Below are 55,398 nucleotides of genomic sequence, written 5' to 3'. Positions count from 1 at the left end.
GTTGATGATGCGTATTGTGAATTTGTTATTAATAAAGATTATGTTTCTGGTTTAGATTTGTTTAAAAATTATAGTAATGTGCTGGTTACTAGATCATTTTCTAAAATATATGGTCTAGCAAGTTTAAGACTTGGTTGGGGTTATGGTCCCAAAAATATTATTTCCGCAATGAAACTTATTAAACCTCCTTTTAATGTTAATTCTGCAGCGCAAGTGGCTGGGGTTGAGGCTTTAAATGATAAAAATTGGTTAAAAAAAAATATAGAACATAATCGAAAATGGGCAGATATATTTTTTGAAAATTTTATTAATTTAGGGATTTTAACTAATGTTCCCGTTGCTAATTTCTTTTTGATGCGTTTTGATAATAAAGAAATAACAGCGGATAAGGTTTATGATAAATTTATTAAATCTAAGATCATATTAAGAAAAATGAAGGGATATGGTTTGCCTAATTCACTAAGAGTGACTATTGGAAATAATAAAGAAAATAATCTATTTTTAAGAACTCTGAATAAAATTTTTAATGTTTAATAAGATTACTATAATAGGGCTTGGTCTAATAGGTTCTTCAATTGCTAGAGCGATTAAAAAAAATAATTTATGCAAAATCTTAGTTGCTCATGATAAATCTAAAATAGTATTAAAAAAAACTTACAAACTTAAAATAACTAAACATATAGAAAGTAATCTTGAAAAAAGTGTCAAAGGTTCTGATCTTGTAATTATTTGCACCCCTCTAGGCACTTATAAGAAGATTGTTTCTGCTATTAAAGATCACTTAATAAAAAATTGTATTTTAACAGATGTTGGTTCAGCAAAAATTTTTGTAACAAATACTGTTAATAAGTTAATAAGTAAGAATACGATTTGGATTCCAGCTCACCCGGTTGCTGGCACAGAACAAAGTGGTCCAGAAGCTGGCTTTGCTGATTTATTTAAAAATAGATGGTGCATTATTACGCCGGTAAATAAAAAGAATCCTAGCTCTTTAAAAAAATTGAGTAATTTTTGGAAAAAAATTGGCTGTAAAGTTCAACATATGTCAGCTGAGCATCACGATAAAGTTATGGCAATCACAAGTCATATTCCACATTTAATAGCTTATAATATTGTAGGAACCGCAGCCAATCTTGAAAAGGATACAAAATCAGAAGTGATTAAATATAGCGCAAGTGGATTTAGAGACTTTACTAGAATTGCATCTTCAGACCCTACTATGTGGAGAGATATTGCTCTTAATAATCGAAAACAAATTCTTCATATGTTAGATAAATTTAATTTAGACTTAAGTAATTTAAAGCGTGCAATTATAAAAAAAGATGGAAATAAATTATTTAATTTATTTTCTAAGACTAGAAAGATTAGACAAGCGATTGTTAAAGCTGGACAGGATATTAATATTCCTAATTTTGGTAGAAAGAATTAATCGTAAATTTCTTTTTCAAGTTTATTCATAAAATCATTCATGCTTAAGCCTGGCTCAATTGGTTTTTTAAATTCAATTGAAATTTCTCCTGGGAATCTAAGAAAATTATCTCTAGGCCATACATCACCCGTATTTAATTTAACAGGTATGCAAGCAACTTTTGCTTTTTCATAAATTCTAGATACACCCTTTTTTAAGGGTACTCTTTCATTATTTTTGATTCTGGTTCCTTGTGGAAAAATAATTAGAGGAGAAGATTCTTTATTAATAGTTTCAGCAGTCTTTTCTAAAAAAACAAGATGATCTTTGGTAGTTTTTTCTCTATGAACTCCAATAAATCCTAATTTTTTTATACACCATCCATAAAATGGTATTTTAAATAATTCAGTCTTAACAATAAAAATAGGAGCATTAAGTACAGCATTAAAGACAAAAGTTTCACATATTGATTGATGTGCGGAAGCTATAAAAAATTTTCTATCTTTAGGTATATTTTCCAACCCTTTGAATATTATTTTTGTATTAATAATAAATCTTACACAAAAAATAATATAAAAACCCAACATGCGTGCCAACCACTGCATTGCTCTTCTTGGCATTATAAGAGTTGGCAAAGCTAATAATGTTGAAAAAAAAGATCCACAGTAAGTTGCAAAATTAAATACCAAAGATCTTAAAAAATGCATTTAATTAATCAAAGATTCTAATTTTTGTCTTTGTTTTATTACTTTGTATTTATTTTTATTAATTAAAATTTCTGCAGAATAAGGTCTTGAATTATAGTTTGAAGCTAAAGATCTTCCATATGCTCCAACATTATCAATACAAACATAATCTCCCTCATTTAGTTTTTGGTATTTATTGTAAGAGATAAATGTATCAGAACTTTCACAAACTGGGCCTACGAATTCGGTATTTTTATTAATAATAAATGTATTTTTTAACAAAGGATAAATTTGATGTTTTGCACCATATAAAGCGGGTCTAATTAAATCATTCATTGCAGCATCTATAATTATAAATTTTTTTCCAGGCACATCTTTTAAATAAATAATTTGAGATACTAATACGCCAGTATTGCCGCAAATAGATCTTCCGGGCTCAAATATAATTTCAACTTTATTTGTTTTTTTAAATTTAAGTACAAGATTTGAATATTGATGTAGATTAAATTTTTTTTCACTGTTTGAATATGGAATACCAGTTCCGCCTCCAAGATCGATATACTTTAAGTTGATACCAACTAAATTAATTTTTTTATTAAAGTTTGAAAGTGTGTTTAAAACTTTTTTAAATGGATTAATTTCCATAATTTGAGAGCCAATATGAACGCTAATTGCTTCAAATCTTATGTACTCATAATGATATTGATTATTAAATATTTCTAAACAAGCTTTCATCGAAATACCAAACTTATTATCTTTTTTACCTGTAGATATTTTTTTATTAGTTTTTGCTGAGATATTAGGATTAATTCTGATACCGACAGATACAATTTTATTATTTATTTTAGCGATTTTATTTATTGCATTTATTTCAGCTTCCGATTCTGCATTAATTAAAAGAATATTTTTTTTAATTGCAAAATCTAATTCTTCCTCTGTTTTGCCAACTCCAGAAAAAACTATTTTTTTTGGAGAAATTCCTGCTTGAAGAGCAATTTTTAACTCACCAATTGAAACAACATCAGCGCCAGAACCAAGTTTTTTTAGTTCAGAAATTAATTTTAAATTTGAGTTTGATTTTACTGAAAAGCATATAATTGGATTTGCTTTTTTAAAATTTTTTTTAAAATTATTAAAATTAAATTTTAGTTGACTTAGAGAATAAAGATAAAATGGAGTTTTAATTTTAGTTGCTAGTTTTGATATAGCAATATTTTCAAAAAATAGATTTTTATTTTTGAATTTTAGAAAATTCATTAAATGATTTTGATATCAATTTTTGTTTCTAAAGATTGCTTCTCAAAATTATTATTTAAAGATTGGTAAACGGGATTATTCTTTACACCACAAGATGCTGTTAAGAATATTATTGATAATATTAATAAAATTCTAATCATTTAAACTCTTTTTGATATTTTTTTATCATTTTATTAACATTAAACGGCGATGTTCCGCCATAAGATTTTTTTGAATTTACTGAATTTTTTAAATCAAACATTTTTAAAACATCTTTTTCTACGCTTTTTTCAACTTTTTTTATTGTCGAAAAATCTAATTCATCAAGTGTTTGATTATTTTTTTCAGCAATATTTACTAGAGTAGCAGATTTTTTATGAGCGTCTCTAAAGGACATTCCTTTTTTTACTAAATAGTCTGCAAAATCTGTTGCAGTAGTAAAACCCAATTTTGCTGCTGCTAGCATTTTAGCTTTGTTTGGTTTTATTCCATTTACTAATTCTGTAGCAAGTTGAATATTTAATAAAAGTGTATCATATGAATCAAATATACTTTCCTTATCTTCTTGCATGTCTTTAAAGTAAGCGAGCGGCAAGCCTTTCATTGTAGTTAGCATAGAAGATAACTGTCCAAATATTCTTCCAGTTTTACCTCTAATTAATTCTGCTGAGTCTGGATTCTTTTTTTGAGGCATAATTGAAGAACCTGTTAATAAACTATCTTCAAGAGTGATTAAATTTACAAGATCTGAATTCCAAATAATTATTTCTTCCGCAAGTCTTGAAAGATGCATTGAACATAAAGATGCTATAAATAAGAATTCAATAGCAAAATCTCTATCAGATACTGAGTCAATCGAGTTGTCAGTAGGTTTTTTAAATCCAAGTTTTTTTGAAGTAAAATGTCTATCTATATTATATGATGTTCCAGCAAGAGCAGCAGATCCAAGAGGATTTTCACTAATATTCTCTAAGAAACTTTTGATTCTTTTTTTGTCTCTTTTGAACATCTCTACATATGCTAATAAATAATGAGAAAATAATACTGGTTGTGCATTTTTAAGATGCGTGAATCCAGGCATAATTACATCAATATTCTTTTTAGCTTTATTTAAAAAACTTTTTATGAGTAGAGTTAAATTTTTATCAATAATGATTGCAGATTTTTTTACCCAAAGTTTAAAATCTGTGACTACCTGATCATTTCTTGATCTTGCAGTGTGAAGAAATCCGGCATGATCTCCTATAATTTCAAATAATCTTTTTTCAACATTAAGATGGATATCTTCATGTTCTTTTTTAAATTCAAATTTATTATTTTTTATTTCTATTTTAATCTTTTTTAATCCAGTAATAATTTTTTTAGCAGACTCACTTTTAATAATTTTCTGCTTAGATAACATTTCGCAATGAGCAATAGATGCATCAATATCTTCATTAAATAATCTTTTATCTACATCAATTGATGAGTTAATTGATTGTAAAAGTTTTGATGTAGGTTTTTTAACTCTTGTACCCCATACTTTATTTTTATTTGCTTTAGTCATATTTTTAATAATATATAAAACTAAACTATGTTTTTTTTACGTAATTTTTTTAAATATTTAGTTTGTATAACCAGTTTATTGTTATTTATTACTAATCACTCTTTATCACAACCTATTAAAGAACTTCCTTTTAAGAACATAGTAGTGCATGAGGTTCCAAAAGAAATTATTGGTGAGGAATTTATGGATTTTTCCAACAAAAAATTAAAATTTAATAAATTTGATCATCAAATAAATCTAATTAATTTTTGGTCTACCTGGTGTGTGCCTTGCAAAGAAGAAATGCCATCCATAGATAAGTTAGTTGATGTCATTGGAAAAGATAAAATAAAGATATTTGCTATTAATCTTGAAAAAATAAATAAAAAAAAGACAGACAAATTCTTTAAAGATTTAAATATTAATAATTTTTCAACTTATTATGATCCAGAGTATACATTAGCTAATAAAATTGGATTAAGAGGTCTACCAACAACATTAATTATCGATCGTAACGGCAAAGAAATAGCTAGAGTTATAGGTTCTATTAATTTTATTGATAAAAAATTTATTGATTGGTTACAAAATCTTTAAATTTATTTTTTGTAGAAATAAAATAAAGTCATTAAAATCACAATAGCAACAAATTGAGCGATCACTCTTAGTTGCATTAATTTATTGCTTCGTCTTTTATCTTCAATATTACTACCTAAAAAAAATGATTTTATTCCACGAATAAGAATTACGGTAACGACAATCAAAGCAACTATAGCAATAATACGACTTAAATCTGACATTAATAAATAGTTATCATAAAATGATTAAAATTATATAAAATAAAATATTAATGAAATTAATCGAAGAAAATATATTTTTAAAAACAACTTCTTTGTCACAAATTTCTACTAAGGCTAACTATTTAGTAGTTTTTTGTCACGGATACGGAGCTGATGGAAAAGATTTAATTAATATTGGAAATTATTGGCAAAGATTCTTGCCAGATTTTTATTTCACTTCACCTAATGCACCCAATTCATGTTCAGTAAACCCAGGAGGATTTGAATGGTTTGATCTTATGAGTCATGACGTTAAAAAGATAGGTTTTGAACTGGAAAATTCAATTTTTAAATTAACAGAATTTATTAATGCAAAATTAAAAGAATTAAATTTAGATTATTCAAAGTTATTTTTAGTAGGATTTAGTCAAGGAACGATGATGTCATTACACTATGCTTTGACGAATTCTAATAAGATCGCCGGAGTAGTTGGTTATTCAGGAAAAATTTATGATCCTATTTTTTTAGCAAAAAATATTAAATCAAAACCTTCAATTTTTTTAATGCACGGAGATGATGATAGCATCGTTCCTTTAGAGGAAATGATGGAGGCAAAAAATTTTTTAATACAAAACAAGTTTAACTTAAAAACAAAAGTTTTTAAAGGCTGTGGTCATTCTATTCCTGTAGAAGGATTAAGTTTAGGATTAGAATTTATTAACATCAATAAAAAATAAATATTTTGATTAAAAATAAAATTAATATATCAATTGTAGTGCCAAATGATTATTACAAAATCTAATTCAGTGCCTTTGGATAAATGCCCTGCGCTAGTATTAAATGCAGACTATCGACCATTAAGTTATTACCCTCTATCATTATGGTGTTGGCAAGATGCCGTCCGTGATGTTTTTTTAGATAGAGTGACAATAGTTTCAGAATATGATCGTGAAATTAGAAGTCCTTCTTTTTCTATGAAATTGCCAAGTGTGATTTCATTAAAGAAATATATAAAACCATCCGAATTTCCCAATTTTACAAGATTTAATGTTTTTTTAAGAGATAGATTTTCTTGTCAGTATTGTGGAAGCAATAAAAATTTAACTTTTGACCACGTAATACCAAGATCTAGAGGTGGCATTACTTGTTGGGAAAATGTTGTGTCTGCTTGTTGTACATGTAATGTGAAAAAAGGGGGAAAACTTCCTCATGTTAGCGGGATGATACCAAAAACAAAGCCATGTCGCCCAACAGTAGAAGAGCTACATGAAAATGGAAAATTTTTTCCACCTAATTTTTTACATCAAAGTTGGTTAGATTATTTATATTGGGATGTTAAACTTGAAAGTTAATATTTTTTTGAGATCGTTATAGCTAATTTAGAACTATTTTTTATCAACGTATCTAGAATAGAATATAATCCATCGTTATTAGCGCCTAAATTTTCAGCAGTATTTTTATGTTCAAGCTCTTCATCTCTAAATTTGATGAATTTTTTCTTTAATTCTTTTTCTTCTTTGTAATCTTTAGATAAAATATCTATCTGCTCTCCATAATGGTTACCAATAACTTCTTCAACAGCAGAAGTGCATAAAGCTGTTGCTTTTTTTCCAAGAAGCGCTGTTCCAAAACCAAGGACTGTGCCAAGAACATCCCATAAAGGAAGTAAGGCTGTAGGTCTAACTTTTCTCTCAATAATTTGATTTTCGAAAAATTCTAAATGCTCTAATTCATGATCGCGCATGTTTTTTATAGTATTTTGCAGTTCAGGATCTTTATTAAAAAGTTGAAGAGCTTTTAATTGTCCTTCATATATTTTTATCGCACCACGTTCACCAGCGTGATTAACTCTGATCATTTCAGCTATTTGTTCGTTTTTTTTATCCATAAAAATATTTTATAATATAAAATTGTTAGAATTAAAGACATAATCATATTAATTGAAGCTAAAGATAAACCAAATAATTTAAAACTAACTTCTTTACATGAAGGCGCTAAGTTACTTTGTAATTCTTTTAAAAGAATATCTTTAGATAAGTTTTTACTAATTTCTGTTTTGCAGCTAGATAATTCGTTAATTAATCCATATTCAATCCCAACATGGTATCCAGCAAGAAAAATACTCACAAAAGATGTTGTAACTATCAAAAGCATTAATTGATTTGTCCAATTATTTTTTAAAAAAAACAATGCTGAGAATATTAAAATTAAATAATAGGGATAACGTTCATAAATGCACAAAGCACAAGGTTTAACTTTTAAAATATACTCAATAAATAATGCAGATAAAATAACAAGAACGTTGATTAGAAGAATATATTTAAAATAATTATAAATTTTATTTTTCAAGCAGCAAAGTAGTGTGGGAATTTAATATAAAATAAATACATTCCTGCAATAACTAAAATAAAACTTCCAATTACCCATGCTAAAAAAGTTGTAAATTTTTTCTCAATTTGCTGTTGAATCTTAGGTCCAAATTTTGAAAACAAATAAGCTAACAAGAAATATCTAGACCCTCTTGTAAATAATGCTGTAGCAGCAAATAAAGGAAAGTTGAAATGAACGAAGCCACTTGCAATTGCGAGTAAGTTAAAAGGAAGAGGTGTAAATCCTGAGATAAACAAAATGAAAGCAAAAGCTATCATTGTGCTTTTTTTATAAAAGATAGCTAGGAATTTGTTAGGATCGTCAACGCCTGATAAATCAAATATATGAACGCCAATTTTCTGAAACATGAAACTTCCAATAGCATAAGCGGCAAGCGCTCCTATAAAAGCTGATACAGTTGCAATTGCAAAAATTTCAAACCATTTTTTTGGTTTTGCAATTGACATTGGGATTACAATTGCATCAGAAGGAAAAGGAAAAAAAATATTTTCCATAAAACACCAAGCCGCTAATGCATACTTTGCAAATTTGTGCCCAGCTAGTTTTATAAGTTTATTTAATGCATTTTTTAACATTCGCTTGTCATGTATATTCGAATTTATATAATTGAAAAATGAAATTAAAATTTGATTTTAAGCAATTTGCTATATCTTTAGTGATTTCACCAGTAGTTTTTTACTTAGTCGTTGGAATTGCTAAGCTTTTTGGTGCGTCTTATAAAATTAATCATGGAGAATCTTTTATTATTTGGTTGCTGCTTGCGATTTTAATAAAAATTAGTTTTATTAACAAAAAATAAAAATTCTGATTTGCGGAAGTGATGGAACGGTAGACATGATAGACTCAAAATCTATTGCTCGCAAGAGTGTGAGGGTTCAAATCCCTCCTTCCGCACCATTAAAATAAATATTTTACTATAAAAAATATTAATAATAATAATATTACAATAATTATTGATAAAATATTTAAATATTTTTCTATAAAATTTTTTATACTTTCGCCGTACTTCCATATCAAAAAGCTGATTGCTAAAAAACGAATTGATCTTGATATAAAACTACCAACAATAAATATCCAAAAATTAAAGTGCACAAAACCACTACCAATGGTTAAAAGTTTATATGGAAGAGGAGTGAATGCATAAAAAAATACAATCCAAAATTCCATTTCTTTTGTAATAGAATTTGTAAATGCAATAAAAGATTCTTGATACCCATATAAACTTATAACTTTAGCTCCAATCGTATCGTAAAAAAAATATCCTAGATAATAACCAAAGGCGCCACCAAGTACTGAAAATACTGTTACAAAAAAACCAATGGCCATTGCCTTATGTCTTTTAACTAATTGTACAGGAATCATTAAAAAAACGATTGGAATTGGAAAAACACTACTTTCAATAAAACTTATAAAATATAGAAATTTTTCAGATTGTTTCTTAGAACAAATAGATAAAATTTTATTATACAGAGATCTCATTTTAAAAGTTGTTATATATTTAATTTTGTTATTAGCATCCAAAATAACTAATGTAGAATAAATAGCTTAAAAAAGTAGAATAAAATTTATGCAAATTTCGTCTTTTAATAGTTTAAATGAAATATTTTTTTTACAAACTGAAAGATATCAAAAAGAAGAACATTTATTCTATAATAATTTAGATAAAAAAAAATTTCAGAAATATTCTTGGTTAGATACTAAAAATAGTGTTTTAAAACTTGCAATATTTTTAAATCAAAAAAATATTAAGAAAGGGGATAGAATATTATTAGTTTCAGAGAATAGACCAGAATGGTTAATTGCTGATCTAGCAATATTGCTAAATTCAGCAATTACTGTTCCAAATTACACTACTTACACTGTAAATGATTTTGCATTTACAATTAATGACTGTAAGCCAACAGGATTAATTGTTTCAAGTACTCAGTTATTAAAAAATATTTTATTGGCAGCAAAAAAAATTAATTACAATTTTAATTTTATAATTTTTTTAAATCAGAATAATGAGCCTTCACAAGAAAATATTGTTAATTTTTATGATATTGTAAAAAAAGAAATTGATATTGAGCAGACAAAGATTTTTTTTAAAGAAAACAATAAAAAATTAACAAGAAAAGATCCTGCTTGTATAATTTATACTTCAGGCACTCAAGGAACCCCAAAGGGAGTTGTGTTGTCTCATGGAGGGATATTAAAAAATTGTGAAGGTGCCTTAGAATTCTTATATTTTATTAAAGAGCAAAAAAATATTTTTTTAACATGGTTACCATTATCTCATTCTTACGAACATACAGTTCAATTTGTTCAATTGAGTCTTGGGGCAAAAATATTTTATTCTGAAAGTTTAGATAAGTTATTGACCAATTTAAAAATTGCGAAACCAACGATCATGACTGCGGTACCAAGATTTTATACAAATTTGGTTCATAAAATTAAAATTAATTTGCAAAATCAAAGCAATTTTAAAAAAAAAATCTTTAATAAAACATTAGAGTTGGGTGAAAAAAAAATATTATTTAAAAAAATGACTTTTTTTGAAAAATTTATAAATTTGATACTTGATATAATTGTTAGAAAAAAAATTAAAAAACAATTTGGTGGCGAAATAAAAGCATTTATATCTGGAGGAGGGCCTTTAGATTATAATATTGGTATATTTTTAAATTCTCTGGGTTTGCCCACATTGCAAGGTTATGGGTTAACAGAAGCATCACCAGTGGTTAGCTGTAATTCAATTGATAAGATTAAAGTGGATACTGTTGGAAAGATTTTTAAAGATGTAGAGGTGAGGATAGCTACAGATGGTGAAATTTTAGTTAAAGGAGAAAATGTCATGCTTGGATATTGGAATAATAAAAGTGAGACTGAAAAGATCCTAAGAGATAATTGGTTATATACTGGAGATATAGGAGAAATTGATGGCGAAGGATATTTAAAGATCACCGATAGAAAAAAAGATATTATTGTAAATGCAGGTGGTGACAACATTGCTCCAAGTAAAATAGAAAATTTATTAGCAAACTATCCTGAAATTATTCAAAGCTATATTTATGGGGATAAAAAAAATTATTTAGTTGCTCTAATTGTTGTTCCAAAAGAGTTGGAGGATAGAAAAAATAAAATACAATTTATTATTGATAAAGTTAATAATGAGTTAAGTATTATTGAAAAGATTAAGAAATTTATAATTATTGATGATCCATTTACTATTGAAAATGAAATGTTAACTCCAACAATGAAAATTCGTAGACATCACATAAAAAAAATTTTTGGAGATCAATTAGAAAAACTTTATATCTAATTTGGTGCACTCGAGAAGATTCGAACTTCTGACACCAAGTTTAGGAAACTTGTACTCTATCCAGCTGAGCTACGAGTGCACTTAAATGAAATATAAATAATATTTATTCTAAAAAAAATATTAAAAAACTATTGTAAAACAATAATAAATGAATCAAAAAAAAAATTGATTCATTTTTTTAAAATTTTGTTCACAATTAAAAATTTGACATAGTAATCGATATGTTTTTAAGTATTTCTAATTGCGAATCACTTAAATTATTTAAGTGATCATTAACGTAACAGGAGAAAAAAATGGCTAAAAAAAGAAAAAAAGCTAAGAAAACTTCTAAGAAGAGAAAAGCTTCTAGAAGAAAGCCAGCAAAGAAAGCAAAAAAAAGAAGAAGATAGTTTTTTGAGTTTTCAAGAAAAACGCTCTTCAAATTTTTTGAAGGGCGTTTTTTTTATATAGGCTCCGCCGTTACAGTTTCTTTCTTACCAAGAGCTTTGTCTAATTTCTTTTTAGCATCCTCATTAGAAAGCTGCATTCCAATAGCTACTTCACCTAATAAACGATCATAGGCTTTTTCGAATAATTGTCTTTCGCTATAAGATTGATCAACTGGAATCTCAGTATTTTTATTTAGATCTCTTACTACTTCTGCAATCTGATAAATTTCACCAGAGTTAATTTTTTGATCATATTCTTGGGCTCTTCTGCTCCACATAGTTCTTCTTATTTTGGGTTTTCCTTTTAAAATAGAAATTGCTTTATTAATCTGGTTTACACTTGATATGGGTCTTAAATTTCCTTGTTGGTTAACAGGAATTGTTAAAACTAATTTATCTTTAGTAACCTGAATTTTGTAATAAGTCATTTCAATGTCAGCAATTACGCTGCTTTCAATTGCAACAATCTGACCGACACCGTGTTTTGGATAAATAACGTGATCTTTAACTTTATAAATTTTTTTATCGGATTCTTGTTTTGCAACTTTTGTAATTATAATTTCAGCAGGTACATTTTGAGATGCGGTTAGCGATTTTTGTTCGGAAGAAGTTTGCTGTATATTTTTTTGCGTTTCCGGATTTTTTGGTCTTCCTCTTTTTCCTTTAGGTTTAATTTCTATTGGAGGTTTTTCTTTTTTTAGAATTTCTTTTTTGGGAGTTTCTTTTTTTAGTGGTTTTTTTTCTAATTTAATTTTTTTATTTTTTTTTATATTTGATTCTTTTTTCTTATTTTGCGACTTTTTATTCTTCATGATTTTTTTTAGAAATTCCATGGCGCTTAATATAGTATCCGATTAGTTAATACAAGCTTACAAGATTATTTATTACCTGGCCCAGGTTTATCGCTAAAGTATTTTTCAAGTTTGTTAGGTATATTTTTAAATTTATCTGCATCTGGCAAAGGGTCTTTTTTTTTATTAATATTTGGCCATTTTGCGGACATCTCTTTATTTAATATAACTAATTTTTCTGTATTTTTATTTGTATCGGGTTCGATGGCATTTATTGGACACTCTGGTTCGCAAACGCCACAATCGATACATTCATCTGGATTGATAACCAACATATTTTCGCCCTCATAAAAACAATCTACGGGACAAACCTCAACACAATCTGTGAGTTTACATTTAACACAATTGTCATTCACTACGTATGTCATTACTTATTTTATAAGAATAAATTATTTAAATAATATTATTATTATCTTTAAAAATACAGAGCATTGTTCAATTGTTTAAAGATAAATTTTTGAGAGAAGCAAAAGGGTTGTTGATATTCTTTTTAACATTATCTTTTTTAATTTTTTTCTTATCTTTATGTTTAAAGTCATAACTAAATATATCTTTGTCCTTATCAATTTTTTTGTAATTCATTAATTTTAGTAGTTTTTCAAAATCTTCTTTTCCACATCCAAGAAGATTGAGCATTTCAGAAGATATAGAAAATTGATTGTTATTTGTTGAACTTAAGATTTTTATAAAAAGTTTTTCTAATATATCAACTCTGACTATATAATTTTCAAAAGTTTCAAATCCGCATATTAATAAAAATTCTTTATTTTTTGTTTCGAAATTCTTTAAAAAATTTAATCCAAAAGTGGGACATTTTTCTCTTTGAATTTTATTATTGAAGCAATTCCAAAGAATTATTTTTAAATTTACAGCTTTTGGCTTAATCATCAGAGGTTGATAAATATGATATCTGCCAATCTTAATGCCAATTTTTTTTATACTAGCTCTTTGTTCTTTATCTAGGTTTTTTAGTAAATCCTCGGCATCTAATCTTTTTAATACTCCATGGTTTTCAAATAATCTATAACATAAGGCTCGAGCGTAGCTATTTTCTAAATTAATTTTTGAGGTTTTAATTAAATCATGAAGGTAAATATTTTTTTCTTTATCTATCCATTTTTCCAAATAATCTTTTAATTTGCTTTGCTCATCTATGTCCAAAGCATCATCAATTAATAGTTTTATTTTCGGATTTAAATAATCTTTTCCTGGAATAATTGTTGCTATAGGATTTTCTTTCCAGAATATTTTAAAATCTTCCTTTAATTGAAGAGATACAGACTCAATATTTTGTTCAATAATTTCTGCGATCCTTTTTTTTAATTCTTCAATAATTCCTTGTCGAGCAGCTTTTTTTATAGATTTGATATCAGTTTGTAGAGCTGTACTTGAAAAATCTAAATTAAGTCTTAAACCTTTAATAGTTCCAATAAATTGTTTATCAATGATTACTTCATCTTTTTCTGAGATTTTAGTTTCTAATTTTGCATCCTGCTTTAAATGTTTAGAAAGAATACTTATCCTTCTATCAATAAAACTTTTTGATAACTCTTCGTGTAATTTTGCAGACAGTTTGTCTTCAATGTCTTTTGTTTTAGCTATCCAGTAATCACTATTTTCAACCCAATTTTTTTTATAAGAAACATAAGCCCAAGTTCTTACATGTGAAATTCTGTTTGCAATTGCATCAATATTTCCAGATTCATTATCCAATCCACTTAATTGAGTTCTCATCCATTCATTAGGTATTTTTCCCTTGTCAGAGATCAGGAATTCAAAGACTTTTTTAACAATATCAATATGTTCGTTATAAGAACTTTTGGTAAAATCTGGTATCTGACAACATTCCCATAAAGTTGATAGATTGTTGTTTTTATAATCGTTTTTAAATTGATCATTTTTAACTATTAGAGTTTTTAATACATTTTCATCTAATAGGTCTTTGTTTCTTAAAAGACTATAATCATAGGGTTTTTGATCAAGACTATTTAAAAGATTTCCTATGTTTGAGAAATCCAAATTAGAATTTCTCCAGTAAATATTTATAACACTATCAAATTTATGATTTTCTAATTTATCTATTTGTTCAGGATTTAATTCTTCACATTTTCCAGTAATCCCGAAAGTTCCATCATTCATATATCTACCAGCACGACCAGCAATCTGTCCTATTTCTGTTAGACGAAGATGTCTATTTCTTCTACCATCAAATTTATTTAGACTATTAAAACTGACGTGATCAATATCCATATTAATACCCATTCCAATTGCATCTGTTGCAACAAGAAAATCTACATCACCTGATTGATATAACTCAACTTGAGCATTTCTTGTTTTAGGACTCAAGGATCCCATAACAATTGCTGCCCCTCCCCGCTGTCGTCTAACAAATTCTGCAAGGGCATAAACTTCATCAACAGAAAAAGCGATAATAGCTGTTCGACCAGGTAGCCTTGAGATTTTTTTGTGACCTGAGTATGAAAGTTTAGAAAATCTTTCTTTAAAGATAAACTCAACTTCAGGGATAAATTTTTGTATTATATTTTGCATAATGTTAGAGCCAAGAAACATTGTTAATTTATCACCACGCATATTTAATAAACGATCAGTAAAGATATGACCTCTTTCAGGATCGGCACACATTTGAATTTCGTCTACTGCAACAAACTCAGTGCTAATGTCGAGAGGCATAGACTCAACAGTGCATAAAAAATAATCTGCATACGGAGGAATAATTTTTTCTTCTCCAGTTATTAAAGCAACTTTTTCTACGCCAATTTTTTGAATACATTTTTCATAAACTTCTCTTGCAAGTAAACGAAGTGGAAATCCAATAATTCCAGATCCGAACTGAAGCATCCTTTCAATTGCAAAATGAGTTTTGCCAGTATTTGTTGGACCGAGAACAGCAATAATTTTATTTTCTGATAAGGACATTTTTAGTATTAAATTTTTTTCGAGATACTACCTATTGTTATTAGCTAAGAACAAAGCAGGCTTAAAATATGACCGAATCAGCAGAAAAAATGTTCTCATTTTTTTAAATATTTAATTAAAAATTTTTAATACGTTTAACACACAATAGTGGCAATTTAGATTTTGAATATATTTTTTTAATAGTTTCTTTTATTCCCATGATAATTACTTTTTTTTTAGCACCAAAAGCATGTACTAATTTTTTATTGTTTAATGCAATTGCGACATGGCCCTTCCAAAATAAAAGATCTCCTTTTTTTATATTCTTGAAAGTAATTTCTTTTTTAAAGAATTGTTTTTGATCCTTAGAATCTCGTGGACTATAGATATTGTTAAATTTTAATAATTCTTGAACTAAAGCCGAACAATCTATCCCTTTAGGACTGTTGCCGCCCCATAGATATTTTGTATTAAGATAGAATTTAACATTATTAAGAAAATGTTTAGTTTTAAAATCTATTGGTTTGATATTTTTTTTTAAAATCCATCCAACATTTGTTTGAATAAAATTATTTGCATTATTTAAAATAGATATTCTTGAATTAAAAAATATTTTATTATTTGTTTTATATTTGTTATTTGGTTTTTTATATAGGTTGCAATCTTTAGAAATAATCTTGTGTGTTTTTTTTTCTTTATCCAGATATAAATCTTTTGTTTCAATAAAACCTTTATATTGGTCATAAGCTTTATATCCTTTATAAAAATTTTTTATTTTTTTTTGAGCGACAAAATTCTCTCCCAAAAGAATTTGAGTAACAATTTCAGAATTTTTATTATTTTTTTTGTAAATGTTTGCAACGGGACTCTTAACTGTAAGCAACATATTCTTATAAATCTGTGGGAATAATAACAGATATTCTCTTTATAAATAAAATATATTTTAAAATTAAACTATTTTTTTGGTGCTGGAGCCTGCTCTTTTTTTTGCTCTGCCTGTTTCTTCTTAGCGTCAGCTTCTAATTTTTTTAATTTAGCGATTGCTGCATTTTCTTCTTCTAAAGTAACTATACCGTCTTTATTAGTGTCAGTATTATCAAATCTTGCAGCTGCATCTTTTAAAGGATTTGCATAAAATTCTTCTTTTGTAATTTTTCCATCACCATCTTTATCAATGCTATTAAAAATTTTTTCTAATTCTTTTTTATTTGCATCTAAATAATCTTGTCGCTTTAATGGAAATGGAGATTTTTGCGCCGAAACTGTATTGCAGATTAGCAAAGCTAAAATAGTAGATAGTAATATTTTTTTCACAAGCGAGGTATATGCTTCATTATTATTAGTGTAAATCATTTTTTACTAATTTTTACATTCTTGTTTATCCACATTATTAGAAAAAGAACTGGAACGCCAATGATTGCAGTGAATATAAAGAATGTCGAGTATCCAAAAAAATTTACAAAACTGCCAGCATAACCAGCAATAAGTTTAGGCAAGAATAACATTGCTGAGCTAAAAAGTGCGTATTGTGTTGCTGTAAATTTTATTGAGGTTAGTGCTGAAAGATAAACTATAAATGTAGCTCCAGCAAAGCCACTTGCAATATTATCTGCAGTAATGACAAATGCTAAGATTTTAACGTCAGCAGTAATAAGTGCTAGCCAAGCAAATAAAAGATTACTCAATGCTGAAATTAATGCGCCAATAAATAATGATCTCATTATACCTAGATGAACAGAGGCTAGGCCACCAATAATCCCGCCAATTATAGTTGCCATCGTTCCAAAGAATTTTGAGTAGGTTGCAATTTCTGCAACTGAAAAACCTTTTTCTATATAAAAAACATTGGCCATGACGCCCAGTACTACATCTGAGATTCTATATAATCCGATTAAAAGTAAGATTGATGTTGCTTTAGATCCATATCTTTTTAGGAAATCAAGAACAGGTTTTGCATAAGCATTTTTTGTAATTTCTTTGTTAATAAATTTTATTTTAATTAATAAAAATAAAATTAAAGAAAATATTAAGAAACAAAAAATGATTTTAATAAATTCATTTAAAAAACTAACAATAGGATCTTTGCTATCAAATAAATCTTTAAAATATAAATAACACAAAATAAATCCTGCTAAAGAAAATAAGAAAGCAATAAAAAATCTAATTTTTTGGTTAGATTTTTTTTCAATATTTCTTTTTATTTTTGGCTCAGAAGAATAAAAAACAGTTAGAACTCCAAATAGCATAAGCAAAGCCATTATTTGATAAACTTGTTGCCAAACTTTTTGATCATAAACTTCAGTTCCTAAGAATGATGCAATCCATAAACTTCCTGCTCCAGCAACAATCATGGCTATGCGGTAACCAGTTAAGTACATTGAAGATAGTGCGCCTTGTAAGCTTTTAGGCACAGACTCAATTCTAAAAGCATCTAATACGATGTCCTGAGTTGCACTTGAGAATGCAATAAATATTGCTCCTATCGCTGTGCATATCAAAGAAGTTTTTGGATCTGTAAAAGAAATGAAAATTAATGAGAGGATAATCATTAATTGAGATAGCAATAACCAACCTCTTCTGTGTCCTAATTTTCCTAATATTGGTAATTTTAAATTATCAACTACGGGTGTCCAAATAAATTTGAAAGAATATGCAAAGCCAACCCAACTGAATAAAGTTATAGTTGCTCTATTCACTCCAGCTTTGAATAACCATACAGATAATGTAGAAAAAATTAGTAGCAAAGGTAGACCAGCAGCAAAACCAAGAAATAACATTCTTAATGATTTAGGATTTAAAAGTGGACTTAAATAAGAAAATGACATCAGAAAGTAATTTATTTTTTTTTATGGAGAATTTAAAGAAAACTATTTAAGCGTACTTAAATATGCAATTAAACTTGCTCTCTCTTCATCTTTTGCAATACCAGCAAAGGCCATTTTAGTTCCTTTAATGTAATCGGCCGGTTTATACAAAAATGCATTTAGTTCTTCTACTGTCCAAGGTTTTCCATGAGCGGCAAGTGCAGAGGAATATTTAAATTCTGGATGTGAAGCAGATTTTTTACCAACAATAGCCCACAGCGGAGGACCAATTTTTGATGCACCACCACTTACATTAGTATGACAAGCTGCACATTTCTTAAATGCGTTCTCTCCAGCAGCAACGTTTGCTGTTGCTAATAAAACTTTTATATCTGCTAACTTTTCCTCTTTTTTTGCTTCACCTTTAGACGCAGTTTTTGTTTCCACTACACCTTCTATTTTGTAACCTTGAGTCTCAGGTTTTTTTACGTGATAAATAGAATCTGCAATTTGATTTAAACCAATTATCAATAAAGCAACGACTAGTACCGCTGCAGCAATTTTATTAAATTCAAAACTGTCCATATTCTAGTGATTTTTATAATGTAAATTGTATAACATCATAATCTTTAAAGTAAAAAAAATTTTTTAAAATCTATTTTATGCGTCTTACAGTCGCATAATTTTAATTATGAACAATACAGTTATTTTAATACCAAGCCATTTACGAGCAACAAGACTGCCTAATAAACCATTATTGTTAATTAATAATAAACCTATGATTGTTCATTGTTGGGAAAGGGCAGTCGATAGTAAAATAGGCGATGTATATGTTGCTACAGCAGATAGCGAAATTGCAAAAGTTATAAAAGATGCTGGCGGCAAAAGTATCCTAACAAGTAAAGAACACAAAACAGGCTCTGATAGAATTTTTGAAGCTATAGAAAAAAATTTTTCTCAAAAACCAAAGAATATTATCAATCTACAAGGGGACATGCCAAATATTAATCCTTCAGCAATAAAATTATTAGATAAATTTATGAAAAATAATTCTTATCGGATTGCAACTCTTGCTACAAAATTAAATTCTATAAAAGATTTAGATAATAAAAATATTGTAAAAGTTGAAACTAAAAAAGAAATCGAAATAAATAATTTTAATGATGCATTAGATTTTTTTAGATCGAAAATTATAAATGAATATAGTTTTTATTATCATCATGTTGGTATTTATGGTTATCAATACGAAACATTAAAAAAATTTATTTCTTTAAAAAGAAGCGATAATGAAATTAGCAGAAGTTTAGAACAAATGCGCGCTATGGATAATAAAATATCCATAAGTGTTGGTTTGACAGATTCTTATCCATTAGGAGTAGATACTATTGAAGATTTGGAAGAAATAAGAAATATTATGAAAAATGACTAATAAAATAATTATTCAAGGAGAACAAGGCGCTTATTCGCATTTAGCTGCAGCAAAGATCTTTAAAAATCCTACTATGATATGTTGCAAAACTTTTGAGGATGCTTTTACTAAAACAAAAATTATTAAAAATAGCAAATTATTAATTCCGATCGAGAATTCTATTGCAGGCAGAGTTGCGGACGTTCATTATTTATTATCTTCTTCTAGATTAAAAATAGAAGGAGAACATTTTCAAAAAGTTGAACATTGTTTGTTAGGATTAAAAGATGCTTCCATAAAAAAAATAGAAACGGTAAGAAGTCACGCCCAGGCTATTGGTCAATGTAAGAAAAATATTCATAAATTAAGATTACAGCCAATCGTAGCGGCTGATACCGCTGGCTCTGCAAAATATATTTCTGAAAATCAAATAGAAACTGAGTCAGCTATAGCATCAGCACTTGCCGCAAAGATTTATGGGCTTAAAATCTTAAAGAAAAATTTTGAAGATTTAAAAGGCAACGTTACTAGGTTTTTAATTATGTCTGGTTCAGCAAGACCAAAACCATATAAAAAAAATAAGAAATATATCACTTCTTGCATTTTTCGTTTAAAAAGCGTGCCGTCGGCTTTACATAAGGCATTAGGAGGCTTTGCTGAAAATAAAGTTAATCTTACAAAGCTTGAAAGTTTTTCAACTGGAAATTCTTTTAAGCAAGCAAGTTTTTATCTTGATATTGAAGGGCATATTGAAAATTTATCAGTAAAAAAGGCTTTAACTATTTTAAAAGAACATACTGAAAAATTAGACATTTTAGGTGTTTATTTTGCTAATTCATTTAGATATTAAAATTATTATAGCTGTCGTTTTTTTTTAATTATCTTGTTATAATATTTTGGGAGATTGGTGGCAGGTGGAGATTACGCTAATCCGGTCAGGTCTGAAAAGAAGCAGCCGTAACGATAATTTTTCAGGTTGTCCTCAGTCTCCCGTTTTTTATGGAAAATAATCATAAAGGTTTAGCTCTAAAGTATCGACCACAAAGTTTTGATGAAGTTATAGGTCAAGATGTGATGGTACAAATTATTAAAAATGCGATTAAATTAGATCGTATTCCTAATGCTTATTTATTAACAGGAATTAGAGGCGTTGGAAAAACGACGACTGCAAGAATAATTGCTAAAGCTATTAATTGTAAAAATATTGAAACTTTACAAAAAAAGTGTGAAGGCTTTTGTCATTGTGAAGCTATAACAGATTCAAATCATATCGATGTTTTAGAAATGGATGCCGCTTCTAAAACTGGAATTGATGACATTAGAGAATTAATTGATTCTGCTAAATATTATCCTACAAGTGCTAAATATAAAGTTTTCATTATTGATGAAGTTCATATGTTATCAAAACAAGCATTTAATGGCCTACTTAAAACTTTAGAAGAACCTCCTCCTCATCTTAAATTTATATTAGCAACTACTGAAGTTAAAAAAATACCACTAACTATTATCTCGAGATGTCAAAGATTTGATTTAAGAAGAATCAAACTTGAAGAAATGATTTCTTTCTTAAAGAAGATTTCTGATAAAGAAAAAGCCAAAGTTAATGAAAAGGCATTGATGATGATCGCAAAAGCATCGGAAGGCTCAGTAAGAGATGCGCTATCTATATTAGATCAGGCTATTTCAACATTTAATGTTTTAGGAGAAGAGATTAATGAAAAATCAGTTAGAACAATGTTAGGTATAGCTGATCGTTCAAGAATTATTGATCTTGTACGCTATGTAATTAATGGTGATAAAGAAAAAGCTCTACAGGATGTCCAGGAAATATTTGATTTAGGAGCTGATTCAAAGTTAGTCTTACAAGACATGTTAGAAGTTATTTATTTAATTTCTAGAAGTAAAAGTTTTGGTAAAATTGAAAATGATCTAACAGTTTCAGAGTCTGAATCTGATTTAATCTTTAAACTATCTAAAGATATTGATTTTTCATACATTTCGATGATTTGGCAATTTATTCTTAAAGGAATTGAAGAATTAAATTTTGTCCCAAATCATTTTCTTTCTTTCCAAATGTTAATTATGAGACTAATTCATTTAAAGGATTTGCCAAGTCCTGAACAGGTAATCGAAGAGGTTTTAAACTCAGATACAAATGCAATAGCAGGGTCGAATGAAAAAAAGGATGAGTTTAATGAAATTAAATCAGGAACAATTATTAATAAACAAACCTCAGCAAAAACACAAATTAAGAGTATTCTTCAAGAAAAAGAAGATGACATAGATCGAAATCCAAAAATTTTAGAAAAAAAACAAGAAGTTAAAAAAATTGAAATAATTAATTCATTTGAAAAATTAGTACAAATTGCCAATGATAAAAAAGAAATTGAATTAAAGTTTGATTTAGAAAGAAATGTTCGAGTAGTAAAATTCGAGACTGGAAAAATTGATATTTCGTTTAATGAAAAATTATCTAAAAATTTTGTAAGAAATTTAACAGAAAAACTTAAATTGTGGACAGGTGAAAGATGGATAATCTCTTTATCGAAAGAAGCTGGAAAAAATACAATTTTTGAGAATAAAGAGATTTACAAAAAAAAATTATTACAAGATGCGCTTGAAAGTGAAGTTTACAAAAAGATAAAGGAAAACTTTCCAGACGCAGAGCTTAGTGATGTAGAGGAGATCAAATAATGGATTTTGGTGGAATGTTAAAAAAAGCGCAGGAGATGCAGCAAAAAATGATGGAAGCAAAAGCCTCACTCAAGAATATTCAGGTAGAGGGAGTTGCAAATAATGGTGCTGTGAAAGTAATTTTGAATGGAAATTATGAAATGATCAAAATAGATATTGATCCAAAGTTAATGGCAGAAGAAAAAGAAGTTTTAGAAGATTTAATTATAATTGCTACTAATAATGCTAAAAAAGAAGTTGAGATTAAATCATCAGAAGAAATGTCAAAAATAACTGGTGGTTTAAAATTGCCTCCAGGATTTAAACTTCCTTTTTAGTAATGAAAAATAATTCTCATCCAGACTTAGAAACTTTAATGTTTCTGATTGCAAAACTTCCAGGTTTAGGACCTAAGTCTGCAAGACGTATTGCTCTTTATCTTCTTAAAAACAGAGATAATATCATGAAACCACTATCTGGTGCTTTAGATAAAGTTTATCAAAATGTTGCTCGTTGTAATCTTTGTGGAAATTTTAAAACGAATAAAATTGAGTGTAATTGCAGTAATAAGAATAATTATGAACAAATTTGCGTTGTAGAAAATGTTGCAGATATGTGGGCTCTTGAGAGCACTAATGTTTATAGTGGCCAGTACCATATTTTAGGAGGAACTCTCTCGGCAATTAATGGAATAAATCCAGAAGATCTTTTAATTGGTTCATTAGTTAATAGAATTAAAGCGAACTCAGTAAAAGAAGTTATCCTCGCAACAAGCGCTACAATCGAAGGCCAAACAACAGCACACTATATCAAAGATAGTATTAAAAATTTAAATGTTAAAGTTACTAAGTTAGCACACGGCTTGCCAGTGGGTGGTGAGATCGAATATTTAGATGACGGAACATTATTTTCAGCATTTAAATATCGTAGTTCTTTAAATACCGATTAGTATCAAGCGCTTGATTAATTAAGTAGATTTAGTATTTTTTCATTATGACTATTAGGCAAATCTTAACAGAGCCGGATCCTCAATTAAGAATTAAATCAAAACCGGTTCAAAAAGTAGATTTTGAAATTAAAAATCTCATGAAAGATATGTTAGAGACTATGTATGCAGCTCCTGGAATTGGTCTTGCTGCTGTTCAAATTGGGGTACATAAAAGAGTTGTGGTTATAGATATTGCGAAAGAACCTGAGCCAAATAATCCAATGTATTTTGTAAACCCAGAAATAGTTTGGACATCAAAAACAAAATGTACTTTTGAAGAAGGTTGTCTTTCGTTACCTCAACAATTTGCAGAAATAGAAAGACCTGAACAATGTCATGTAAAATATTTAGATCAAAACGGAAAAGAACAGTTACTAAAAGCGGAAGGATTACTTTCAACTTGTATTCAACATGAAATTGATCATTTGAATGGAGTTTTATTTATTGATTACTTATCAAAACTAAAGAGATCTTTTATTTTAAAAAAACTTTCAAAAGCAAAAAAAGAAGCTGTTTCAGATCATATTAATTTTTAGGTAATCCATGTCATTAAAAATAATTTTCATGGGAACACCAGAATTTGCTGTTCCTGTTTTGAAAGAATTAATTAAAAAAAACTTAGATATTGTTCACGTTTATACGCAGCCGCCAAAAAAATCTAATAGAGGTTTAAAAATTGAAAAAACTCCAGTTCATTTAGAAGCGGAAAAGAATAATTTAAAAGTGCATTATCCTAGTTCATTAAAAAATGAAGAAGAATTGGATTTTTTTAAAAAAATAGAACCTGATTTAGTGATTGTTGTTGCTTATGGACAAATTATTCCTGAGAATTTTTTAAATTTATCTAAAAAAGGTTTTATTAATATTCATGCTTCTTTATTACCTCATTGGAGAGGCGCAGCACCTATTCAAAGAGCAATTATGAATGGTGATGAATTTACTGGAATTTCAATTATGAAAATTGAAAAAGGATTAGATTCAGGACCTGTAATGTTATCCGAGAAGATTGAGATTAATAATCAGTTAAATTACGGTTTGTTAAGTAACCAGTTATCTCTTTTAGGCTCTAAATTAATAGTTAAAGCTATCAATTTAATAGATGAAGACAAAGCTAAATTTGAAGAACAGGATCACGCCAAAGCCACACATGCTAAAAAAATTACTCATGAAGATGAGGAAATTAATTGGAATAATGAGGCACATAAAATCGTACGACAAATCAATGCATTAAATCCAACACCAGGAGCTTGGTTTAGTTTTAAAAATGAAAGAATTAAGATTTGGAAAGCAGAAGTTATAAATCAAAAAGGAAATACTGGCACGACGCTTAATGATAACCTTTTAATTGCCTGTAAAGATTTTGCAGTTCAAGTCTTAGAAATCCAGAGACCAGGTAAGAAAATTCAAAAAGTAAAAGAATTTTTATTAGGTTACAAAATTCCCAAAGCATCACAATTGATTTAAATGCCAAGATTAAAATGTATAGTTGAGTATGATGGCACTCATTTTGTAGGTTGGCAAAGACAATTGAATGGCAGATCAATCCAAGAAGCGATTGAGCAAGCAATAGAGAAGATAGCTGAAAAGAAAATAACAATTTTTGGAGCTGGAAGAACTGACACAGGAGTTCATGCTGTTCATCAAGTCTTTCATTTTGACTTTAATAAAAATATTGATGCTAAAAAAATTACAGAGGCTCTAAATTTTTATTTAAAAAATGAATCTATAAGTATTTTAAAAACAGAATTAACAGCAGACGATTTTGATGCAAGACGAGATGCAAAGTTAAGGGTTTACAAATATGTAATTATTAATCGAACTTCACCTTTATCCATAGAAAAAGATAGAGCTTGGCAATTAAAAATAAAACTTGATGAAATAAAAATGAACGAAGCTGCACAAATTTTATTAGGCACTCACGATTTTACAACTTTTAGATCAGCTTCGTGCGGAGCTAAATCTCCAATAAAAACTATGGAAAAAATAAATATTTTTAGAAAAGATGATTATATTTATAGTTATTTTGAATCGCAGTCTTTTTTACAACATCAAGTTCGATCTATTATGGGATGTATAAAGCTTGTGGGTGAAAATAAATGGATAAAAGATGATTTGTTAGATGCGTTAAATTCCAAAGATCGTTCTAAATGCGCACCCCCAGCGCCTGCTGCAGGATTATATTTAGAGAGTATTATTTATTAATTTAAACTTCTAATAAAGCTTCAACGTGATACTTGGCACTTTCTTGAATAGCAGTAAGATTGTAGCCACCTTCTAAAATTGAAACTATTTTATTTTCACAAGACTGTTTTGCAACTTTCATGAGTTCTTTGGTTAAAAAATAATAGTCTTTAGATTCTAAATTAATATTAGCTAAAGGATCATTTTTATGAGCATCAAAACCTGCTGATAATAATAAAAATTCAGGTTTAAATTCATTTAATTTTTCATAAACTTTTTTATAGCTATTAAAAAATTCTTTAGAGCTTACCCCTGCTTGCAGAGGAATATTTAAAATATTATTGTATTTTCCAGTCTCATCCTCAGAGCCTGTGCCTGGATAAAATGGAAACTGATGGGAAGAAATATATAAAATTCTCTTTTCATTATAAAATATATCCTGCGTTCCATTCCCATGATGAACATCAAAATCAACGATTGCTACTCGATTTAATTTATATTTTTCTAATAAATAAGTTGCTCCAACAGCAACGTTATTAAATATACAAAATCCCATAGCCTGTTCCTTTTCAGCATGGTGTCCAGGAGGTCTAATAACACAAAAAGCATTACTAAACTCTTTAGTAATCACCCCATCTATAGCATTAATGATTGATGAAACTGAGTCGTAAGCTGCTTTTTTAGTGCCCGAAGAAACAATCGTGTCTCCATCAAGAAAAACTAACCCATCCTTTGGAAATGATTGATTAATTTTTTCAAAATATTTCTGTGAATGAGTAAGTTTAATATATTTTTCATCAAACGACCCTACTTTTTTCCATATCAAATTTTTAGATTGTATTTTTTTTAAACCACTAATGATTGATGGAATTCGCTCAGGACATTCTGGATGACCAAGACCAGTGTCATGTTTAACGGAAGAATCAGAGGTAAATATACAGGTTGTCACTTAAAGTAATTAACAAGAATATCTAAATATATGTTTTTTAATTTTTTTAAATCAGCCACTCTGGCCATTTCATCTACTTGATGAATAGTTTTCGCAATTAAACCAAATTCAATACAAGGAGTAATTTTTTTTATAAAACGAGCATCAGAAGTTCCACCAGATGTTGATAGAATAGGATTAATTTTTGTATTTTTTTTTATAATATTTTTAATCATGAAAACAGTTTTGTTAGGTTTTGTTAAAAAAGATTCTCCTGAAACATGATACTTAATTTTATAGCTTGCATTAGATTTTTTAGTGGTAGAAGAAAAAATTTTATTTAATTTATTTTTAAGAGAGTTTGATGTGTGTAAATTATTAAATCTTATATTGAACGAAGCCTTTGCTTCCGCAGGTATGACATTATCGGCAGTGTTATCAATGGTAATTTTTGTAATCTCAAGATTTGAAGGTTCAAAATCTTTATTGCCTCTATCTAATTTTAATTTTTTAATTTTATTTAAAACTTCAATTATAATTGTAGAAGGATTATTAGAAGCGTGAGGATAGGCAACATGTCCTTGTGTGCCTATAATTGTTAAATAGCCCGTCATACTTCCTCTTCTGCCAATCTTAATCATTTCACCTAATTTATTTTCATTTGTAGGTTCTCCAACTATACAAAAATTAATTTTTTCTTTTTTTTGTATTAATTTTTCTATAACTTTTTTTGTTCCATTAATTGCAACGGTTTCTTCATCGCCTGTTATAAGTAAACTTATAGACCCTTTGAGTTTCTTATTTTTTTTCAGAAACTCGCTAACAGCAGCTATAAAACAAGCAATAGCGCCTTTCATATCGCTAATGCCCCGGCCGATTAATTTTTGATTTTTAATAACTCCGCCAAAAGGATTAACAGTCCATGACTTTAGGTCTCCAACTGGAACAACATCTGTATGTCCAGCAAAACAAAAATTAGGAGAACTTTTTCCAATTCTTGCATATAAGTTTTTAATTTTTGCAGTACCTTTTTCTTGAAACTCCATGACTTGACATTTAAAACCTATTTTTTTTAGATTTTTTGCAACTATATTAATTGCACCATCGTCTTTGGGCGTAACACTCTGACATTTAACAAGATCTCTTGCTAAAGAAACTTCATTGATAGTCTTTAGCATATCAATCTCTCAGTAGATCGTTTATTGAAGTTTTGCTTCTGGTTTTTTCATCAACTGTTTTTACAATTACTGCGCAATATAGACTTGGCTTATTTTTGTCTTCATTTGCAAGTGATCCTGAAACTACAACTGAATAAGGAGGAACTTTTCCGTAAATAGTTTTGTTTGTTTTTCTATCTATAATTTTTGTTGAGGCTCCAAGATAAACTCCCATTGAAATTACTGAACCTTCTCCAACAATAACTCCTTCGGCTACTTCTGATCTTGCGCCAATAAAACAATTGTCTTCAATAATCACTGGATTTGCTTGAAGAGGTTCTAATACTCCACCGATTCCAACTCCTCCAGAGATATGACAATTTTTTCCAATTTGTGCGCATGAACCCACAGTTGACCAGGTGTCAATCATTGTACCATCATCAACATATGCACCTACATTTATAAATGAAGGCATTAACACAACATTTTTTCCAATATATGCAGATTTTCTTATAACCCCATTAGGCACTGCTCTAAATCCAGCATCAAGATGTTTTTTTTCGTCCCAATGAGTTGTTTTGCCATCTACTTTGTCGAACCAACTTGTATAGGGACCTGACAAAATTTTATTATCTTGAATTTTGAAACTTAAAAGAATTGCTTTTTTTATCCATTGATGGGTATGCCATTCATTATTTTTTTTTTCGCATACTCGAATAATTCCTGAATCAAGTTTTTCTAAAGTTTCGTTTATTGCAGAAATAATTGATTTATCAGTATTTTTATCTATTCTGCTTCTATCTTCCCAGGCTTTTAAAATAATATTTTCAATACTCATGTCTATTTAATTAACAAATTACACTGTTCAAGAAAATGATCTAATTCTTTTATTTTAAAGTGTATATGATCCTCATCATGTCCTTCTTTTGCCCAATTATCTTCATTTATTATCCATCCTGTTTTCATGCCAAGTTCATGAGCTGGCTTTAAATTACGCGCGATGTCCTCAAAAAAAATACTTTCTTCTGGCACAATGTTATATTTTTTAATAAGTCTTTCATAGGGAGATCTTTCCGGTTTTGGAATAAAATCTGAGTCAACAATATCAAATATTGAAAAAAGATTTTCATCAAGTTGTAAGTTGCTAACAACATTTTTTGCATGTTTTCTTGAGCCATTTGTAAATATAATTTTTTTTCCAGGTAGATTTTTTATTTCTCTATTTAGTTTTTCATTTTTATTTAAAAAACTATAATCAATATTATGTACAAATTCTAAAAAGTGATGTGGATCAATATTATGATGTTTAATAAGTCCATTCAAAGTAGTTCCATGTTTTTGGAAATAATCATTTTTTATTTGAATAGCCTCTTGATGATTAACATTTAAATGTTGGGTGATAAAACTTGCCATTAGTTTATCAATTTTAGAAAATAAGTTTGTAGAGGAAGGGTATAGTGTATTGTCTAAATCAAAAATCCAAAATTTTACGTTTTTAATTTCATTCATTATTTTATGATTAGTGTTCCAGCTCCAATATTTGAGAATAATTCAAAAAGAACGGCATGAGATTTTCTTCCATCAATTATAACTACTCCATTTACTCCTGATTCAATTGCACTAATACAGGTTTTGATTTTAGGAATCATTCCGCCAGTAATCGTACCATCATCAATAAGATTCAAAGCTTGCTTAGTAGATAATTGAGATATTAAATTACCATTTTTATCATTTACTCCTGGAACATCTGTCATTAGCAGTAGTCTTTCAGCTTTTAATTGGTTTGCAATAGTTCCTGCTGCTGTATCCGCATTTACGTTATAGACTTGGTTTTTGTTATCCATTCCCATAGGTGCAATAACAGGAATAATTTTTTGTTTAAAAAAATTATTTATAATCTTTGTGTCAATTTTTTTTGGATCACCTACAAATCCTAATTTTTCATCTACAGCTTTATCAATATAAATTATATTATTTTTTCTAACAGTAACCGATTCTGCTTTTGCTCCGTAATTTATAATTGCATCTCTTAGATCTGGGTTTATTTCATTTAATAAAACGTCTTCTACAACTTTTATTACATTTTCATCAGTAACTCTTAACCCTGAAATAAATTTACTTTCTAAGTTTTGAGCCTCTAATTTTGTTTTAATTTGAGGTCCACCACCATGAATAACTGCAACGTCGACATCTAATTTTCTTAGAATTGCTGCATCTTGTGCAAATGCTTTCGATAAACTTTGATCAGACATTACCTGACCGCCGTATTTAAGAATTATTTTTTTATTTTTGTATTTTTCGAAGTAAACGGACGCCTCTTGAATTGATGGACCAAGTTCTGGCCAAAAAGACTTAATATCCATCAAACCGTTTTCACCGTAGTTTTTTTCATAATATAGTACTGTTGAGCCATTGTAAGAACGTTACTTACTGTCCAATATACAACCAAACCTGAAGGGAAGGTCGCTAACATAATAGTCAAAAGTAAAGGGAAGAATGCAAAAATTTTAGCTTGTATTGGATCAGGAGGAGTCGGATTTAGTTTTTGTTGAAAATACATGGTTACACCCATTAATATTGGCCAAACACCTATCATTAAGAATGAAGGAGGATTCCATGGAATTAAACCAAATAAATTAAAAATTGTCGTTGGATCTGCAGCTGATAAATCTTTAATCCATCCAAAAAAAGGAGCATGACGCATTTCAAGTGTTATAAAAAGCATTTTATAAACTGCGAAGAAGATAGGAATTTGAATTAATATTGGAAGACATCCTGACAAAGGATTTACTTTTTCTCTTTTGTATAGAGCCATCATCTCTTGTTGTGTTCTTTTTACATCATCTTTATAAAGTTCTTTTATCCTTAACATTTCTGGTTGAAGAACCTTCATCTTCGCCATTGATTTAAAAGAATAATTAGCAAGTGGAAAAAACACAATTCTTACAATAATAGTAAGAATAATAATTGCGACTCCAAAGTTTCCAGTTAATTTAAATATATAATCAATTATAAAAAAAAGTGGTTTTGTAATAAAATAAAACCAACCCCAATCAATTGCTAAATCAAAACGATCAATTTTTTCTTTTTCAGCATAGCCATCAACTACAAAAACCTCTTTTGCTCCAAGAAATATTTTAAGACTACTTGAGGCACTTTTTTGTGCGTTTACTAAAGTTGGCTCAGATATTATAAAATTTGCTTTATAAGAATTTGCAAAAGAATATTCTCCTTTAAAAGATTTTCCATTCTCAGGAATAATTGCAGCCATCCAGTATTTGTCAGTAATGCCAAACCAACCGCTTTTTCCAGTATAAATCTTTTTTTCTTTTTCTACATTAGCGTAAGTTTCTTCTTTTAGATTTTTATCTGCAACACCAATTAAACCTTCATGAAGAATATAAAAATCAGCTGTTTCAGGTTTTGTATTTCTGGTAATCTGTGAGTAATGAAATAACTCGGCAGGTTTGTTTTTTTCATTTTTAATTGTTTCAGTAATTTTAAATAAATACTTATCATCGACTTCGATTTTTTTAACAAAAATGACTCCTTCTCTATTATTCCACTCTAGAGTTATAGGAGAATTAGGAGTTAATTTTTTACCTTCTTTTACTTGCCAAATACTATTGTTATCAGGCACTTTAATATCAGCTTTTGCTGTTGCCCAACCCGACTCTACAAAATAACCATTTTCAGTTTTTTTTGGACTAAGAAGAATAATCGGTTTGCTATTTTTATCTAAGGTCTCTCGGTAGTTTTTTAATATTATATCATCTATCAGAGCTCCTCTTAAAGAAATAGATCCTGATAAATTACTATTTTCAATAAAGACTCTCTCTCCTTCTTTCAGAGAATCATTTCTTGAAATACTTTTAGTTGGATTTATTTTTGTAGATTGTGGAGTTTCAGGTTTTTGAATATTTGTTTGAACTTCAGTTTTTCCTTGAATTTCAAGTTTCTTTTTTTGAATTTGGTCTGGGTTTTCAACAAACACAGACCATCCAACTAAGATTATAGTGGATAACAACACAGCTAAGATAACGTTTTTATTTTCCATTATTTATTCTTCTTATTTACAACGGGATCATAACCAAATCCTCCGCCTAAGAATTTAATAGGGTGGCATCTTAGGATTCTAAGAGTTCCTTTGAAACATCCTTTAATAAAACCAAACTCCCTTAAACTTTGTATAAAATATTCGGAGCAAGTCGGATCATAATGACAAGCATTATTAAAAAAAGGAGATAACAGAAATTTATAAAGTTTAATAAATCTTATAACAATTAACGAAAAATAATTATCTAATTTTTTTATCATTATTTTAATAAACTAAATTTATATCCAAGTTCTTGTACAATTTTATTAAAATCAACATCATATATTTTTGATTTTGCAAAAACAGCATACTTATATTTATTGTTAAATGAATCAATCTCAGTAATCGCTTTACGTGCAGCCATTTTTAATCTTCTTCTAATTTTATTTCTTTTTACTGCATTTCCGAGCTTTTTAGCTGACACAAAACTTATATGAATTTTATTTTTTTCAAAAATAGTATCTTTGTTAGTGTAATAGATTGTGAATAAGTCTGAATTTAATTTTTTTGCTGATAAAATTTTTTTAAACTCAAGATTGCCTCTAAGACTTTCAAATTTTAGAGTCTTAAGCATGACTTAGGCAGATACAGATTTTCTTCCCTTAAATCTTCTTCGAGCAATAACTTTTCGACCACCTTTTGTTGCCATACGCGATCTAAAACCATGTCTTCTTTTTCTTACTATTTTACTTGGCTGATAGGTTCTTTTCATTGTGATAATTAAAATTTGGCTATTTATAGGTAAATTGTTAAATCATGTACAGCAAAAGTTTTTATTTAATACGATTTAAAAATGACGCAATTATCAAAGCTTAAAATTATTTTAGGAATTATTTATCTATTAATAGTTACTTTTGTAACTTTTTTATTTTTTTATTATGAACTTTATAATTATGTAAATTCAGATTTTATCTCAAACGATCGAAAAATTATCGTAAATCATATTGATCAAAATATATTTTTCTATTCATTTTTATTTTTTTTATTTTGCACAATTTGGTTTTTCTTACTAGGTTTTGGTTTTCCAGTAGTCATTGTAGCTGGTTTTATTTTTGGTTCAGTCCTAGGATCATTATTATTGTTAATGGGGTTTGCATTTGGCTCTACTGGTTTGTATATCTTTGCAAATTATTATTTCAGAAATTTAGTTTTTAAATATTTTTCAAATAAATATAAAAGCTTAGATAATCATTTTAAAAAAAATGATTTTGCTTATTTGTTATTTTTAAGGTTGGTTCCGGGAATACCATCGCAGGTCGGCAGTTTAATACCAATATTATTTAATATGAAACTTAAAAAAATATTTCTTTCAAATATTTTTGGTGTAGCCCCTGGTATATTTATTTCTGTAAGTTTAGTATCAGGAGTTAGTTCAAAAATTGAAGAAGGGCATCCATTTAATTTAGACTTACTTTCTGACCCAAAAGTATCTGTGCCTCTAACGGCTCTTGGAATAATGGTACTAATAGCAAACTTTTTAAAACAAAAATTTTTTAAGAAAAAAAATTGAGCAAATTTTTTAAAAATAGTCTTTTAGAAATTAAAGATATTTGTATTCCATTATATAAAATATTAGTTCCATTTATTTTTATAATTAAAATCTTAGAAGAAATTGGAATTGTTAAAATTATTTCTAATATTTTTGAACCGGCCATTCAAATATTGGGTCTTCCAGCTGAATTAAGTATAGTTTGGGTTACAGCAATTATTATTAACGTTTATGCAGCAATTATTCTTTTTATTAATATAGTTCCTTCATTAGATTTAACAGTTGCTCAAGTTACGGTTTTAACTTTAGTTATTTTAATTGCCCATAATATATTAATAGAAAGTTCTATTTCTCGCGCTGCAGGAGTTTCTTTTTTTTATGCTTCTATTTTGAGAATAGGTATCGCTTTTTTAGCGGGATTTATCTTATATAGAATTTATTTTTATTTTGGATTCTTGCAGGAAAAATTTAGTTTAGTATTAGAGCAGCGTCCTACTTCAACCGATTATTATTCATGGATTTTTGGGCAGATTGAAAATTTAATTTATGTGTTTTTTATAATCTGCATTTTAGTTTTTTCTTTAAATTTTTTAAAAAAAATTGGTATTGAGAATTTAATTAAAAGACTTCTAAAAAGTCCGTTAAAACTAATGGGAATTAGTTCTAATGCTATAAACATTATTATTGTTGGCTTAACTATCGGATTGCAGTTTGGCGGAGGATTATTAATTAAAGAAGCAAAATCTGGATCAATTAGTAAACAGAGTATCTTACTTTCATTGTCTTTATTAAATTTAGTACATGCAATTATTGAAGACACTATTTTGATGATGATTATTGGAGGTCATATTTCTGGTGTATTATTTTTTAGAGTAATTTTTTCTTTATTAGTTATATTTTTAATACTCTTTTTATATAAAAAATTTCAAGGATTATTTAACAAGTTTGTTTTTGTTAAGATTTAAATTGAGAAGCACAAAAAGTTGCAATTAGTCCAGCAACGCCTAAAAAAGAAAATGCTAAAATCCAATTTGTTTCTATATTAATTGGTTGGTGATTATTTGTAATATCAATAATAAATCCAAATATCGCTGGCGTTATAGATCCAAATCCAATTCCTAAAATTGAACGATATGCAACAGTTCTGCCCACACAATATTTTGGTGTACTTTCAGTTAAGGCAGCTGTTAAAACCCCAGAATCTCCAATTGCAAAAAAACTATACAAGATAGAAATAACAACAATTAAAAATAAATTTAGTTCAGCAGTCCAGCCAATTAAAAAAGATAAAATTGCACTTATCAAAGAAAAAGAAATTAAAATTTTTTTTCTTCCTAAATTATCAGAAAGATATCCAGCAATCACAGATGAAAATACACCAGATAAATGAATCGAAAAACCAATAATAATTCCAACGCTTACCGTTGTGATAGATATTTTATTGGTAATGATAAGAGTTAAAAAAACTGGCAACCATGACCAAAGACCAAATAGTTCGATAGCATGAGCGGTATATCCGGTTATCAAAAATTTTGTTTTTCTATTCTGATTTAAAGTAAATTTTTTATTTAATTTTGATAGTTTGTATTTTTTTAAAAGATCTTCATATACAGCGACTAAAAGAAAAATAGCACCCGCAAGACTTATCAATGATGCAGTTAAAAAACTTATTTTATAACCATAGTTAGTCGTAATAATGTAACCTAAAGTTAAAGACAAAGCATAACCAAAGGATTGGCTGCCAAGCATTACACCCATTGCAGTACCTTTATTTTTTGATTTAAATTTTTCAGATACTAAGAGTATTGAAGGACCATAAATTCCTCCTTGCGCAAAGCCTATAAAAAAATTAATAAAAAATGCTGTCCAAAAATCTTTAGCAATTAAATAAAAAATTAAACTCGATAAAAAATTTATAATTAAATAGATAGAAAGAATTTTATTAGGATTATAAAAGTCTGAACAATAAGAACTAATAAATAAAGCAAGAGCAAACCCAATTACCAATGAAGTTTGTATTAAACCAGCCTCAGTTGCAGATAATTCCCAAACAGTAATTAATTGCTGAATGGAACCAACGTACATAAAAAACGTCAGTGCAGATAATATTCTGCCTATGGCAATAAGTTTTAACCAATCCCAATTATTTATTTGCATCAATAAAGACCTATGATTATTTAATTAAAAAAAATAAAATAAGATATTAAATTTTAATCTTTCTATTATTTAAGCGCCCGTAGTTCAATTGGATAGAATGCCAGACTACGAATCTGGAGGTTGGAAGTTCGACTCTTTCCGGGCGCACCAAAAAAATCAGTTTATTAAACTTTGATATAAACTTATAAATTTGATACAAATTTCAGGGTATGAGAGTAAGTAGAAATTCAAAATATATAATTCCTTATTTAGAAAAATTTTACGAATCGACATCATGGTATTCTTACTCATTAATTCGTTTTGTTGCTGGTGCTATGATGGTGCCTCATGGCTATAGCAAATTGTTTGTCAATTTAAATGGAACAGTTGATTTTTTTAAAAGTGTTCAATTAGAGCCCGCTTATCCATTAGCAATCTATATTGGTATATTAGAATTTTTTGGGGGAATATTTTTAGCATTAGGTTTTCTAACTAGATTTGTGGCAATTCAATTAATAGGCCTTTTGGCTGTAGCAACTTTTTATATTCATTTAAAAAATGGTTTTCTTTGGGTAAAGGGTGGATACGAATATCCACTATTTTGGTTAATAGTAATGATTGCAATATTTTTTAAAGGTGGAGACAGAGTTTCAATAGATAGCTCTCTACCAAAAGAATTCTAATTTATGTTTAGATATTTAAATAATCTTTCTTTAAACAAAGCAGTAATTGTATTTTTAGTACTTATTGCCAGCGTGATATTATTGATCAGTTTGTACATTTAATTCTTCTTTTACTAAAAGATTAATTGTTTTTTTTGTATTTTTAATTTGTGCTGGTAAATAACCAAGAAATTCACCATCATACTGTATTGGAGTTTTAGTTTTAGAACTTATAAAAATATCATCACTTGCAATTTTAATAAGTTTATTACTTTCTTTTAATTCTTTTCCTGAAAGAAGGGTAAAAAGATAGCATAAAAAATTTAATCTTGTTAAGTCACAGAATAAATAAGAGATTATTTTTTTATCAAAAATATTTGTGTCATTAGATAATTTAAATGCACCACCATAATGCATCGCCTTAGTTATAATAATCCAGTTTGCTTTATATATTTTGTTATTTGCAAGGATTTTTATTTCATGTTTTTTGAAGGATATTAATTTTATGGTGGCAATAAAAAAGAATAATAATTTTTTAAATATACTTTTTAATCTTAAATAGGATTGCACAGTTTTTACAATCTCAGCATCATAACCAGCGCTTGTCATTAAAATAAAAACTTTATTATTTACATTTGGGAGATAAACTTTTTTAGTTTTGCTAGATAAGATAACTTGAGCTATTTCTTTAGCGTTACCATGAATTCCAGCCTCTAAAGCAAAAATATTAGCAGTACCAAATGGAATTATCGCAAGTGGCTTTTTTTCATTCATACCATTAACAACTTCATTAATCGTACCATCTCCACCAGCAGCGACAATAATATCAAATTTATCAATATTTACTTTGCAAAGAACGGTTGCATGTCCTGTTTTTTCAGTTTTAAAAATTTCAACATTATTTTCTTTAGATAAAATTTTATAAATTTTATTTAATTTATATTTTTTTAGAAAACTAATTTTAGCATTGCAGATAATGCAGATCTTTTTCATATAAATCTTTCTAAATAATTATTATTCGATAAGATATAAAAAAATATGTTAAAAATTATATCCACTGTTGGTTCTTTAGTTACTTTAGCATTTTTCTTAAATTCAAATATTACTGTTGAAATTTTATTAATTATCAACGTTTTTTTTATAATAATATTTTTTTATAAACCAATATCCAAAACAACATATTCCAACGAAAATAATATAGAAACTTCAGTTGGAAAGCTTACCAATAACGATCTTCAGGAATTGTTTATAAACCAATTAGAAGATATTATTATCATTTTAAATAGATTTAATATTATCACTTATAGCAACAAAGCAGCTGTAGAAAATTTCGGTTCAAATCTTGAAGGAAAACATATTGGTAGTGAAATAAGAATACCAGAATTATTAGATGCTATTGATAATAATAAAGTTGATAAAGAATTAAAAAAAATCGATATTGAATTAAAAATTCCAGTTTTTAAGTTTTATAAAATTAGCATTGTTTCTATAAAATCTGATCATACTTTAATTATTATTAGAGATTTTACAGAAATGAGAAAAAGTCAAAATATGAGATCTGATTTCATTGCAAATGCTAGTCATGAACTTAGAACTCCTCTTGTCTCTTTAAAAGGATTTTTAGAAACAATTACTGATTCAGCTAAAGACGATCCAAAATCACAAAAAAAATTTTTAGAAATTATGAAATCAGAAGCAAATAAAATGGAGGTTTTAATCGAAGATTTAATGTTACTTAGCAGAATTGAACTTCAAGAACATATTAGACTTAAGGATAAAGTCGATATTAAAGAGGTTATTGAAAATATTATTTTATTAAATTCTAAAAAGATAAATGAAAAAAAACTTAATGTTAGTTTAGATATAAATGAAAATGAAAAGTTTGTTATTGGAGATAAAGAAAAATTGTCAGTTGTGTTTTTAAATCTTTTAGACAATGCAATTAAATATAGCAGTGATTCAAGATCTATTAGGATTAGGAGTTCAGATAATAAGATTGGTTTAAAAAATTATACCTCAATTTCAGTAATTGATGAAGGGTTTGGAATAGCTTCGGAAGATATACATAGGGTCACAGAAAGATTTTTTAGAGCAGATAATATTAAAAAATTAAAGATAGGAGGAACAGGACTGGGTCTTGCAATTACCAAACATATATTAAATCAACATAAGGGTGAGCTTAAAATTTTAAGTAAAGAAGGGAAAGGTAGTGAATTTATAGTTTCGTTACCTTTAATTTCCTAATAATTTTGCAACTAATAAGTTACTTTTTGTAACAAATCTTTAACAAATCTGAAACATAATCGATCACTTAAAATAATATGTGTTTGCCAGTTTTAACAATTTTAAAAGGATAAATATGAAAAAAAATAACTTTATCGCAACTTTTATTGCAACGTTGTTGTTTTCAACATTTCTTTATGCAAAAGAAATTACAATTACTGGAGCTGGAGCAACTTTTGTAGCTCCGCTAATTAGTAAATGGTCAGAAGAATATAAAAAGATTTCTGGCAACAGTATCAATTATGCATCAATTGGTTCAAGTGGTGGCGTTAAACAAATCAGAGAAAAAACAGTTGATTTTGGTGCAACGGATGCTCCTGTAAAAAACGCAGATCTTGAAAAAGATGGAATGGTACAGTTCCCAGAAATTATTGGCGCAGTTGTCCCAGTTTTCAATCTTCAAGGTTTTAAACCAGGAGAACTTAGAATAGATGGACCTACATTAGCTTCTATTTTTTTAGGAGATATTACAAAGTGGAGCGATAAAAGAATTGTGGATTTAAATGCAGGAAAAAAATTACCTGATTCAGAAATCACAGTTGTAACTCGTTCAGATGGATCTGGAACCACAAATGTATTTACAGACTATTTATCTAAAGTAAGCCCAGCGTGGAAAGAAAAAGTTGGAACGGCTAATGCAGTAAACTGGCCAGCGAAATCTACTATTGGCGGAAAAGGAAATGAAGGTGTTGCTGCAAATGTAACTCGAGTTAAAGGTTCAATTGGTTATGTGGAATTTGCTTATGCAAAACTTAACAATATTCCACATATTAATATGAAAAATTTGGACGGAAAATTTGTTGCTCCAAGTCTTGAGTCTTTCAAGGCAGCTGCAGCAGGAGCTGATTGGGCAAGTGTACCTGGGATGGGAATCTCTTTGAATAATCAAAAAGGAGAAAAAACTTGGCCAATAACGTCAGCATCTTTCATACTGATGTACAAGAATCCTGTAGATAAAACAAAGTCTAATGAGACATTAAAATTTTTTGAATGGGCATTTAAAAACGGAGGAAAGGCTGCTGAAAACTTAGAGTACGTTCCTCTGCCTGCTAATGTTACAGACTACATCGCTAAAAACGTTTGGTCTAAAATTCAAAAATAATTAATAAATAAAAAAACACCCCAGTAATATTGGGGTGTTTTTTTAAAGACAGTTAATATTATGGCAGATAATTTATCTCAAAATACAGTGTTTAATAAAAAAAAATTAAATCTTAAAATTAATAGAATTGCGCGTACTCAATATTTACAAGATTTTTTCTTTCATAAATTAACATTATTTTTTGCTTCTTTAGTTTTAATTGTTTTAGTTGGAATTATTATTTCATTAATTATTAGTGCGTGGCCAATTTTAAAAGAATCTGGCATTGGCTTTTTTTTTAAAAATGAGTGGAATGTGGTTAACTCTAAATTTGGAGGTCTATCATCAATTTATGGAACGTTAGTTACTTCAATAATAGCATTATTAATTGCCGTACCCATAAGTTTTGGAATTGCAGTTTTTTTAACAGAAACATGTCCTATTTGGTTAAGAAGACCTTTGGGAATAGCCATTGAAATGTTAGCTGCTATTCCCTCTATTATTTATGGAATGTTCGGGCTGTTTGTTTTTGCACCAATATTTGGAGATTATATTCAGCCTGCTCTTAATTCTACTCTAGGACAAATTCCTTTTATTGGAATTTTATTTTCAGGACCTCAAAATGGAATAGGAGTCCTTTGCGCAGGAATAATTTTATCATTTATGATTATTCCATTTATAGCTTCTGTAATAAGAGATGTTTTTTCAATTGTTCCACCTGTTCTAAAAGAGTCTGCATACGGGATAGGGTGTACTACTTGGGAAGTGGTAACAAGAATTGTTCTTCCTTACACTAGAGTAGGAGTCGTCGGTGGAGTAATGCTCGGTCTAGGTAGAGCACTAGGTGAGACAATGGCAGTTACATTTGTAATTGGTAATGCTCATAGAATTAATGCCTCATTATTTTCTCCAGGATCATCTATAGCATCAACTCTTGCAAATGAATTTGGCGAAGCAGAACCAGGATTACATTACGCTTCTTTATTTGCTCTTGGACTTACTCTTTTTATAATAACATTTGTAGTTCTTTTTGCTGCAAAATTAATGTTAGCTAATATTGATAAGAAAAAAGGAGTTAAAAGCTAATGAAGAATATTAAAATTTATATCAGTAGAAAAAGATCAAATTTTATAGGCTTATCTCTTTCTATGGTGGCAATGACATTAGGAATGTTAGTGTTAACTTGGATTTTGTTTGTGCTTATATCTAAGGGATTTTCAGCATTTAATTCTAATTTTTTTTTTAATAGTACACCAGCAGCAGGCTCAGCAGGAGGAGGATTAGCAAATGCAATCGTTGGAAGTTTAATGATAGTTGTCTCATGTACATTAATTAGCACCCCGATTGGAATTCTAGCAGGAGTCTATCTGTCAGAGTATGGAGATAGAAGTAAAATTGCAAATGTCACCCGTTTAGTTACGGATGTGATGTTATCAGCTCCTTCAATTGTAATCGGCTTATTTGTTTATGCAATTTATGTTTCTAAAGTTAAACATTTTTCAGGATTTGCAGGCACTATAGCATTATCATTGTTAGCAGTTCCGGTTATTGTAAAAACAACAGAAAATATTTTACGATTAGTTCCTAATACTTTAAGAGAAGCCGCATACGCTTTGGGAGCTCCTAAGTGGAAAGTGTCTATCACTGTTATTTTAAAAGCTGCTAAAAGTGGCGTCATTACTGGAATTTTACTTGCTGTTGCGCGAGTTAGTGGAGAAACAGCCCCATTATTATTTACTGCTCTTAATAATCAATTTTTTTCAACAGATATGAACAAACCTATCTCAACTTTGCCAGTTGTGATTTATCAATTTGCTATGAGTCCTTATGTAAATTGGGTAAATTTAGCTTGGGGTGGAGCATTACTAATTACTTTGACTGTGTTAGGACTAAATATTTTTGCTAGAGTATTTTTTAGAGAAAAAAGATGATCCAAAAAAATATAAATATAAAAAATGCAATTGAAGTTCGTAATTTAAATTTTTTTTATGGAAAATTTCAGGCTTTAAAAAACATTAATTTAAATATAATTGAAAAAAAAATTACAGCTTTTATAGGACCTTCTGGTTGTGGAAAATCTACTCTTTTAAGAGTTTTTAATAGAATGTATGATTTATATCCAGAACAAAAAGCAGAGGGAGAAGTAAAACTTTATGGTGATAATATTTTACATCCTAAAAAAGATCTAAATTTATTAAGAGCAAAAGTGGGAATGATTTTTCAAAAGCCCACTCCTTTCCCAATGTCGATTTACGATAATATTGCTTTCGGAGTTAGACTGTACGAAAATTTAAAAAAACAAGATATGGATGCCCGAGTTGAATGGGCATTGAAAAAAGCTGCATTGTGGAATGAAGTGAAAGATAAAATGAAACAAAGTGGATTATCTTTATCAGGAGGACAACAACAAAGATTATGTATTGCTAGAGGTATTGCTGTAAAACCTACAGTTCTTTTATTGGATGAACCTACCTCAGCATTAGATCCTGTATCCACAAGTAAGATTGAAGAATTAATTTATGAATTAAAAAATGATTATACGGTCATTATTGTTACGCACAATATGCAACAAGCAGCCCGAGTATCAGATTCAACAGCTTTTATGTATTTAGGCGATTTAATAGAATTTAATGAAACGAAAAAAATTTTTTTAAAACCTGATCGAAAGGAAACAGAAGATTATATTACTGGTCGTTTTGGTTAATGAAGATTTTACTATGAAGAATAAAAAATTATCTTTGACAATATTTAATTCAACCTATAGATGTAAATAACTATGACTGAACATATAGTTAAATCATACGAGGAACAGCTTCAGAATCTAACAAATACAATTGTCAAAATGGGCGGACTAGCCGAAAGTCAATTTACAAGTTCAGTAAATGCTCTTTTAAAACGTGATGAAGATTTAGCCGACAAAATTGCTGGAAAAGATCTTAAAATGAATGAGTTTGATATTAAGATTGAAAGTCAAGTTATAGATCTAATTGCATTAAGACAGCCAATGGGAATTGATTTAAGAGAAACTGTATCTTCAATGAGAATTTCCTCTGAATTAGAAAGAATAGGTGATCTTGCAAAAAATATTGCAAAAAGAGCAAGATATTTAGAATTCGATATTCCAGTAAATATTGCGGACTCACTAAAAAGAGCCGCTAACGTTGTGGAAAAAAATTTAAAAGATGTGTTGGATGCTTATTCTAAAAGAGACAAGGATATTGCATACCGAGTATGGAATAGCGATCTAGAGATAGATAAACTTGTAAGTTTTGCAATGGATGAATTACTAAAATTTATGAAAAGTAATAAAAAAAATCTAGAGTTATCAACTCATTTACTATTTGCTGCAAAGCATATGGAAAGAGTAGGCGATCATGTTTCAAATATTTCAGAGAATGTCTATTTTTTGGTAACAGGAGATCAGATCAAAGGCACTAGATCAAAAGGAGAAAAATCCGCATCGACAAAAAATTAAATATGTCAGCCAATATATTTATTGTCGAAGACGAAAAGCCAATTATTACTTTATTACAATATAATCTTGAAAAAGAAGGTTATAAAGTTAATTTTTCAGAAACAGGCGAAGAGGCAATACAAAATATAAAAAAAAATATACCTGATCTTTTAATATTAGATTGGATGCTTCCTGATTTTTCTGGAATTGAAGTTTGCAAGCAAATTAAAAAAATTAATAAATTAAAAAATATACCGGTATTAATGCTTACGGCAAAAAGTGAAGAAGAAGATAAAATTAGAGGTTTTGAATCAGGAGTTGATGATTACGTTACTAAGCCCTTTAGCTATAAAGAAATTTTATTAAGAGTTAAATCATTATTAAAAAGAACAAAACCTTCTCTTATTGAAGATGTTTCTATATTTCAAGATTTAAAAGTTGATCGCATCACTAGAAGAATTTATAGAGCAGAAAAAGAAATAAAAGTCGGACCAACTGAATTTAGGTTATTAGATTTTTTAATTAAAAGTCCACAAAGAGTTTATTCTAGAGAACAATTATTGAATAATATTTGGGGTAATGAAATTAATGTAGAAGTTAGAACTGTTGATGTACATATTCGTAGACTTAGAAAAGCAATCAACCTTGAAGGTTTGCCAGAACTTATTAGAACCGTAAGATCTTCTGGTTATTCTTTAGATACTTAAAATTAAGCTGATTTAATTTTCTTTTCAAGAAATTCTGGAAGCTCTTCTGTTCCTTTTGTATTTTTATCTTCTTCTTCGTTTTTCCAACCTTTTGGTTGGTAAGCATGAAGAACATGCAATTTGCAGTAAACTCTTTCTTCCATAGGACTTCTTCCGCAGAAATAAAAATTTGCTTCATCTGGATGTCCAATAGGCCATCTACAAGTTTTTTCGTTTAAATTTTCTAAACTAGTTGGATTTTCAGGCTCAAAATCTTTTTCAATAACAATAGCTCTAAGACCACGAGGTTTTCTTAATCTTTTTAAAGGAACACTATTCTTGTGATGAAATTTATTTTCACTTTTTTGAATATAAATATTTCTAGAATGAGATCTGCCAGCAAGTCCTAGACGGTGTGATTTTCCAATTACAGCATTTCTGGAAATACCATCTCCTAGCATTGCAGCGATTTGGCTCGCAGTATGACCTTCGTTCCAAAGTTTTTTTAACTGCTCAGTTTTTTCTGGTGTCCATCCCATAAAGACGCTTTAAATACTATATGTAGTCTAAGCTAAAGTAAATTATACTATATATAGTTTAAAAAAATGTAGAAGAATCAGTGATTTATTTAATTTACATAAATTTATCCACATTTATCTATATATTTTAATAATACTAAAAAATATGAGCGCAATTAAAGATTATAAAATTAGAAATCCGCAAGTGATGTCAATTAACTGGATCGGATTTTACACACTTTATAAAAAAGAAATTTTAAGATTTTTGAATGTTTGGATACAAACTATATTTTCACCAGTAGTAACACTGATACTTTTTTTAGCTGTTTTTACAATAGCTTTAGGACTTAATAGAAATAATATTTTAGGCCATGAATATGGAGTTTTTATATTACCAGGCCTTATTTGCATGCAGATTTTACAAAATGCTTTTGCAAACACATCTTCATCTTTAATGATTGCTAAAGTTCAAGGAAACATTGTTGATATTTTATTTCCACCTCTTAGTCCTATGGAAGTAACAACCGCAATGCTTTTAGGAGCAATTACAAGAGGTTTAATTATAGGTTTTTTTTCTGTAATAATTATTATTCCGTTTGCACATATTCCTATTCATAATATTTTTATAATTCTTTTATTTGCATTACTAGGCTCGTCTATGCTCGCTTGTTTAGGATTTGTTACCGGATTGTGGGCACAAAAGTTTGATAATATGGCAACAGTAACAAACTTTATTATTGTTCCTTTATCATTTTTATCAGGAACTTTTTATTCTATACAAAATTTACACTCAGTATTTTACTATATTAGTCATGCAAATCCATTCTTTTATGCTATTGATGGTTTTAGATATGGATTTTTAGGGCAGGCCGACGGATCTATTGTTATAGGTTTCTTTTATTTAACATTTATCAATTTAGCTTTGTGGGTAATATGTTATATCCTTTTTAAAAGAGGATATAAAATTAAAAGCTAATTTCCCATGAGTTCAATATTAGGAACATATAAAAGAAGAGAAATTTCTTTTTCAGAAGGAAAAGGAGTTTATCTTACATCAGCTACAGGAGAAAAATATTTAGATTTTGTATCTGGTATTGCTGTAAATTCATTAGGACATTGTCATCCTCATTTAGTTGAGACTATAAAAAAGCAATCTGAAAAATTATGGCATGTGTCTAATGCTTTTACAATTCCTGAACAGGAAAAATTAGCAAAAAGATTAACGGATAATACTTTTGCTGATTTTGTTATGTTTGTAAATTCAGGAACAGAGGCAACCGAGGCAAGTATTAAAGTTGCAAGAAAATATTTTTTTGAAACAGGTCAGCCTGAAAAAAATAGAATAATTACTTTTGAAGGTGCTTTTCATGGGAGAACTTTGGCCGCTTTATTTGCAGCCAATAATAAGGAACACACCTTAGGATTTGGCCCTAAAGTTGATGGCTTTGATCAAGTTCCATTTGGAGATCATGAGGCTCTTAAAAAAGCAATTACAAAGAATACCGCTGCTATCATGCTTGAAACAGTTCAAGGAGAGGGCGGAGTAAGAGTTGTTCCAGATTATTGCTTAAAGCCTTTAAGAAAGCTTTGTGATGATAATGGAATCTTACTTATTTTAGATGAAGTTCAGTGTGGAATTGGAAGAACTGGAAAACTTTTTGCATTTGAGTGGGCCAGTGTTTCTCCTGATATTGTTCCTATTGCAAAAGGCATTGGTGGAGGTTTTCCAATAGGCGCATGCTTAGTAAATAAAAAAGTTGCAATTGGGATGAAGCCAGGCACACATGGAAGTACATTTGGAGGAAATCCTTTAGCAATGAGTGTTGGCAATGCTGTATTAGATATAATTTTAAAAAAAGGTTTTTTAGAAAATGTTCAAGAAGTTGGAGTTTATTTCGAGACAAAATTAAAAGAAATACAAAAAAAATATAGCAATGTTATTGAACAAGTAAGAGGAATTGGTCTTTTAAGAGGAATTAAGTTAAAAGTAGATAATAATAAGTTTTTAGATCATTTGTTTCAAAATAAGATGTTAGCCGTAAAAGCTGGCGATAATGTCGTAAGATTGCTACCCCCACTTATTGTTGAAAAAAAAGATATTGATGAAGCAGTAAGAATAATTACAAAAACTTGTTCTGAATTTTAATTATGAAACATTTTTTAGATTTAAGTCTAATAGATAAAAAAGAATTAAGACAGATTGTCGAAAATTCTAAGACTAGAAAGAAGAATAGAAATAATAAAGGCAAAGTTCTTGTTGATAAAGACAATCCTTTAGAAGGAAAAATGCTGCTTATGGTTTTTGAAAAACCATCCACAAGAACAAGACTGTCTTTTGATTTGGCAATGAGACAGCTAGGTGGTCAAACGATAGTTATTAATTCTGAGAATCTTCATGTTGGTATTGGGGGAGAGACAATTGAAGACACAGCAAGGATTTTTTCTGTTTTTTCAGACATTATTATGCTTAGAACTTTTGAACATAACACTTTATTAAAATTTTCTGAGTTACTGACAGTGCCTATTATTAATGGACTTACTAACGATAGTCATCCTTGTCAGATTTTAAGTGACGTAATGACATTTGAAGAAATCAAAGGACCTATTCAAGGTAAAAAAATTGCTTGGGTAGGAGATGGTAATAACGTTACAAATTCTTTAATGGAAGCTTCTGCGCAATTTGATTTTGAGTTAAAAATCGCATGTCCAAAAGATTATATGCCGTCAAAAAAAGTTATTGCCTGGGCTAAAAAAAATAAAGCAGATATTAAAATATTGCATGATGCAAAAGAAGCGGTTGATAATGCAGATTGTATTATGACTGACAAATGGATTTCTATGGGTGACAAAGGAAACTTAAGTAAAAAAAGAAAAGCTTTTAAAAATTTTCAAGTGAACGAAAAATTAATGAAAATTGCAAAAAAAGATGCGATTTTTATGCATGATTTACCCGCGCAAAGAGGAGAAGAGGTAAGCCAAGAAGTTATTGATGGCAAACAATCAGTAGTTTGGCATCAAGCTGAAAATAGATTGCATTGTCAAAAGGGAATTATCGAGTGGTGCCTAAAAGGTAAATGATCGAAAGAGCAATTGTTCTAGCGGCGGGCTTTGGAAAAAGAGTTCAACCATTAACAAATACTACTCCAAAGCCTTTACTAGAAGTTAATAATGTTAGCTTGCTAGAAAATACCTTAAATTTTTTAAAAAGATTTGGAGTAAAATTTTTTGCAATTAATACTCATCATCTAGGTGAACAAATTGAGGCTTTTGCTAAAAAAAATAAGAATATTTATGATATTAAAATTTTTAAAGAAAAAGAAATTCTCGGCACGGGCGGGGGAATTCGCAATGCATTAGATTTTTTCCAAAATAAACCCTTTATCTCCATTAATAGTGATACAATTTGGTCTGATGAATATTTATCTCCATTAAAAAATTTATATAAGAATTTTATAGAGTTTAGTGCAAATTCTGGCCTTTTAATGATCAAGAAAGAAAATAGCTTTGATAAAACTTTAAAAGGAGATTTTACTATAAAATCAGGATCTTTTTTATTTAGACAGTCTGGCGATAAGAATAATCTAATTTTTACAGGTTGTCAGATAATTAACCCCATTCTATTAAAACATAAAAAAAATGAAAACTTTTCAATTCAACCAGTTTGGGATGAGGCGATAGCTGATAACAAAATGGTTGGAGAAGTTTCTCAGAATATTTTTTATCACGTAACGGATTTGCAAATTTATGAAAAGCTAAAACAATTAGATCTTATTCGTTAATTAGTATTTTTTTTGCTCTTTTTTGATCAAGATATAAATAGTTCGATAAACTCATATCATCTTTAAATTTAATATGAATGGGATTTCCTGTAGGAATTTCTAATTCAACAATTGAGCTATCAGTAATATTAAATATTTTTTTGCAAAGAGATCTTAAACTATTGCCATGTGCTGAGATGATTATATTTCTCTCTTTTTTTAAAATTGGCAAAATATTTTTTTCATAATAAGGAATAACCCTTTTAAAAGTATCCTTTAAAGATTCAGTGTCAGGTATTAGATTCTTATTAATATTTTTATAAATTGGATAATGAATTGGATGATCAGGATTGCTCTTATCCATTGGTGGAGGAGGTGTGTCGTAACTTCTTCTCCAAATTTTTACTTGTTGTTCTCCATGTTTTTTTGCTGTTTCTTCTTTATTAAGACCTTGTAGTGCTCCATAGTGTCTTTCATTTAATTCCCAAGCTTTAAATATATTTTTAATACTGAAGTTTAATTTTTTATTTATCTCATCTAAAGTTAGAATGGCTCTATTTTGAAAAGAAGTGAAAGCAAAATTAAAATTGATATTAAGATTTTTAATTAAAAAGCCGGCTTGCTGGGCCTCATCTATTCCTTGTTTAGTAAGTTCTGCATCATACCATCCTGTAAATCTATTTTCTAAATTCCATTGACTTTGACCGTGTCGAACTAAAATTAAATTATACATTTTCTATTTTATAAATTGTGATACTAAAAATTTATGAGTAATTATAAATTATTTTATGTGACTTGTAAGAATAAAGTTGAGGCAAATAAAATTGCTTATGGTCTTGTAAAAAAAGATCTTGTTGCCTGTGTAAATATTATTCCAAATATAAAATCTTATTTTAAATGGAATAAAAAGAGAGTTAGCATTGTAAAAGAGAACGTTCTTATTGGAAAAACTATAAAAAAAAATATGAATAAAATTATTGCTGATATAAAAAAAATTAGTTCTTATGAATGTCCATGTATTGTTTTTTTAGATATAAAGAGTGGTAATAAAGATTTTTTAAGTTGGATTAAAAGTTCTACCAAATAAAATTATTTAAACTAAATTTAGTTTAATGATTCGAAAAAGATTTGAACTTTTATTATATTTATCTCTTTTATTTATTACTTCTTGTATTTCAGCACCAAGAGATACCTCTAATACATGCTTAATGTTTACTGATAATTATTTTTGGTACAAATTCGTAAAAAATTCAGAGAAAAAATGGGGAGCCCCTGTAGAATTGCAAATGGCAATTATTCAAAGAGAATCTGATTTTGATTGGTTAGCTGCGCCAGAGTGGGATAAATTATTTAAAGTCATTCCCTATAAAAGAAAATCGAGTGCCTTTGGTTACTCGCAAGCTGTAAATAAAACTTGGGATCAGTTTGTGCGTGAAACTGATCAACCCCTTGCTCTTAGAATTAGTTTTAACGACTCAGTAGATTTTATTGGTTGGTATATTAATAAAAGTAATCAGTTATTAAAAATTCCAAAGAATGATTATTTTAAACAATACATTGCTTATCATGAAGGTTGGGGAAATTTTAAAGATTATAAAAAATCACCAAAGGTAATTCCTTACGCTAGAGAAGTTGATCGAGTTGCAAAAAAGTATAAAGCGCAACTTGATCAGTGTAAAAATCAATTAACAACAAATAAATATTTTATTTATTAGCAGATTCTTTTAGTTGCTTTTCAAGCTCAATTTCGACTGAATTTACTTGTTTTGTATTTTGGCCAATGAGTAAATACATAGTTGGAATGACGTATAATGTAAAAAAGGTCGAAAATATAATTCCCATAAAAATAACAATTCCCACAGTTGCTCTGCTAGCTGAGCCAGCTCCAGTTGCGATAACAAGCGGCACAACACCCATGACTGTGGAAATAGATGTCATTAGAATTGGTCTAAGCCGAACTCTGCAAGAAGTAATGATGGCTTCTTTAATTTTCATTCCCTCAGCTCTTAGTTGATTTGCAAACTCAACTATAAGAATTCCATTCTTAGCGGACAGTCCAATAAGCACGATTAATGCAATCTGACTATAAATATTTAATGAACTTCCGATTGTCCAAAGTCCAATTATTCCACCTAAAATAGCGAGCGGCACAGTTAGCATTATTGTTAATGGATGTCTCCAACTTTCAAATTGCGCAGCTAAAGATAGGTAAGCAGTGAATATTGCAAGCAAGAATATAAAATAAATATCTGAACTTGTATTTTTAAATTCCAAAGACTCTCCTTTATAATCAATGCCTGCATAAGGAGGTAATTTTTGTTTAACAATACCTTCTAAATATTTGAGTGCATCATTAATGTTATATCCCGCTGTAATTCTAGCGCTTATCGTAACTGCTCTTTGTCTATTATACCGATTTAGACCTGTATAGGTTGATTCAGGAACATAAGTTACTAAATTTGCAAGTGGAACTAATTTTCCATTATTAGATCTTACCGAAACTTTATTTAAATTTGATGGTTGTTGTCTATTTTTAATATCAGTTTGTAACATTACTGAATATTCTCTGCCATCTCTTGTATACTTTGTAACCTCTTTTGATCCAAATAATGTTTCTAAACTTTTGCCAATAGCATCAATAGGTACACCTAAATCTGCCGCTTTATCTGTATTAACTTTAATTTTTAATTGTGGTTTAGTTAAATCGAGATCATCATCCACATTTACAAAATTTTTATTATTAGCAACTTCAGCCTTAATAATTTCTTTCCATTGAATTAACTCCTCATAAGTGTTTCCTTTTATAACAAATTGAACTGGTTTATCCGCCGCCCCACCTCTTAAACTTTGAGGCATAATTGGAAAAGCTTTTACAGCTGGAAAAGAATTGAGCTTTTGAAATATGACTCCCAAATCTTGGCTAGTAAATTTTTTTCTTTTAGCCCAATCTTCTAACAAAACTATGACAAAACCAGTGTTTACCTGATCAGGCCCTGATCCAAAACCTGGAATTCTAGTTAGAATTTCTTTGTAAGTTCCCTTACCTAAGTCTGGTAAAAATATTTTCTCAATGCTTTCGCTTTGTTCTTTAGTATATTCAAAACCTGAACCATCGGGCGCTTGAACAATAACAAAGAAAACTCCCCTATCCTCTGGAGGGATTAATTCTTTTGGAGTAATTTTAAATAACACCGTTACGGCAATAAGAATTGCACTTAGAAATATAATTACTTCTTTTTTTTTATAAAGAAGTAAAAGTAAACTTTCAAAATAGAACTCTGAAAATTTATCTAAATAGCGATCAAATTTTTCTAAAAATTTTGGTTTTTGATGTGTTACTTTTAAATATTTCGATGCTAGCATTGGCGATAATGTTAAAGCAACAAATGCTGAAATGATTATAGAGAAAGAAAGTGTCAAAGCTAATTCTGTAAATAATTTTCCAACAATTCCTTTTATAAAAATTAATGGAACAAATACTGCAACCAAGACAACCGTCGTTGCTATAATTGCAAATGAAACTTGGCTAGCTCCTTTATAGGATGCAACAAGCGCTGATTCTCCATGTTCCATTCTTCTATAAATGTTTTCTAACATAACAATCGCATCGTCGACTACGAGACCAATAGCGATGACTAACGCCATTAACGTAAATAAATTTAAACTAAAGTTTGCGGCATAAATTAATAAAAAAGTTGAAATTATAGAAACAGGAATTGCAAGGGTAGGTATAATTACTGAGGTTAAATTTCCTAAAAAAAGATAAATAATTCCAACAACAAGTGCTACTGATAAAAAAAGTGCAATATAAACTTCTTTAACTGCCACTCTTATGTAACTTGATCTATCAAAAGCTACTTCTAACTGAATACCTTCAGGAAGATTTTTTTTTACTTCTACTAATCTTTTTTTAACACCGTTTACAACTGCAATTGTATTAGCATTAGATTGTTGGTAAAGACCAATACCAACAACAGGATATCCGTTTCCTTTAAAGAGCGTATTTACGTTTAAAGGTCCAAACTCAACCTTTGCAACATCTTTAAGTTTAGTGATAGATCCGTCTCTGCCTTTTTTTATAACTAGATTTTTATAATCTTCGAGATTTTTATAACTTTTATCTAGTTTTAATATTAAATCTATTTTTTTAGATTCTAATTTTCCAGATGGAAATTCTATATTTTCTTTTAATAAAATATTTTCAATTTCACTAACAGCAACATCTCTTGCTGCAAGAGCAATAGGATTTAGCCAGATTCGAAGCGATAATTCTTTTTCACCAGATAAAATTATATTTCCAACTCCGTCCACACTTGAGAAATAATCTTTCAAATATCTAGCTGCATAATCGCTAAGTTCTAAGGCACTTAAACGTTCACTTCTTAATCTTAACCAAACAGCAACAGTATTTCCTTCGGAAGTTTTGAATATTTCAGGTCTAGTAGCATTATCGGGCAAATTATCAATTATTCTAGAAACTCTATCTCGAATATCATTTGCTGCCTCATCTACACTTTTGCCTGGTTCAAATTCGACTGTTACAACAGATCTTCCGTCTTCACTTTTAGATGAGATTGTTGCAAGTCCAGGCGTTCCACCAACTATATCTTCAATTTTTTGTGTAATTTGAGAATCTACAATTTCAGCAGATGCTCCTTTATATAACGTTCTAACTGTAACTATGCTTGGATCAATGTCCGGAAGTTCTCTTACCGCAATCCTATTAAAAACTACAAGGCCAAATATTACTAACACAATAGACATCACGGTCGCAAAAACTGGACGCTTGATGCTTATATCCGTTAGAAACATTTAAAATTATTTATTTATTAATTTTATTTTTGATTTATCTCTAATTTTAGAAACACCCTGAACAACAATTAGATCTCCTTCCGCAATACCTGAAATAATTTGAATATAACCAAAATTTCTAACACCCGTTTTCACTTCTGTTCTAGCAACTGCCTGATTATCAATAACTTTATAAACAATTGAATTATTTCCTTGTTGAACCACAGATTCTTCTGGAACGCCTAAAGAGGTAACTTCATTATAAATTATTTCTGTATTTAAAAGCATTCCAGGTATTAATTTATTATTAGAATTTTTTATTTTTATTTGAGCTAATACTGATCGTGCAGAAGGATCTACTCTTGAACTAACTGTTTCTATACTGCCATCAAAAATTTCATTTAGATTTTCGGTAGTAACTTTTACTTTCAGATTTTTCTTTAAAATATTTAAATAGATCTCAGGGATTCTCACATCAATTTTAATTACAGAAATATCATCAAGTGTTGCAATGATAGAGTCTGCTCCTTGTAAGATACCAGGAGATATTTCTCTGATGCCTAATTTTCCAGTAAATGGTGCAATAATTTTTTCATTTTTAAGTTGTGCAATAATTTGACCTTTTGTTATTAATAAATTTTTGTCAAAGTCTAATGAGCTTATTAAATCATCTTTTCTAATTCGAATTGAAAAAGACTGATTTGCTAAGGCAGTTCCAAATGTTTCAATTTTTTCATAAAACTCAATTTTTTTTACATTTGCTGCGATCACCTCTGTTGGATTGATCTGATTAATTTTTTTTTGAATTATATTATTTAAAATTATTCTTCCTGAAATTATTCCAACCACTAATAAAATTATAACTCCAAATACAAGGGCAATCTTTTTATAGGTACTCATTGAGCAAACTTCATATCACGTTTTAATATTAAAAAAAAATTCATATTTAACAAAGTAATTACTTACTTATTTTGACTGGCTAGCCCATTCAGTCCATGAGCCATCATAAATGGAAAATTCTGCTCCATCTATTATTTCAAAGGCTTTAGCGACAATGCATGCCGTAACTCCTGAACCACATGAAAATACAACTTTAGAATTCTTATTAATATTTATCTGTTGAAATTTTTTTTGAAGTTCTTCTTTAGATAAAAAACATTTAGTTACAGGATCAACGCATTCTATCCATGGCATATTACAGCTTTTAGGAATCGAACCACTCTTAATATCTGGTCTTGGTTCATTTTCAGTACCATTAAATCTGCCTTTACTTCTGGCATCTATTAATTCAAATTTTTTATTTTTAATATTTTCTTTAATTTGATCAATGACAGTGAGCATCTTGTAATTTGCAGTGCATTTAAAATTACTTTTTAGAAACTTATTACTAGAACCATCTTCTATTTTTTTATTCTCATTTTTCCACTTAACTAAACCACCATCTAATATAGAAATTTTTTTATGGTTAAAAAAATTGAACATCCACCAAACTCTAGGAGAACTAAAAATACCAAGGCTATCGTAGACTATAATATGATCTGAGTTATTAATTCCAAGCTCAGAGCATAGTTTTTCAAATAACTCTGCTGAAGGAATTGTATGAGGAAATTTAGCTATAGGATCTGAAAATTTATCAATATCAAAAAAAAGAGATCCTGGGATATGTTCTTTTAAAAACTCATCTTTACCAATTCTTTTTGTGTTTGGCATATGCCAAGAGCAGTCTAAAATTTTAATATCTTCTTTTAAAAGATTTTTCTCTAGCCAATCTGTAGTAATTAAAGACATTAATATTTACCAAGCTTTTTTAGATATTTTTGATGATATTCTTCTGCTAAATAAAATTCATCAAATTTAGTAATTTCGGTAACGATTTTATTACTAAATAATTTTTTATCCATTATTTGTTTAGATTCTTCTGCTTCAATTTTTTGTTTAGGGTTTAAATAAAATATAGCTGAACGATATTGTTCGCCAATATCAGGTCCTTGTCTATTTAGAGTAGTAGGATTATGACAGGACCAAAAAACATCTAGTAATTCTTTATAGCTAATGACATTCTCATCAAAATTTATTCTAACAGCTTCAGCGTGTCCTGTATCCTCGTAGCAAACTTGCTCATAAGTTGGATTCTTAGTTTTGCCACCAGTGTAACCCACTTCGACTTTTGTTACTCCTTTTGTAAGATCAAATTTTTTTTCAACGCCCCAAAAACATCCAGCTGCAAAAATAGCTATGCTCATAAAATTTTATATTAAAGTTATTTTTATATGTTATGAAAAGATTTAGGTAAAATATATTGATGCTATCATCTAACAGAACAGGCGCTTTTTATATGCTGTTAAGCGTTGTCTGTTTTTCGATCATGGATATTTTAGTTAAATTAACAACTAATCATTATCCAATTGGTGAAATTGCTTTTTTTAGAGGGTTGTTTGGATTAATTCCTATTTTTTTTTTAATACCAAAAAATAAGATATTTTCTTTTTTTAAAACTAATAAACCGACATTACATTTTGTGAGGGCTTTCGCTGGAACATTTGCAATGATCTCAACTTTTATTGGCGTAAAATATATGAAATTAGCTGATGTGGTCTCTATTGCCCAAGCAACACCAGTATTTGTGACAATTTTTTCTATAATTTTTTTAAAGGAAGTGGTGGGTTATAGAAGATGGCTTTCTGTTATAGCTGGTCTTATTGGCGTTTTATTTATTACTAAACCAGGAACAAGTCTTTTTAATATATATTGTATTTTTCCAATTTTTTTTTGTATTGGATTTAGCAT

The 55,398-nt window shown here is 28.6% G+C and carries 65 protein-coding genes, 3 tRNA genes and 1 other RNA gene (1 of these 69 only partly in view); 35 read left to right on the top strand and 34 right to left on the bottom strand.

Annotation, left to right across the window (positions count from 1 at the left end; all coding sequences use genetic code 11):
- Positions 1 to 534: the 3' portion of a histidinol-phosphate transaminase gene (hisC, locus tag AC8IGH_RS00935; protein ID WP_507418837.1), read on the top strand. 546 nt of this gene lie to the left of the window's left edge; the window shows 534 of its 1,080 coding nt (coding positions 547-1,080); the start codon falls outside the window, past its left edge; it ends in the stop codon at positions 532 to 534.
- Complete coding sequence (locus tag AC8IGH_RS00930; protein WP_507418836.1) at positions 527 to 1,429, top strand: prephenate/arogenate dehydrogenase family protein; 903 nt, start codon at positions 527 to 529, stop codon at positions 1,427 to 1,429. The genes hisC and AC8IGH_RS00930 overlap by 8 nt, the downstream gene beginning before the upstream one ends.
- On the opposite strand, the gene AC8IGH_RS00925 is transcribed toward AC8IGH_RS00930, so the two are convergent.
- Genes AC8IGH_RS00925 through argH form a run of 4 tightly spaced genes read right to left on the bottom strand, consistent with a single transcriptional unit; the run spans position 1,426 to position 4,876 of the window.
- A complete protein-coding gene (locus tag AC8IGH_RS00925) occupies positions 1,426 to 2,115 on the bottom strand; it encodes a lysophospholipid acyltransferase family protein (protein ID WP_507418835.1) in 690 nt (229 codons plus the stop codon). The genes AC8IGH_RS00930 and AC8IGH_RS00925 overlap by 4 nt on opposite strands.
- Positions 2,116 to 3,351 (bottom strand): diaminopimelate decarboxylase, encoded by a 1,236-nt coding sequence (gene lysA / locus AC8IGH_RS00920; RefSeq protein WP_507418834.1) that lies wholly within the window; start codon positions 3,349 to 3,351, stop codon positions 2,116 to 2,118. It abuts the gene before it with no gap.
- The gene (locus AC8IGH_RS00915) at positions 3,351 to 3,491 is read right to left on the bottom strand and encodes a hypothetical protein (protein WP_507418833.1); all 141 of its coding nucleotides are present in this window, start codon (positions 3,489 to 3,491) and stop codon (positions 3,351 to 3,353) included. Before AC8IGH_RS00915 ends, lysA begins: the two co-directional genes overlap by 1 nt.
- A complete protein-coding gene (gene argH, locus AC8IGH_RS00910; protein WP_507418832.1) occupies positions 3,488 to 4,876 on the bottom strand; it encodes an argininosuccinate lyase in 1,389 nt (462 codons plus the stop codon). Before argH ends, AC8IGH_RS00915 begins: the two co-directional genes overlap by 4 nt.
- A 78-nt stretch (positions 4,877 to 4,954) precedes the next feature.
- Between argH and AC8IGH_RS00905 the strand changes: the two genes are divergently transcribed.
- The gene (locus tag AC8IGH_RS00905; RefSeq protein ID WP_507418831.1) at positions 4,955 to 5,449 is read left to right on the top strand and encodes a TlpA family protein disulfide reductase; all 495 of its coding nucleotides are present in this window, start codon (positions 4,955 to 4,957) and stop codon (positions 5,447 to 5,449) included.
- Between the two features lie 2 nt (positions 5,450 to 5,451).
- On the opposite strand, the gene AC8IGH_RS00900 is transcribed toward AC8IGH_RS00905, so the two are convergent.
- Positions 5,452 to 5,652, bottom strand: a complete 201-nt coding sequence (locus AC8IGH_RS00900) for a twin transmembrane helix small protein (RefSeq protein WP_507418830.1) — start codon at positions 5,650 to 5,652, stop codon at positions 5,452 to 5,454.
- A gap of 50 nt (positions 5,653 to 5,702) precedes the next feature.
- Between AC8IGH_RS00900 and AC8IGH_RS00895 the strand changes: the two genes are divergently transcribed.
- Together AC8IGH_RS00895 and AC8IGH_RS00890 are read left to right on the top strand one after the other, a co-directional pair.
- Complete coding sequence (locus AC8IGH_RS00895; protein WP_507418829.1) at positions 5,703 to 6,368, top strand: alpha/beta hydrolase; 666 nt, start codon at positions 5,703 to 5,705, stop codon at positions 6,366 to 6,368.
- A 45-nt stretch (positions 6,369 to 6,413) separates the two neighbouring features.
- Entirely contained in the window at positions 6,414 to 6,983 is a 570-nt protein-coding gene (locus tag AC8IGH_RS00890) for an HNH endonuclease (protein ID WP_507418828.1), read from the top strand.
- On the opposite strand, the gene AC8IGH_RS00885 is transcribed toward AC8IGH_RS00890, so the two are convergent.
- Genes AC8IGH_RS00885 through AC8IGH_RS00875 form a run of 3 tightly spaced genes read right to left on the bottom strand, consistent with a single transcriptional unit; the run spans position 6,980 to position 8,597 of the window.
- Positions 6,980 to 7,519, bottom strand: coding sequence for a demethoxyubiquinone hydroxylase family protein (locus AC8IGH_RS00885; protein WP_507418827.1), 540 nt, complete (start codon positions 7,517 to 7,519; stop codon positions 6,980 to 6,982). The genes AC8IGH_RS00890 and AC8IGH_RS00885 overlap by 4 nt on opposite strands.
- Positions 7,495 to 7,980, bottom strand: coding sequence for a disulfide bond formation protein B (locus AC8IGH_RS00880; protein WP_507418826.1), 486 nt, complete (start codon positions 7,978 to 7,980; stop codon positions 7,495 to 7,497). The genes AC8IGH_RS00885 and AC8IGH_RS00880 overlap by 25 nt, the downstream gene beginning before the upstream one ends.
- Positions 7,977 to 8,597 (bottom strand): YqaA family protein, encoded by a 621-nt coding sequence (locus tag AC8IGH_RS00875; RefSeq protein ID WP_507418825.1) that lies wholly within the window; start codon positions 8,595 to 8,597, stop codon positions 7,977 to 7,979. The genes AC8IGH_RS00880 and AC8IGH_RS00875 overlap by 4 nt, the downstream gene beginning before the upstream one ends.
- Before the next feature lie 38 nt (positions 8,598 to 8,635).
- On the opposite strand from AC8IGH_RS00875, the gene AC8IGH_RS00870 reads away from it, so the two are divergent.
- Together AC8IGH_RS00870 and AC8IGH_RS00865 are read left to right on the top strand one after the other, a co-directional pair.
- On the top strand, positions 8,636 to 8,821 hold the full coding sequence (locus AC8IGH_RS00870) for a hypothetical protein (RefSeq protein WP_507418824.1): 186 nt from the start codon (positions 8,636 to 8,638) through the stop codon (positions 8,819 to 8,821).
- Positions 8,822 to 8,833: 12 nt separating this feature from the next.
- Positions 8,834 to 8,919: transfer RNA gene (locus tag AC8IGH_RS00865), tRNA-Leu, on the top strand.
- Here AC8IGH_RS00865 and AC8IGH_RS00860 read toward each other — a convergent pair.
- Positions 8,920 to 9,501 carry a YqaA family protein gene (locus AC8IGH_RS00860; protein ID WP_507418823.1) on the bottom strand — a complete coding sequence of 194 codons (582 nt, stop codon included), beginning with the start codon at positions 9,499 to 9,501 and terminating at the stop codon, positions 8,920 to 8,922.
- An 88-nt stretch (positions 9,502 to 9,589) separates the two neighbouring features.
- Between AC8IGH_RS00860 and AC8IGH_RS00855 the strand changes: the two genes are divergently transcribed.
- Complete coding sequence (locus AC8IGH_RS00855; protein WP_507418822.1) at positions 9,590 to 11,323, top strand: AMP-dependent synthetase/ligase; 1,734 nt, start codon at positions 9,590 to 9,592, stop codon at positions 11,321 to 11,323.
- A gap of 2 nt (positions 11,324 to 11,325) precedes the next feature.
- On the opposite strand, the gene AC8IGH_RS00850 is transcribed toward AC8IGH_RS00855, so the two are convergent.
- From AC8IGH_RS00850 to AC8IGH_RS00815, 8 genes are all read right to left on the bottom strand, one after another.
- Positions 11,326 to 11,402: transfer RNA gene (locus tag AC8IGH_RS00850), tRNA-Arg, on the bottom strand.
- 363 nt (positions 11,403 to 11,765) lie between these two features.
- A complete protein-coding gene (locus tag AC8IGH_RS00845; protein WP_507418821.1) occupies positions 11,766 to 12,584 on the bottom strand; it encodes a CarD family transcriptional regulator in 819 nt (272 codons plus the stop codon).
- Positions 12,585 to 12,628: 44 nt separating this feature from the next.
- Positions 12,629 to 12,970 carry a ferredoxin FdxA gene (gene fdxA, locus AC8IGH_RS00840; RefSeq protein ID WP_507418820.1) on the bottom strand — a complete coding sequence of 114 codons (342 nt, stop codon included), beginning with the start codon at positions 12,968 to 12,970 and terminating at the stop codon, positions 12,629 to 12,631.
- A gap of 67 nt (positions 12,971 to 13,037) precedes the next feature.
- Entirely contained in the window at positions 13,038 to 15,539 is a 2,502-nt protein-coding gene (locus tag AC8IGH_RS00835; protein ID WP_507418819.1) for a helicase-related protein, read from the bottom strand.
- Positions 15,540 to 15,654: 115 nt separating this feature from the next.
- On the bottom strand, positions 15,655 to 16,404 hold the full coding sequence (locus tag AC8IGH_RS00830) for a C40 family peptidase (RefSeq protein WP_507418818.1): 750 nt from the start codon (positions 16,402 to 16,404) through the stop codon (positions 15,655 to 15,657).
- Positions 16,405 to 16,472: 68 nt separating this feature from the next.
- On the bottom strand, positions 16,473 to 16,871 hold the full coding sequence (locus tag AC8IGH_RS00825; RefSeq protein ID WP_507418817.1) for an EF-hand domain-containing protein: 399 nt from the start codon (positions 16,869 to 16,871) through the stop codon (positions 16,473 to 16,475).
- Entirely contained in the window at positions 16,868 to 18,343 is a 1,476-nt protein-coding gene (locus tag AC8IGH_RS00820) for an AmpG family muropeptide MFS transporter (RefSeq protein WP_507418816.1), read from the bottom strand. Before AC8IGH_RS00820 ends, AC8IGH_RS00825 begins: the two co-directional genes overlap by 4 nt.
- A gap of 42 nt (positions 18,344 to 18,385) precedes the next feature.
- Positions 18,386 to 18,907, bottom strand: coding sequence for a c-type cytochrome (locus AC8IGH_RS00815; RefSeq protein ID WP_507418815.1), 522 nt, complete (start codon positions 18,905 to 18,907; stop codon positions 18,386 to 18,388).
- Between the two features lie 106 nt (positions 18,908 to 19,013).
- On the opposite strand from AC8IGH_RS00815, the gene kdsB reads away from it, so the two are divergent.
- From kdsB to truA, 9 genes are all read left to right on the top strand, one after another.
- A complete protein-coding gene (gene kdsB / locus AC8IGH_RS00810; protein ID WP_507418814.1) occupies positions 19,014 to 19,751 on the top strand; it encodes a 3-deoxy-manno-octulosonate cytidylyltransferase in 738 nt (245 codons plus the stop codon).
- Positions 19,744 to 20,580 (top strand): prephenate dehydratase domain-containing protein, encoded by an 837-nt coding sequence (locus AC8IGH_RS00805; RefSeq protein ID WP_507418813.1) that lies wholly within the window; start codon positions 19,744 to 19,746, stop codon positions 20,578 to 20,580. Before kdsB ends, AC8IGH_RS00805 begins: the two co-directional genes overlap by 8 nt.
- A 49-nt stretch (positions 20,581 to 20,629) precedes the next feature.
- Positions 20,630 to 20,724: signal recognition particle sRNA small type (ffs, locus tag AC8IGH_RS00800), an RNA gene on the top strand.
- Positions 20,725 to 20,729: 5 nt separating this feature from the next.
- Positions 20,730 to 22,424 (top strand): DNA polymerase III subunit gamma/tau, encoded by a 1,695-nt coding sequence (locus AC8IGH_RS00795; RefSeq protein ID WP_507418812.1) that lies wholly within the window; start codon positions 20,730 to 20,732, stop codon positions 22,422 to 22,424.
- Positions 22,424 to 22,741: a YbaB/EbfC family nucleoid-associated protein gene (locus tag AC8IGH_RS00790; RefSeq protein ID WP_507418811.1), complete on the top strand. Its 318-nt coding sequence runs from the start codon at positions 22,424 to 22,426 to the stop codon at positions 22,739 to 22,741. The genes AC8IGH_RS00795 and AC8IGH_RS00790 overlap by 1 nt, the downstream gene beginning before the upstream one ends.
- Before the next feature lie 2 nt (positions 22,742 to 22,743).
- On the top strand, positions 22,744 to 23,352 hold the full coding sequence (gene recR / locus AC8IGH_RS00785) for a recombination mediator RecR (RefSeq protein ID WP_507418810.1): 609 nt from the start codon (positions 22,744 to 22,746) through the stop codon (positions 23,350 to 23,352).
- A 44-nt stretch (positions 23,353 to 23,396) separates the two neighbouring features.
- Positions 23,397 to 23,927, top strand: a complete 531-nt coding sequence (gene def, locus AC8IGH_RS00780; protein WP_507418809.1) for a peptide deformylase — start codon at positions 23,397 to 23,399, stop codon at positions 23,925 to 23,927.
- Positions 23,928 to 23,934: 7 nt separating this feature from the next.
- Complete coding sequence (gene fmt / locus AC8IGH_RS00775; RefSeq protein ID WP_507418808.1) at positions 23,935 to 24,855, top strand: methionyl-tRNA formyltransferase; 921 nt, start codon at positions 23,935 to 23,937, stop codon at positions 24,853 to 24,855.
- Positions 24,856 to 25,593 carry a tRNA pseudouridine(38-40) synthase TruA gene (truA, locus tag AC8IGH_RS00770; RefSeq protein ID WP_507418807.1) on the top strand — a complete coding sequence of 246 codons (738 nt, stop codon included), beginning with the start codon at positions 24,856 to 24,858 and terminating at the stop codon, positions 25,591 to 25,593.
- 1 nt (position 25,594) lies between these two features.
- On the opposite strand, the gene AC8IGH_RS00765 is transcribed toward truA, so the two are convergent.
- From AC8IGH_RS00765 to rpmH, 9 genes are read right to left on the bottom strand one after another with little or no spacing between them, the layout of a single operon-like run.
- Positions 25,595 to 26,521: a histone deacetylase family protein gene (locus tag AC8IGH_RS00765; protein WP_507418806.1), complete on the bottom strand. Its 927-nt coding sequence runs from the start codon at positions 26,519 to 26,521 to the stop codon at positions 25,595 to 25,597.
- The gene (gene dapE / locus AC8IGH_RS00760) at positions 26,518 to 27,678 is read right to left on the bottom strand and encodes a succinyl-diaminopimelate desuccinylase (protein WP_507418805.1); all 1,161 of its coding nucleotides are present in this window, start codon (positions 27,676 to 27,678) and stop codon (positions 26,518 to 26,520) included. Before dapE ends, AC8IGH_RS00765 begins: the two co-directional genes overlap by 4 nt.
- A gap of 1 nt (position 27,679) precedes the next feature.
- The gene (gene dapD / locus AC8IGH_RS00755) at positions 27,680 to 28,495 is read right to left on the bottom strand and encodes a 2,3,4,5-tetrahydropyridine-2,6-dicarboxylate N-succinyltransferase (protein WP_507418804.1); all 816 of its coding nucleotides are present in this window, start codon (positions 28,493 to 28,495) and stop codon (positions 27,680 to 27,682) included.
- Between the two features lie 2 nt (positions 28,496 to 28,497).
- Positions 28,498 to 29,166 carry a pyrimidine 5'-nucleotidase gene (locus AC8IGH_RS00750; protein ID WP_507418803.1) on the bottom strand — a complete coding sequence of 223 codons (669 nt, stop codon included), beginning with the start codon at positions 29,164 to 29,166 and terminating at the stop codon, positions 28,498 to 28,500.
- Positions 29,166 to 30,020: an acetylglutamate kinase gene (gene argB, locus AC8IGH_RS00745; protein WP_507418802.1), complete on the bottom strand. Its 855-nt coding sequence runs from the start codon at positions 30,018 to 30,020 to the stop codon at positions 29,166 to 29,168. The genes AC8IGH_RS00750 and argB overlap by 1 nt, the downstream gene beginning before the upstream one ends.
- Positions 30,020 to 31,714 (bottom strand): membrane protein insertase YidC, encoded by a 1,695-nt coding sequence (gene yidC / locus AC8IGH_RS00740; RefSeq protein WP_507418801.1) that lies wholly within the window; start codon positions 31,712 to 31,714, stop codon positions 30,020 to 30,022. The genes argB and yidC overlap by 1 nt, the downstream gene beginning before the upstream one ends.
- Positions 31,714 to 31,974, bottom strand: coding sequence for a membrane protein insertion efficiency factor YidD (yidD, locus tag AC8IGH_RS00735; RefSeq protein WP_507418800.1), 261 nt, complete (start codon positions 31,972 to 31,974; stop codon positions 31,714 to 31,716). Before yidD ends, yidC begins: the two co-directional genes overlap by 1 nt.
- A complete protein-coding gene (gene rnpA / locus AC8IGH_RS00730) occupies positions 31,974 to 32,327 on the bottom strand; it encodes a ribonuclease P protein component (RefSeq protein ID WP_507418799.1) in 354 nt (117 codons plus the stop codon). Before rnpA ends, yidD begins: the two co-directional genes overlap by 1 nt.
- A 3-nt stretch (positions 32,328 to 32,330) precedes the next feature.
- The gene (rpmH, locus tag AC8IGH_RS00725; RefSeq protein ID WP_017970109.1) at positions 32,331 to 32,465 is read right to left on the bottom strand and encodes a 50S ribosomal protein L34; all 135 of its coding nucleotides are present in this window, start codon (positions 32,463 to 32,465) and stop codon (positions 32,331 to 32,333) included.
- 81 nt (positions 32,466 to 32,546) lie between these two features.
- Between rpmH and AC8IGH_RS00720 the strand changes: the two genes are divergently transcribed.
- The gene (locus AC8IGH_RS00720; RefSeq protein WP_507418798.1) at positions 32,547 to 33,263 is read left to right on the top strand and encodes a VTT domain-containing protein; all 717 of its coding nucleotides are present in this window, start codon (positions 32,547 to 32,549) and stop codon (positions 33,261 to 33,263) included.
- Positions 33,260 to 34,207, top strand: coding sequence for a nucleoside recognition domain-containing protein (locus tag AC8IGH_RS00715; RefSeq protein WP_507418797.1), 948 nt, complete (start codon positions 33,260 to 33,262; stop codon positions 34,205 to 34,207). Before AC8IGH_RS00720 ends, AC8IGH_RS00715 begins: the two co-directional genes overlap by 4 nt.
- Here the strand turns inward: AC8IGH_RS00715 and AC8IGH_RS00710 are convergent.
- On the bottom strand, positions 34,197 to 35,399 hold the full coding sequence (locus AC8IGH_RS00710) for an MFS transporter (protein ID WP_507418796.1): 1,203 nt from the start codon (positions 35,397 to 35,399) through the stop codon (positions 34,197 to 34,199). The two genes, AC8IGH_RS00715 and AC8IGH_RS00710, sit on opposite strands and share 11 nt — an antisense overlap.
- 73 nt (positions 35,400 to 35,472) lie before the next feature.
- Here AC8IGH_RS00710 and AC8IGH_RS00705 point away from each other — a divergent pair.
- Both AC8IGH_RS00705 and AC8IGH_RS00700 read left to right on the top strand, forming a co-directional pair.
- A tRNA-Arg gene (locus AC8IGH_RS00705) sits at positions 35,473 to 35,549 on the top strand.
- 59 nt (positions 35,550 to 35,608) lie between these two features.
- Positions 35,609 to 36,061 (top strand): DoxX family protein, encoded by a 453-nt coding sequence (locus AC8IGH_RS00700; RefSeq protein WP_507418795.1) that lies wholly within the window; start codon positions 35,609 to 35,611, stop codon positions 36,059 to 36,061.
- A gap of 78 nt (positions 36,062 to 36,139) precedes the next feature.
- On the opposite strand, the gene AC8IGH_RS00695 is transcribed toward AC8IGH_RS00700, so the two are convergent.
- Positions 36,140 to 37,033, bottom strand: a complete 894-nt coding sequence (locus AC8IGH_RS00695; RefSeq protein ID WP_507418794.1) for a diacylglycerol/lipid kinase family protein — start codon at positions 37,031 to 37,033, stop codon at positions 36,140 to 36,142.
- Between the two features lie 45 nt (positions 37,034 to 37,078).
- Between AC8IGH_RS00695 and AC8IGH_RS00690 the strand changes: the two genes are divergently transcribed.
- The 7 genes from AC8IGH_RS00690 (at position 37,079) to phoB (ending at position 43,565) form a co-directional block, all read left to right on the top strand.
- Positions 37,079 to 38,284 carry a sensor histidine kinase gene (locus tag AC8IGH_RS00690; RefSeq protein ID WP_507418793.1) on the top strand — a complete coding sequence of 402 codons (1,206 nt, stop codon included), beginning with the start codon at positions 37,079 to 37,081 and terminating at the stop codon, positions 38,282 to 38,284.
- Between the two features lie 115 nt (positions 38,285 to 38,399).
- Positions 38,400 to 39,425, top strand: a complete 1,026-nt coding sequence (pstS, locus tag AC8IGH_RS00685; protein WP_507418792.1) for a phosphate ABC transporter substrate-binding protein PstS — start codon at positions 38,400 to 38,402, stop codon at positions 39,423 to 39,425.
- A 60-nt stretch (positions 39,426 to 39,485) separates the two neighbouring features.
- Entirely contained in the window at positions 39,486 to 40,490 is a 1,005-nt protein-coding gene (pstC, locus tag AC8IGH_RS00680) for a phosphate ABC transporter permease subunit PstC (RefSeq protein ID WP_507418791.1), read from the top strand.
- Complete coding sequence (pstA, locus tag AC8IGH_RS00675) at positions 40,490 to 41,335, top strand: phosphate ABC transporter permease PstA (RefSeq protein ID WP_507418790.1); 846 nt, start codon at positions 40,490 to 40,492, stop codon at positions 41,333 to 41,335. Before pstC ends, pstA begins: the two co-directional genes overlap by 1 nt.
- A complete protein-coding gene (gene pstB, locus AC8IGH_RS00670) occupies positions 41,332 to 42,108 on the top strand; it encodes a phosphate ABC transporter ATP-binding protein PstB (protein ID WP_507418789.1) in 777 nt (258 codons plus the stop codon). Before pstA ends, pstB begins: the two co-directional genes overlap by 4 nt.
- A gap of 72 nt (positions 42,109 to 42,180) precedes the next feature.
- Entirely contained in the window at positions 42,181 to 42,879 is a 699-nt protein-coding gene (gene phoU / locus AC8IGH_RS00665; protein WP_507418788.1) for a phosphate signaling complex protein PhoU, read from the top strand.
- A gap of 2 nt (positions 42,880 to 42,881) precedes the next feature.
- Positions 42,882 to 43,565, top strand: coding sequence for a phosphate regulon transcriptional regulator PhoB (gene phoB / locus AC8IGH_RS00660; protein ID WP_507418787.1), 684 nt, complete (start codon positions 42,882 to 42,884; stop codon positions 43,563 to 43,565).
- Positions 43,566 to 43,567: 2 nt separating this feature from the next.
- On the opposite strand, the gene AC8IGH_RS00655 is transcribed toward phoB, so the two are convergent.
- The gene (locus AC8IGH_RS00655) at positions 43,568 to 44,083 is read right to left on the bottom strand and encodes a GcrA family cell cycle regulator (protein WP_507418786.1); all 516 of its coding nucleotides are present in this window, start codon (positions 44,081 to 44,083) and stop codon (positions 43,568 to 43,570) included.
- Between the two features lie 145 nt (positions 44,084 to 44,228).
- Here AC8IGH_RS00655 and AC8IGH_RS00650 point away from each other — a divergent pair, with 145 nt between their 5' ends.
- From AC8IGH_RS00650 to AC8IGH_RS00635, 4 genes are read left to right on the top strand one after another with little or no spacing between them, the layout of a single operon-like run.
- Entirely contained in the window at positions 44,229 to 45,038 is an 810-nt protein-coding gene (locus tag AC8IGH_RS00650) for an ABC transporter permease (protein ID WP_507418785.1), read from the top strand.
- Positions 45,039 to 45,044: 6 nt separating this feature from the next.
- A complete protein-coding gene (locus tag AC8IGH_RS00645) occupies positions 45,045 to 46,208 on the top strand; it encodes an aspartate aminotransferase family protein (protein WP_507418784.1) in 1,164 nt (387 codons plus the stop codon).
- A gap of 2 nt (positions 46,209 to 46,210) precedes the next feature.
- A complete protein-coding gene (argF, locus tag AC8IGH_RS00640) occupies positions 46,211 to 47,140 on the top strand; it encodes an ornithine carbamoyltransferase (RefSeq protein ID WP_507418783.1) in 930 nt (309 codons plus the stop codon).
- Positions 47,137 to 47,841, top strand: a complete 705-nt coding sequence (locus AC8IGH_RS00635) for a nucleotidyltransferase family protein (protein ID WP_507418782.1) — start codon at positions 47,137 to 47,139, stop codon at positions 47,839 to 47,841. The genes argF and AC8IGH_RS00635 overlap by 4 nt, the downstream gene beginning before the upstream one ends.
- Here AC8IGH_RS00635 and gpmA read toward each other — a convergent pair.
- Complete coding sequence (gpmA, locus tag AC8IGH_RS00630) at positions 47,831 to 48,553, bottom strand: 2,3-diphosphoglycerate-dependent phosphoglycerate mutase (RefSeq protein WP_507418781.1); 723 nt, start codon at positions 48,551 to 48,553, stop codon at positions 47,831 to 47,833. The genes AC8IGH_RS00635 and gpmA overlap by 11 nt on opposite strands.
- Positions 48,554 to 48,586: 33 nt before the next feature.
- On the opposite strand from gpmA, the gene cutA reads away from it, so the two are divergent.
- Together cutA and AC8IGH_RS00620 are read left to right on the top strand one after the other, a co-directional pair.
- Complete coding sequence (gene cutA / locus AC8IGH_RS00625) at positions 48,587 to 48,907, top strand: divalent-cation tolerance protein CutA (protein WP_507418780.1); 321 nt, start codon at positions 48,587 to 48,589, stop codon at positions 48,905 to 48,907.
- 25 nt (positions 48,908 to 48,932) lie between these two features.
- A complete protein-coding gene (locus AC8IGH_RS00620; RefSeq protein ID WP_507418779.1) occupies positions 48,933 to 49,535 on the top strand; it encodes a transglycosylase SLT domain-containing protein in 603 nt (200 codons plus the stop codon).
- Here AC8IGH_RS00620 and AC8IGH_RS00615 read toward each other — a convergent pair.
- From AC8IGH_RS00615 to msrA, 4 genes are all read right to left on the bottom strand, one after another.
- Positions 49,525 to 52,632 carry an efflux RND transporter permease subunit gene (locus AC8IGH_RS00615; protein WP_507418778.1) on the bottom strand — a complete coding sequence of 1,036 codons (3,108 nt, stop codon included), beginning with the start codon at positions 52,630 to 52,632 and terminating at the stop codon, positions 49,525 to 49,527. The two genes, AC8IGH_RS00620 and AC8IGH_RS00615, sit on opposite strands and share 11 nt — an antisense overlap.
- A 6-nt stretch (positions 52,633 to 52,638) precedes the next feature.
- Positions 52,639 to 53,511 (bottom strand): efflux RND transporter periplasmic adaptor subunit, encoded by an 873-nt coding sequence (locus tag AC8IGH_RS00610; protein WP_507418777.1) that lies wholly within the window; start codon positions 53,509 to 53,511, stop codon positions 52,639 to 52,641.
- Between the two features lie 66 nt (positions 53,512 to 53,577).
- Entirely contained in the window at positions 53,578 to 54,399 is an 822-nt protein-coding gene (locus AC8IGH_RS00605; protein WP_507418776.1) for a rhodanese-like domain-containing protein, read from the bottom strand.
- Positions 54,399 to 54,854 (bottom strand): peptide-methionine (S)-S-oxide reductase MsrA, encoded by a 456-nt coding sequence (msrA, locus tag AC8IGH_RS00600; protein WP_507418775.1) that lies wholly within the window; start codon positions 54,852 to 54,854, stop codon positions 54,399 to 54,401. The genes AC8IGH_RS00605 and msrA overlap by 1 nt, the downstream gene beginning before the upstream one ends.
- A gap of 59 nt (positions 54,855 to 54,913) precedes the next feature.
- On the opposite strand from msrA, the gene AC8IGH_RS00595 reads away from it, so the two are divergent.
- Positions 54,914 to 55,398: DMT family transporter (locus tag AC8IGH_RS00595; RefSeq protein WP_507418774.1), on the top strand; the 485-nt coding region annotated here is incomplete at its 3' end.

The sequence above is a fragment of the Candidatus Allofontibacter sp. genome, assembly GCF_038145245.1.
In the GTDB taxonomy this organism is placed as follows: Bacteria; Pseudomonadota; Alphaproteobacteria; order Pelagibacterales; family Pelagibacteraceae; genus Fontibacterium.
Note: the sequence above shows the minus strand (reverse complement) of the source record. Positions and strands in the feature narration are given on the sequence as shown.

Bases quoted from the DNA above. Each gene is read 5' to 3' on its own strand.
- AC8IGH_RS00930 (WP_507418836.1), top strand. From the start codon at position 527: ATGTTTAATAAGATTACTATAATAGGGCTTGGTCTAATAGGTTCTTCA.
- AC8IGH_RS00925 (WP_507418835.1), bottom strand. From the start codon at position 2,115: ATGCATTTTTTAAGATCTTTGGTATTTAATTTTGCAACTTACTGTGGA.
- lysA (WP_507418834.1), bottom strand. From the start codon at position 3,351: ATGAATTTTCTAAAATTCAAAAATAAAAATCTATTTTTTGAAAATATT.
- AC8IGH_RS00915 (WP_507418833.1), bottom strand. From the start codon at position 3,491: ATGATTAGAATTTTATTAATATTATCAATAATATTCTTAACAGCATCT.
- argH (WP_507418832.1), bottom strand. From the start codon at position 4,876: ATGACTAAAGCAAATAAAAATAAAGTATGGGGTACAAGAGTTAAAAAA.
- AC8IGH_RS00900 (WP_507418830.1), bottom strand. From the start codon at position 5,652: ATGTCAGATTTAAGTCGTATTATTGCTATAGTTGCTTTGATTGTCGTT.
- AC8IGH_RS00895 (WP_507418829.1), top strand. From the start codon at position 5,703: ATGAAATTAATCGAAGAAAATATATTTTTAAAAACAACTTCTTTGTCA.
- AC8IGH_RS00890 (WP_507418828.1), top strand. From the start codon at position 6,414: ATGATTATTACAAAATCTAATTCAGTGCCTTTGGATAAATGCCCTGCG.
- AC8IGH_RS00885 (WP_507418827.1), bottom strand. From the start codon at position 7,519: ATGGATAAAAAAAACGAACAAATAGCTGAAATGATCAGAGTTAATCAC.
- AC8IGH_RS00875 (WP_507418825.1), bottom strand. From the start codon at position 8,597: ATGTTAAAAAATGCATTAAATAAACTTATAAAACTAGCTGGGCACAAA.
- AC8IGH_RS00870 (WP_507418824.1), top strand. From the start codon at position 8,636: ATGAAATTAAAATTTGATTTTAAGCAATTTGCTATATCTTTAGTGATT.
- AC8IGH_RS00860 (WP_507418823.1), bottom strand. From the start codon at position 9,501: ATGAGATCTCTGTATAATAAAATTTTATCTATTTGTTCTAAGAAACAA.
- AC8IGH_RS00855 (WP_507418822.1), top strand. From the start codon at position 9,590: ATGCAAATTTCGTCTTTTAATAGTTTAAATGAAATATTTTTTTTACAA.
- AC8IGH_RS00845 (WP_507418821.1), bottom strand. From the start codon at position 12,584: ATGGAATTTCTAAAAAAAATCATGAAGAATAAAAAGTCGCAAAATAAG.
- fdxA (WP_507418820.1), bottom strand. From the start codon at position 12,970: ATGACATACGTAGTGAATGACAATTGTGTTAAATGTAAACTCACAGAT.
- AC8IGH_RS00835 (WP_507418819.1), bottom strand. From the start codon at position 15,539: ATGTCCTTATCAGAAAATAAAATTATTGCTGTTCTCGGTCCAACAAAT.
- AC8IGH_RS00830 (WP_507418818.1), bottom strand. From the start codon at position 16,404: ATGTTGCTTACAGTTAAGAGTCCCGTTGCAAACATTTACAAAAAAAAT.
- AC8IGH_RS00825 (WP_507418817.1), bottom strand. From the start codon at position 16,871: ATGATTTACACTAATAATAATGAAGCATATACCTCGCTTGTGAAAAAA.
- AC8IGH_RS00820 (WP_507418816.1), bottom strand. From the start codon at position 18,343: ATGTCATTTTCTTATTTAAGTCCACTTTTAAATCCTAAATCATTAAGA.
- AC8IGH_RS00815 (WP_507418815.1), bottom strand. From the start codon at position 18,907: ATGGACAGTTTTGAATTTAATAAAATTGCTGCAGCGGTACTAGTCGTT.
- kdsB (WP_507418814.1), top strand. From the start codon at position 19,014: ATGAACAATACAGTTATTTTAATACCAAGCCATTTACGAGCAACAAGA.
- AC8IGH_RS00805 (WP_507418813.1), top strand. From the start codon at position 19,744: ATGACTAATAAAATAATTATTCAAGGAGAACAAGGCGCTTATTCGCAT.
- AC8IGH_RS00795 (WP_507418812.1), top strand. From the start codon at position 20,730: ATGGAAAATAATCATAAAGGTTTAGCTCTAAAGTATCGACCACAAAGT.
- AC8IGH_RS00790 (WP_507418811.1), top strand. From the start codon at position 22,424: ATGGATTTTGGTGGAATGTTAAAAAAAGCGCAGGAGATGCAGCAAAAA.
- recR (WP_507418810.1), top strand. From the start codon at position 22,744: ATGAAAAATAATTCTCATCCAGACTTAGAAACTTTAATGTTTCTGATT.
- def (WP_507418809.1), top strand. From the start codon at position 23,397: ATGACTATTAGGCAAATCTTAACAGAGCCGGATCCTCAATTAAGAATT.
- fmt (WP_507418808.1), top strand. From the start codon at position 23,935: ATGTCATTAAAAATAATTTTCATGGGAACACCAGAATTTGCTGTTCCT.
- truA (WP_507418807.1), top strand. From the start codon at position 24,856: ATGCCAAGATTAAAATGTATAGTTGAGTATGATGGCACTCATTTTGTA.
- dapE (WP_507418805.1), bottom strand. From the start codon at position 27,678: ATGCTAAAGACTATCAATGAAGTTTCTTTAGCAAGAGATCTTGTTAAA.
- dapD (WP_507418804.1), bottom strand. From the start codon at position 28,495: ATGAGTATTGAAAATATTATTTTAAAAGCCTGGGAAGATAGAAGCAGA.
- AC8IGH_RS00750 (WP_507418803.1), bottom strand. From the start codon at position 29,166: ATGAATGAAATTAAAAACGTAAAATTTTGGATTTTTGATTTAGACAAT.
- argB (WP_507418802.1), bottom strand. From the start codon at position 30,020: ATGGATATTAAGTCTTTTTGGCCAGAACTTGGTCCATCAATTCAAGAG.
- yidC (WP_507418801.1), bottom strand. From the start codon at position 31,714: ATGGAAAATAAAAACGTTATCTTAGCTGTGTTGTTATCCACTATAATC.
- yidD (WP_507418800.1), bottom strand. From the start codon at position 31,974: ATGATAAAAAAATTAGATAATTATTTTTCGTTAATTGTTATAAGATTT.
- rnpA (WP_507418799.1), bottom strand. From the start codon at position 32,327: ATGCTTAAGACTCTAAAATTTGAAAGTCTTAGAGGCAATCTTGAGTTT.
- rpmH (WP_017970109.1), bottom strand. From the start codon at position 32,465: ATGAAAAGAACCTATCAGCCAAGTAAAATAGTAAGAAAAAGAAGACAT.
- AC8IGH_RS00720 (WP_507418798.1), top strand. From the start codon at position 32,547: ATGACGCAATTATCAAAGCTTAAAATTATTTTAGGAATTATTTATCTA.
- AC8IGH_RS00710 (WP_507418796.1), bottom strand. From the start codon at position 35,399: ATGCAAATAAATAATTGGGATTGGTTAAAACTTATTGCCATAGGCAGA.
- AC8IGH_RS00700 (WP_507418795.1), top strand. From the start codon at position 35,609: ATGAGAGTAAGTAGAAATTCAAAATATATAATTCCTTATTTAGAAAAA.
- AC8IGH_RS00695 (WP_507418794.1), bottom strand. From the start codon at position 37,033: ATGAAAAAGATCTGCATTATCTGCAATGCTAAAATTAGTTTTCTAAAA.
- AC8IGH_RS00690 (WP_507418793.1), top strand. From the start codon at position 37,079: ATGTTAAAAATTATATCCACTGTTGGTTCTTTAGTTACTTTAGCATTT.
- pstS (WP_507418792.1), top strand. From the start codon at position 38,400: ATGAAAAAAAATAACTTTATCGCAACTTTTATTGCAACGTTGTTGTTT.
- pstC (WP_507418791.1), top strand. From the start codon at position 39,486: ATGGCAGATAATTTATCTCAAAATACAGTGTTTAATAAAAAAAAATTA.
- pstA (WP_507418790.1), top strand. From the start codon at position 40,490: ATGAAGAATATTAAAATTTATATCAGTAGAAAAAGATCAAATTTTATA.
- pstB (WP_507418789.1), top strand. From the start codon at position 41,332: ATGATCCAAAAAAATATAAATATAAAAAATGCAATTGAAGTTCGTAAT.
- phoU (WP_507418788.1), top strand. From the start codon at position 42,181: ATGACTGAACATATAGTTAAATCATACGAGGAACAGCTTCAGAATCTA.
- phoB (WP_507418787.1), top strand. From the start codon at position 42,882: ATGTCAGCCAATATATTTATTGTCGAAGACGAAAAGCCAATTATTACT.
- AC8IGH_RS00655 (WP_507418786.1), bottom strand. From the start codon at position 44,083: ATGGGATGGACACCAGAAAAAACTGAGCAGTTAAAAAAACTTTGGAAC.
- AC8IGH_RS00650 (WP_507418785.1), top strand. From the start codon at position 44,229: ATGAGCGCAATTAAAGATTATAAAATTAGAAATCCGCAAGTGATGTCA.
- AC8IGH_RS00645 (WP_507418784.1), top strand. From the start codon at position 45,045: ATGAGTTCAATATTAGGAACATATAAAAGAAGAGAAATTTCTTTTTCA.
- argF (WP_507418783.1), top strand. From the start codon at position 46,211: ATGAAACATTTTTTAGATTTAAGTCTAATAGATAAAAAAGAATTAAGA.
- AC8IGH_RS00635 (WP_507418782.1), top strand. From the start codon at position 47,137: ATGATCGAAAGAGCAATTGTTCTAGCGGCGGGCTTTGGAAAAAGAGTT.
- gpmA (WP_507418781.1), bottom strand. From the start codon at position 48,553: ATGTATAATTTAATTTTAGTTCGACACGGTCAAAGTCAATGGAATTTA.
- cutA (WP_507418780.1), top strand. From the start codon at position 48,587: ATGAGTAATTATAAATTATTTTATGTGACTTGTAAGAATAAAGTTGAG.
- AC8IGH_RS00620 (WP_507418779.1), top strand. From the start codon at position 48,933: ATGATTCGAAAAAGATTTGAACTTTTATTATATTTATCTCTTTTATTT.
- AC8IGH_RS00615 (WP_507418778.1), bottom strand. From the start codon at position 52,632: ATGTTTCTAACGGATATAAGCATCAAGCGTCCAGTTTTTGCGACCGTG.
- AC8IGH_RS00610 (WP_507418777.1), bottom strand. From the start codon at position 53,511: ATGAGTACCTATAAAAAGATTGCCCTTGTATTTGGAGTTATAATTTTA.
- AC8IGH_RS00605 (WP_507418776.1), bottom strand. From the start codon at position 54,399: ATGTCTTTAATTACTACAGATTGGCTAGAGAAAAATCTTTTAAAAGAA.
- msrA (WP_507418775.1), bottom strand. From the start codon at position 54,854: ATGAGCATAGCTATTTTTGCAGCTGGATGTTTTTGGGGCGTTGAAAAA.